Genomic DNA, 57671 nt, shown 5'->3' with positions numbered 1-57671 from the left:
AGTACGGAACCACGGATAGTTGTATCTGGTTTAAAAGGTGGGAAAAACTACGATTTTCAAGTGAGCAGTGGGAACAGCAGTGGTTACAGTCCACCAACGTCAGGTGAACTGCTGACACTTTCCCCCCAAGTACAGAATATCAAAGTTACGGAACTTGGGAATGGACAGATTTCGCTGACCTGGGATGTAATCAAGAGCGCTACCCAATATGCTGTAATCCGCAAAGATACAGGGGAAGTTTTTGACACTAGAAAAGCTCATATCATACTTTCAGATTTTCAGCCTGGTATAATTTACTCGTTTGGTATACAGGCCATGAATACTACGGGAGAAGGTGACATAGCTCCATTTACGTATCGTACATTGCCAGGTCAAATACCAAATCATAGGTTGGTTGTGAAAAGCGTAACGGATACCGATCTGCTTATTACGTGGCAAGAAGCCCCAGGTGCAGATGCTTATAATATCTACAAAGACGAGGTGCTTATCGGTCATACGACTACTCAAGAGTTTAAAGTAGACGGATTAGATAGTTCTACATTGTATCGTATTACTGTGAAGCCAGTGAACACAAGCGGTGAAGGTAAGCGGGCAGAAGGTGAGGTCGAGACGCTACCGTCTCCAGCGTTTGCGTTTTCGAAGACAGAAACAACGAATAATGAATTTATCGTCCATTGGGAGTCAGAACATAAAAATGATATTTTTGTTCTTACTAGTGAAAATGGAACTGAATTATATCGTGGTAAGGATCGAGCTTTTAGCTGGAGACAGTTGAGAGAGAAGCAATTGTATACCGTTCGACTTTGGGCTGAAAATAGCCAAAGAAAACGTACAGAGGCAAAAGCTGCGAGCGGTAAAACTACCGGGAATACTGTGGACATAAGTGGTGGAGCAGGAGGCGCGGGAAGTATAAAACCGATTCAGGCTGTTGTAGAGGAGCCGACAGAAACAGAAACAAAGTTCCTTCAAGAACCAACAAACGAGACAAAGCCAAATCATTTTAGTGACATCGAACGGGTATTTAATAGAGAGAAAATAAATGCGCTTGCCGACTTGGGCATAGTGAAGGGAACATCCAGCATGCTTTTTGAACCGAACAGGCCCGTAACACGTATGGAATTCACTTCGATGCTTGTTCGTTCTCTAAAATTACCGCTCGAAATAGATGTGATTCTAGGCTTCGAGGATATTGATCTATCAGCGTGGTACGTGGACCTCCTCAAAACAGCAATTAAGGATCAAGTTGCCCGAGGTTTTAGCAGCAAAGTGTTTAGTCCAGATCGGGTCATAAACCGGGAGCAGGCCGCTAAAATGGTGAATAACATTATCAAGGCTACACCACAGCAAGAAAGCAGTGTATACTCAGATTCCTCTCAAATTGTAGAGTGGGCCAGGAAGGATGTACTTGGCCTAACCGAGATTAATTTAGTACAAGGATATCCAGATGGCAGCTTCCGTGCCAAACAGCAAGTTACGCGTGCGGAAGCGGCTGAGATGATTTATAATATGCTTCAAATGAAATAACCAAAATTAGGGGGGCGTCATTCAGCCCCCTTTTTGTATTTTGTACTGGCTTATTCCGCAATAGCGGGATTTATATTGGATGCTCTGTAGGCAGGAACACCATTGATTAGCGCGGTTCTTAGTTGAATGTATCGGATACCATAATAGGTGGTTGTATTATTCAATCCAGAGGATAGTACAGCTATTTTATAATATGAAAAAGGAATTTCATTACTAAACTGATAGGTTATTTTTGCAGTGCTTGGCAAAGCCTCGACTTGTCCTAACCTATACCAGTTTTCTCCGTCATTCGAGCCATGAAATGAAAACGAAAGTATAAAAGCGCGAGAAGATGGCTGGGCTAAGAGGATATCATTGATCGTTTTTCCTGTATCTAATTTGAAGATGATTTCTCCACCTTTACCACTTAAGCTGCTCTCCCAATAGAGATTATTATCGATTAAAACATTTTTCGGAAAGGTATTTTTGGTATCTCCATTCGTTGAAACATTATCTTCAGGTATAACTACAGGTTCCATGGAAAACGAATAACTGTCTGGGTTTTGAATGTATTCCTTAATTAAAAAATCATATATGAGTGGCTAACCATTATAATAGCAACCGGTTATTTTATGAACTATACTAGCAATGGACGGAATAAGAACCTACTAATTAAAACTTTAAACGACATAGGAGGAAATAAGAAAAGGGTGCTATTTTCGGGTCTTTAACAAGCTCATTCCAAAGGCTAGGCTAATTTATATCGAAAAAGGTTGAGAGAAACAATATAAATAACTATTTTAGGTGCGAGAAGGAGAATGGATGGAATATGAAAATATACTCCTATTATTTAGCAGATGGCGTATTTCCTTTGGATTGGGAAGTTTGTTTTAATACTGTTGAGGAATACAAAACCAAATTATTTGAGAAGTATACCGCTTCCCAAGAATCCAATGATTTTGTAATAGGTGGATTTCATGTGCTTACTGATAAAATAGATGCAATTCTGAATTATGCTTTAGAGGATTTTCGAAAAGAATTTCCTTATAATTATGAGTTGCGTTGTCCCGCTATGATCTTCCCGTTGCCAAGAGGCGATGAGAGTAATGGTGCTGAGTTCGCTATTATTTTAAAACGAGATGAGGATGGAGATACGATAGTCTATTCCCCACTTCCATTGTCATATTTAGAAAAAAGTTAGTACTTATTTAAGAAAAAAGGAAAGCAAATTGAAATTCAAATCATGAAAAAAGGCCCTGTATAGGGCCTCCAAATAGTCTAGAGTTCTAGGTAGAGATCTGTTTATTCATTATCCCTTCTGCTTGTAAAATTCATGGTACAACTTCATCAATGCACGCTTTTCAATTCGTGACACATACGAGCGGGAAATTCCTAGTTCTCGTGCAATTTCCCGCTGTGTTCGTTCTTCTCCTCCTGCTTCCAAGCCGAATCGGCCAATCACGACTTCTTTTTCACGCTCGTCTAAAATATCCAGATTGCGATAGATTTTACTCTTCTCGATTTTGAGCTGTACCTTGTCTACAATATCGTCCGCCTCGGAGCCGAGGATATCAATTAAAGTAATCTCGTTGCCTTCCTTGTCAGTCCCTATAGGATCGTGGAGAGACACGTCTTTACGTGTTTTTTTCAGGGACCTTAAATGCATCAGGATCTCGTTTTCTATACAACGGGCTGCAAATGTTGCCAGTTTTGTTCCTTTTCCGGTCTGAAAGCTTTCGATAGCCTTGATCAATCCAATGGTGCCGATGGATATAAGATCCTCCAAATCTTCGCCGGTGTTATCGAATTTTTTTACAATATGGGCCACCAGCCTTAGGTTATGTTCAATAAGTGTGTTACGGGAATGTGCGTTGCCTTCGGCAAACAGCTTTAGGTGTCGAGCTTCCTCTTTCTCAGTCAATGGCTGCGGAAAGGCGTTGTTTTTCACGTAGGAAACGAGTAGCGTCAATTCCTTGATGAACAGAGCGATAGCACTAAATAGTCCGGGCACGGATGACACCTCCTGAGGTAGTTGCAAACTTACGACCTTTGTTACTTATCGGGCTTGCGGTCTGTTTATTGTATGTAGGCAGGTGCCCATCCGTGCCTGTACTCCAAAAACAGCTTTGTAACAAATTGCGGGATATCTTTCTTGAGCTGCCTCCAATCCATAAAAAATTCAAAATGTCAGAAGCCATTTCGTATGATGACGCTATGATAAAACTCGTTTATACTTTAATTTACTTAATAGTGATGGATATGAGGTGGAACTAATGATTCTGGTAAGTTCATGTTTGGCAGGCATGAAGGTTCGATACAACGGGACGGATAGCTTGGATGTACATATTCAGAAGTTGGTAGAGGAAAAGAAGGCAATGACGATCTGTCCTGAGCTGCTGGGGGGGTTTATGACGCCGAGAGAGCCTGCGGAGATCGTTGGAGGGACTGGAGAAGACGTGCTGAGGGGCACAGCCAAGGTGATCGAGTTTTCAGGCAAGGATGTCAGTGATATGTACATTAGAGGTGCGCATGAAGCTTTGCATATAGCCAGAGAGGTTAACGCGTCACTTATTGTTTTAAAAGAAAACAGTCCGTCCTGCGGGTCAGCAGCGATCTATAATGGGGCATTCGAAAACCGAAAAATCGCAGGCAACGGGGTAACCTCTGCCTTGTTAAAAAGGGAAGGCTTTAAGGTTATATCGGAAGAACAAGTATCAGAGATTTTCTAGCTGGAGAATATGTAATGGTAAATCAAGCGTCTTGATCGCTTACTAGCTTATAGCTGTGAGCGCAAGACGCTTGTTTGTGTGGTATCCATTTTACACCAGTGTATCACATTATTTCAGCTTTAATGCCAAAATTCCTAAATACTCCTTGAGGGCTGTCCCGGTGGTAGATATGGCCCCAGCCGAAGGAGAGAGCTTGGCGGCATATAGTGACAGCTTTTCACTTGCCAGATAGTCGGTTGGATAAGCTGTCGCTTGCATACCTGCACGCTGAAATTCCAGGGCAGCACGTGGCATATGGAATGCGGAGGTCACCAGGATAGGTTTTGTGAACTGGTGCTGTTTTAAAATTTGCGAGGTATATACGGCATTTTGCTGTGTATTCAAGGAACGGTTTTCAATGAAGATGTCCTTTGCTGGAATACCAAGTCCTAACAGCTGCCTTTGCGCAATATTGGCTTCATTACCACTGTCTCCAAACACTTGTCCACCGGAAAAAAGGATAGGTAGACCTGTTGCTTGATGCAGTCTGGCTGCAGTGAGCAGTCGGTTGGCCGCGGACCCCAGCAGATTACCTTGTCCATTGATGTCGGGAGTTCCCTCTGTAGCTCCGCCCCCCAGTACGACAATAACATCACCTTGAACGGTACGGGGCTGTGGATACTGCTTTTCCAGACTACGGATTAACAAATCTCCAGCCAAATTGGTTGATGATACATACAGCAGCAATGTAACAAGGAGCAGTACGACAGCAGGTTTACGTGCCCGTTTCCATAGCCAGATTACAAGCCCTGCCATCACGAGGATAAACAAACCGGGAGGAAGCACGAAGCTGTATAGAAATTTGATGAAATAAATCAAGTACAGAACCTCCTATCCTTATAGCTTTATCTATTGGATACATTGTAACATAGGCAAATGTTTGGATTCCTCTGTTGATAAAGTTACCCTGTAGGCGTAATATATTAAGTCTAGTGATTTTTTTCATAGAGGAGCGAGAGTATCATGGGAGAGTTAACGACAGCCAAGCGAATAATGATGATCGCGCTACTGGTTGTATTGTGGGGCATTTCTTGGCCCATCTATAAAGTTGCACTGGAATACACGCCGCCCCTTTTGTTTGCAGGGCTACGCACACTGTTGGGTGGTCTGCTATTGGGAGCGATTTTAGCACCGAGATGGAGTCGCATTCGCTGGAAAGAAAATTGGCGAGTGTATGCTATTTCAGGTATTTTTAACGTAGTCCTGTTTTATGGTTTGCAAACCGTGGGGCTGATGTATGTTCCATCTGGCTTGTTCTCTGTGCTGGTATACCTTCAGCCGGTGCTGGTCGGCATTTTTGCATGGATGTGGCTGGGGGAAGCCATGTCCAAACTCAAAGTGATTGGATTGATCATTGGATTTCTGGGCGTTGCAGCTGTCAGTGTCGGAGGGTTTTCAGGACATGTGGCTATTGCAGGTGTAATCATCGCTATTATTACAGCAGTGAGCTGGGCGTTGGGAACCGTATATGTGAAAAAGGTTAACCAGCGCGTGGATTCGTTGTGGCTGGTCGCATTTCAATGTACACTTGGAGGCATTGTGTTAACGGGAGCTGGTTCAGTAACGGAAAGCTGGTCAGACATCGTGTGGAATGTTCCATATATGTCAGGGCTGGTATTCGGGACTGTACTGGGAATTTCACTATCCTGGCTGCTGTATTTCACACTCGTCAATTCGGGAGATGCAAGCAAGGTCGCTTCCTATACGTTTTTGGTACCGGTAATTTCGGTATTTGTCAGTTCTATGCTGCTTCACGAATCGATTACGGCTTTTCTGCTGGTCGGTCTGATATTAATCGGCTTTAGCATTTATCTGGTTAATCGCAGAGTGAGGGTAGTACAGCAAGCTTAAACATAGTAATAAGAGAAGCAGGACCCTGCACAGGCGGCAGGGTCCCTTTTTTATGCTGGTAGAAGGTGTGCGGCTGACTTGTGAATTCAAGGTTCGCAAATTCCAATAAAACGATTTGACCGTGAGCCTCGTCTTATTCGTAACTAAAGAACAAATCCTGGGGTGACGGGACGGGTTCAAGGTTTAACATGCAGTACATTGGAAATGGGGGCAGTACAGCAGTGGAGGAAGAGTTGTTTTTTCAGAAAATATCAGCGCAAAAAAGAAGGCTGTTTGGTATCGCATATAGTTACTTGCGAAATCAGGCAGATGCAGTTGAAGCGGTACAGGAGACGACCTGCAGGGCGTGGGTGAAGCGCAAGCATGTAAAGGATGCAAAAAGTTTCGATTTCTGGGTGACCCGTATCCTCATTAATGTCTGTATAGATGAACAGAGGCGGCGGAAAAGGCTCGTTTTGACGGACGGTTACATAGATATCAAAACGAATGAAATGGTGAGCGACAGCATGCTTGATGTGCAAAATGCGCTCGCCAAACTGAAGCCCAAACATAGGCATGTTCTGATTCTGAAATATATGCACGATATGACGGTACCCGACATTGCACTTATTCTCGGAAAGCCGGAGGGAACGATAAAAAGTTGGGTGTACCAGGGATTAAAGCAGTTGAGACGCAAAATGGGGATTGAAGAGGGAGGACTTAACCATGCGTGAAGAAGAAAGTTTATTAATGACGACCAGTCATGAAATGAAAATTGCGGAAAAAAGAATAGACGACTGCGTCCTGGACTTTGCAATTTCACGAGGGATTGCTGAAGGACAGCGAAAAGAGAAGGGACGAAACAAAAAAGGATGGTGGCTGGGAACAGCCGCGTTGGGAGCGGCAGTCGTGACCGGAGCCATATTTGTCTTTCATCATGGAGCCTGGGCGCCTTCAGGTCCGTCGAACGCTCATTTTGATGCCCAAGTGGTTTCATTGGATTCTAAGGAATTCAGCGGTTTCCGCATGCTGACGGACAAGGAGCCCGGTGTACGTAGCGCTTTTGAGCTCAATGCAGTCCAGCCGCTACAGATTGCTCAGGAACAGGGGAACTGCAAACTCACTATCAACGGTTTTTATGCCGGAAGTGATCGAATAGCCTTGCTTTTCAGCTTTGAAAATAAAGGCACCAAACCCGTCGATTTGAACGATTTTGCCTTAGTGGACCGTTCAAAGCCAGCCTCCGCCAGTTTTACTAGGATCAACGTATCTTCCATTCATGGAACACGCACGGGAAAGATGTCGGGAGCACTTCACCAGTTTGAACCCGGCACTAGTTATGGGATCATGGAGTTTTATGTGGCAAAGAAAGCGGATTGGCTGAAATTGCAATTGAATGCGACCTTGACTCCTACACGAAACAGGAATTTGCAGACGGATATCAAGCTCCCTAAAAATCCCGTTAGTTTTGCGTTTAAGGACCCGACTGTTCTTTATGGTAAAATCCCAAATAGCAGCCGTTTTAGCCTCAACTTTGAGCTTGCCTCTCAATCGCTGGTATCTAACGATCGCGTATTCAGCATCCATAAAACGATGGACATTGCTGGTCAGAAGGTTGATGTGGAAAAGGCAGTGGTGTCCCCGGCCGGGATTAGTCTCGTTTATCGTTATGATGAGCGGAATACATTTGATATTCATGGGCTGGTGGAACCAAGCCTGGTGATTACATCGAAATCCGGGAAGGAATACTTTTTTTCCTCACTCCTGATGCCGACGTTTAACAGTTCTGATGGCCGGATTACGGCACTATTCAAAGATTATGAAGGTGCGGAGGATCTGCAGATACAATCGATCCGCTTCAAGACTTCAGGAATCCGCGGGATAGAAAAAGCCAAGTCGACCCTAGTTGTTGATATGAATAAAAAGCAAATTATTTCAAGTCCGGATGATACTGTCTCTATTGTAAAAACAGGGATTGCTGCGGGAGGCCAAGCTCAGGTGCTTGGACTAAAGCTTTCCCATAACGGGCAAAAACACCGAACGCTTTCTCTTGATCCCATTTTTATCGACGGCAATTATGACGAACACGAGCTCAAAGAAGGATATGATTGGTCAAACGAAGTACATGTGTATAAATCACAGGAAAAAAACGATACCAGCTTCTTCTACTATACTTTGGATAAGCAATATCCTCAGCCGCTTACCTTCCGTATTCGTGATTATGACCGTAAAATTTCTGATCCGCAGGAGCAGGAACTCATAGCTCCGGTTGAGTAATCAAGTCAGATCGTTAAAAGCTTAACAAGGCAGCCAGCGGTCTTGTTAAAGAGGTTTCCCTCCTTTGGAGTTGGTTAAAAATAGGAATGACACTATGAAACCCAATAAAGTAAGGAGAAACGGATAATGAGACGCAAAATATTGATTACAGGAGCGGCGGGTACCATTGGGAAAGTACTCTATGAAGGGCTAAAAGCGGAAGAAAAATATGAAATCATCGCGGCTGATGTGAGGAAGGATGAAGAAGCGGGAATTGTGGAACTGGATATACAAGATGCTGTACGACTGGCTGAGCTTACACGTGGAGTGGATACAGTATTGCATTTTGCATGGATTAAGGATGAAGGGGATTTCCTTGGCAAAGTGCTGTCTGGCAATGTAAGCGGAGCGTATAAGCTGTATGAAGCTGCGGTCCAAAATGGGGTGAAACGCATTATTTTTGCCAGTTCCAATCATGCCACAGGGTTTTATAAAGTAGGCGAAGCCATCGATGTAGAAGATCCTTACCGACCAGACAGTTTTTATGGACTGAGTAAGTGCTACATCGAGCTGCTAGGCCGGCTGTATGCCGATCAGGGCAAAATATCTTCAATAAATATCCGCATCGGTAATTTTCCTGGGGATGATCGGCCGCATTCGGAGCGTGCTGCCCATATTTGGATCTCTGAGCGCGATATGCTCCATCTGACCGTCTGTTGTATCGAAGCGCGTTCGGAGATGAGTTATCTTAATTTATACGGTACGTCAGCCAATACGGATAATTATTATGACATTGGCTACTTGGAAGAACGAATCGGATATAAGCCGCAGGATAATGCCGCCGAGCTGCTTGAGCAGGCCAAGAAAACTGGAGTTCGGGTGAAACAGGATGAAACCACTTTTCAGGGTGGGCAAAAGGAGTAGGGCAGATTAGATTGCCCCAATATGCTTATGAATGGGCTTAAGGCGTCGAACAGACGCCTCATATCACACAAAACTTCACAAATATCCGAATTGTTCACTCCTCTGGACACTCCTTTGTTCATGAAGCACGAGAGGCTTCACTTTTCATTTTGAATGCGCTTACATAATATATAGTCATACGGCGGCGGTGCTACAAACCTAGCGGTCGGTAATGTATATAGAGGGGGAGTGACTCACATTGAATCAGCCTATGCCCAAAAATTCTGCAATGCTTGCGACGGATTCCGGCTTGAACGGTAGGCTGGGAACAGGCAGGAAACACGGTTTTTTCTATGAACTGATCCGCAATCGAGTATTATTTCTGATGTTGTTGCCCACTTTAATTTTCTTCTTCATAAATTCGTACATTCCTATGGTCGGCATTTATTATGCATTTACCCAGTTCGACTTTAATACCAGCCTTTTTGAAGCCCAGTTCGTCGGACTCCAAAATTTTCGCTTTTTATGGCAATCCGGCACGTTGACAAAATTGACATTAAACACGGTTGGATATAACGCGGCGTTTATCTTACTCGGCAACGTGTTAGCGATTGTCCTCGCTATTTTGCTGAATGAATTGCGGGGCCGCTACTTTAAAAAGATCACTCAATCTGTGATGTTCCTGCCATATTTTGTTTCTTTCGTTATTCTAAGTGTGATCGTGTATAACATATTTAATTATGATAATGGTTTTCTGAACACGATGCTCGTGCAATTTGGTGGTGAACGTGTGGATGTGTATAACAAACCATGGGTATGGATTTTCCTGATTATCCTGTTCTATTTGTGGAAAAATCTCGGTTACAGTATGGTAATCTACCTGGCAGCGATCACAGGGATCAGTGACGAATATTATGAGGCAGCTAAAATAGACGGAGCTAACATTTTTCAACGAATCTGGTACATTACCGTTCCTATGCTCAAGTCCACCTTCGTTGTACTGTTGCTATTTGCACTGGGTAGTATTATGAAAGGACAATTTGATCTGTTCTATCAATTGATCGGTAACAATGGTGTGCTGTACAATACGACAGATATTTTGGACACTTATGTGTATCGTTCCTTGAAAGTAACTTTTGATGTGGGTATGGCTTCGGCCGCAGGCGTGTATCAATCCTTGTTCGGATTTGTACTGATCATGACCGTGAACTATATCATTCGCAAGCTGAACGACGAATATGCCTTATTCTAGAAAGGAGGACCCAACGGATGGCGATCAAAGAGGATGTATACACTCGACTTTTTAAAATCATTTCCTATGTGATTATCATCGTGGCATCCATTGCTTGTTTACTCCCGTTCCTACTTATTATTTCGGCTTCACTAACCAGTAATGAATCGATTATCAGGGACGGCTATCACTTTATTCCACAGCAATTCTCGCTGGAAGGATACCGGACGGTGTTCACCTTTCCTGAAGAGGTGTTAAGGGCGTACGGGGTGACGATTTTTACCACAGTTGTAGGGACGACGCTGGGCCTGTTCCTGATGACGATGGCCGGATATGTGCTGGCGCGTAAAGATTTTAAATATCGCAATGCATTCTCATTTTATATTTACTTTACAACGTTGTTCGGAGGCGGATTGGTACCTTGGTACATTATGCTGACGAAGTATTTAGGGTTGTTAGATACGTATACGGTGTTGATTTTCCCAGGATTAATGACTCCGTTTTTGATCATTTTGATGAAAAACTTCATTCGTTCCTCTATGCCGGAAGAGCTGTTCGAGTCCGCTAAAATAGACGGTGCGGGTGATTTTAAAATTTACTATCGAATTGTACTGCCTTTATCTACCCCGGGTATTGCTACTGTCGGACTGTTTCTGGCCTTGGCCTACTGGAATGACTGGTTTTCATCCTCACTCTTTATTAATGACCCGCATAAATACCAGTTACAATACTATCTGTATAATGTAATTAACTCTATGCAATTTATTGCTCAGATGGGTGCAGGCACCGGTGTGTCCCTGTCCAACGATATGCCGACAGAGTCGACTAAAATGGCAATGGCGATCGTGGTTACGGGTCCCATTTTACTACTGTATCCGTTCATTCAGCGTTACTTTGTCAAGGGGCTGACGATTGGTGCGGTAAAAGGATAATCGGCACTTAAAAGCTAAGATGGCATGATGTGCTGACATTGTGCCATCCAAGCATCACTTTTTGTAAGCGTTTTATTTGAGACAGACTACCATTTCAAAGGGAGGATTCACATGACATTTACAAAGAAAAGAAAACAACGCATGTCCATCCTGATTGCAGTCATGGTTATCATGGCACTCTTAGCCGGATGTGGAGGAGGTAGCGGAAACAGCGCACAAAAAGCAAATGGAGAGGATGATAAATCCCAGAAAGTTCAGCTGCAATTTTATATGCTGGGTGATGCGCCTAAGGACCTGCCTACCATTGAGGCAGAGATCAATAAGTTGGCGGAAAAAGATTTGAATGCCACCGTCAAATTTAACTATACGACGTGGACAGACTGGGATCAAAAATATAAGCTGTTATTGTCTTCGGGCCAGCCTATTGACCTGATCTTCACTGCGGATTGGACGCAGTATCAGGCCTATGCCAAGAAGGGCGCATTCCTGCCGCTAGACGATCTGCTGCCTAAGGCTGCACCTGCCTTGCAAAAATTTGTACCACAGGATATGTGGGATGGGGTTAAAATTGGAGGCAAAATTTATACCGTGCCTGGCACGTACAAAGAATATGTCACAAACGGTTTTGTATGGCGTGAAGATTTACGTGAAAAGTACAATTTGCCTAAACCGACCGATATCAAAAGTTACGAGGCTTATATGGATGGGATACGCCAGCATGAGCCGGGTATGAAAACCGTATCTTTGAACAGTGATATCAAGGGAAATCTGCATGATCGATATACCGAACTAGTAACGAAGAGTATCGGTGCTTTGCCTTATGGCATTGGCATCAAATATGAAAAACCAACAGAGGTGTATAAATATTGGGGCTCAGATGAACAAAAAGAAGAGCTGAATACTTACAAACGTTGGGCTGATAAGGGATTTATTCCTAAAAACGTGTTAAACGTAAAAGATACGCTTCAGGATCAAGTCACTTCTGGGAAAGCAGCGAGTATTTTCGGCGACAATCCAACCCGCTTTAATGATATGGTCATTAAGCTCAAAGCATCCCACCCGGACTGGAAGCTCGAGTACTATCCATTCCCGCTGACAACGGGCTATGCAACTCCGGTGCATCCGATTCATAACGGCTTTGCAATTCCAAAAAGCAGTCCGAACCCAGCCCGCGCATTGGCCTTTTATGAAAAGCTGGTGACAGACAAACGCTATAACCTGCTTACGCAATATGGTATTGAAGGTAAAAACTATGAAGTCAAAGATGGTTACTATCATATGATAGGTAGCGGTAGCACGAATGGATTTTCACGGGAAGGCATGAACAGCTGGGCTTGGCGTAATCCGGAATACATGCTGTTTGATTCAGGTTTTGACCGTGTAAAGAAGATATTTGCTGAGCTGGATAAAATTCAGAAGCCTGATCTGTTTACCGGCTTTGCAGAGGACTATACGACCTACCAAGCAGAAAAAGCAGCATTGGAACAGGTGGAGAAGCAGTATCTGTATCCACTTCAAGCTGGACTGATCGACAACGTTGATCAAGGCCTTGAGACCTTTTTGCAAAAAGCGAACCAAGCTGGCTTAGAGAAAATTCAAACCGAATATACAAAACAGTGGGAAGCTTACGTGAAGGAAAAGGGGATCAAATAAAACGTAGAGAGCTGTGATCTAAAGCAGAAAAGCAAGTCTCCAGAAAGGTGGAGGCTTGCTTGCTTTTTTGATGCCGCTTATTGCGCATTCGCTTTGGAGCGTCGAAAATCTGTGGGTGTCACGCCCAGGCTGCGTTTGAACATACGGTGGAAATAAGAGCTGCTTGCAAATCCGGTTTGTTCTGCCACTTCTGCCACCGACCAGTCGGTCTGTTCCAGCAGTTCACAGGCCTTGCGAATACGGAGCTGCTGGATGACGTCCACGATGGTGGACATGGTTTGTTGCTTATAAAGCCTACTGACATAGATTGGCGACATATCCAGCTCTTCCGCAATCTGATTGAGACAGAAATTAGGGTCCGTATAAGCTTGCTCTATACGTTCATTGATTTGCCGTACCAACCGTTCTTGTTTCGTATTTCGTTTTTCCGCTAGACTGGAGCGAATCTGATCAAAGACCAATTGGTAATGATCGATAAGATCCTCGGCGGTCTCTAATCGATCTGGAGACGGTAATTCTGGTATAGACTCGATAGCTAATCCATTGAGCTCACTGATATGCCGAACAGCATTGTTCACACTCATGATGAGCCGAGAGATTGCCACCCGAACAGAGGAAAACGGATATTGCTCCATATGCATTAACAAGTCTTGAAACAGTCGGTGTGCATCCTCCGTATGACCCGATAGCAGCGTATCCAGCAATTTTTTTTCTTTATCCGATGGAAATACATAAGTAGGTTGGACATCTTCATTTGTAGCGTTTCGCGCATTAATAATACAGCCATGTCCCTGAAAAAAACGGTGCATAGATGCGTTCTCTACCTGGCGGTACAGCAAATGCAGCTGTTCTGGTTGGCTCGTAATCGCGCTATAGGTTAGGGATACACTCAGCTTCAAATATTCGAAACAAGCTTCGCGTATTTGGCGTAATAGGGTCTCCAGTAGTACTGTGTCTGTATGTTCCGCAGGGTCTAAAATGTTGAGCATTAACAGGACGCTATCCTCATCCATATCAACGGTCTCCACCCGATACGTCTGCCCGCATATTTCGGATGCGATATTCATAATCGCAAACTTGTAGGGTAGCAGATCAGGTCCACGCTCGCTTTGCCACCGCGCATATTCATCTATGCGCAGGAGTACAAGCCGATAGTTTTTGTCGAACTGGAATGTAATCCCAAGCTCGCGGAGGCGTTCCGGTTCTTCACCAGCAGGAAGATTTCGGGTTCCGCGAATCACATTCCGTAAAATGTTTTGCCGGATCGTGTACATACTGTTGCGTTTCTCCGATTCCAGTGAATTCATTTGCATAACAATTTGGCCAATAGGCGTATATAACATTTTGGACAGCAGCCAGGAAGCCACGAATCCTGCCATTCCGATGATGGCTGCGATCAATAGCATTGCATTACGAATAACACTCGCCATTTTGATAACGCTTTCATATGGTGTGACACTTATATACTGCCAACCTAGTCCATCCGGGGAAGTATAGGAAATCAACGATCTTTTACCATGAAAGTCTTCTACAAAATAGCCTGTTTCCTGTTTTTTGACTCTAGTGTGCAGCCATAGCTGTTCTTTCTCGTTCAAAGCTTCGTCTGTCAACGTTGTCCCAGACAACAGTCTGCCTTGATCGTCTAAAATATAAGCGGTTCCGCCTGAGATGGGGTTCGCCGCCATTTCCTTGTTCATCCAGGCCGCTGACACATTCACAATTACAGCTGAATTTATCACTTCGTTCGAGTTAATGGCGTCATAACATAAATACGTATAGGCTGCGATATTTGGGCTTGATTGCTCTGAGCCAGCTCCGGAGTCTGAGGCAGACAACAACGGATACGTGCGTGGAATAGGCGTAAAGGGTTTGTAGTCCTGATAATGATCCAGCACGCGAATGATGTCAGTATCAGCCAGTTCATGCTTGCTGAATAACCCATTTTGACCTTGTGAGGACGCAATGTAGAAGGTGTCACTTTTAGGGTTATACACGTAGATGGATTCAATATACGGCATGGAGTTAAGATAATTGTTTAATTCGGTCATGGCAGCGGTTACATCATATACATTGGGTTTAGGATAATACAACAGTTTGGATAGGGTACTGCTGCGGTACATTTGGAATGCCAACGATTGAGCAATAGATGTCATGTTGATGACCTCTTTGCTTCTCAACGCTAAGCTATTGTGATTGGCTTCGAACGCCTGCTCCTTTTCCACGCGAATGTAGTAGAAATAATATACAGTGGTGGATACCAGCAACGTTAATGTTATACATAACGTAATGCTGACCAGCAATTTGCTGTGAAGCTTGTGATGCTTTTTGAAATTGCTCATATGAACAGGCCTCCTGTCTGTGTGCACATAGCTGTAAAGTACACCCTATTTATGTATTCATTATACGTATGATCTTATGAACAGGACAGTGAACAAACCAATCCTTTGTGAAAAATAATGACTTTTACGTAAAAAGACCGGGAACACGCCACGCAAACTAGATTGCGTCGGTTCCCGGCCGGGTTTATATATTCAAATGTAAAGAAGCAAACATGAGGCGTACTTCCATCAGTCAGGAAATTGAACGTTACCTTTAACGATATAAGCTTGGCCTGTGCCATTTTCGGCTAGAGCTGGGATGGTATCATTGAGCACGACACCGCGAATGTCCGTCATCCGTATTTTCAGAGGCTGTTTTCCTAAGTTAGTACCCAAAAAGTGGTTGTAATCCTGTTTTTCAAGATTGAGCCATTGCCCGTTTTGTTGGACTTCCATTTTAAGGACCGGATATTTATGATTGCGTACTTGAATAGCTGCCCACCATTGGCTGCTGCCTTCTTTAATGCGATAGGAGACATTGCCGCTAACCGGAGCTTTGACAACTTTCCATGAAATATTGATTTTTCCATCCTTCTGATCACCAATCAGATTGAAGGCATTCGGAGACAGGTCGAGCGCACCACTTGGACCCTCAGGGTATAAATCGGTTACATATACAGTTGTTTTTCCTTTGGGACCTTGAACTTCCAAATAGGCTCCGGCCAATGCGGCTTTGATTCCGTTATAATTCAGTTGTGTGGGGTTAAGCGCTGTGATTTTGGCATCAGAAGGGATGGGATCAAGTAGTAATGCTCCTCCAGAGTAACCTGATCCTGTATATGTGGCGTACCCCGTGTATGTATCATTCCAAGCAGCTGAGGCAGGCAGGGCGAACAATACGACACTTAGCAACGATGTTAGACCGATCGTTTTGAACTTTCGGAACAGAGATTTTTCTCGCAAAATGATTTCCTCCTTGTTCATGTAATAGATTTATATAGCAAATATAAACACTATATTACCTAATATTCCAAATTGTACAATAGGACTTTGAGGCAAAAAGAAATAGTTGGAAGTATTTGTCGATCTACTCATAGGACATATGGCGTGTTTTAAAAAATGACTGTGTAGATAAAGAACCGGGGAGGATGAAGTGAAAGGGACAAAACTAGGACTTTTGGATGAAGTCTTTTAAATAGAATAAGCGAACTATTGTTCTCTTTTTGATTGTCGTATACAATCGAATCATGCTGATTTTAATAGAGTAGTGTCGATTCTGTGTATGCTGCAACGAAAGGATGTTATGCATCATGATGGGAAGAGCCCATTTAATTATTGGAACCGGGGTCTCCCTGTCGGTATTAGCCTTAAGCGGGTACGAAGTGACTCCGGCTGCCGTGGCCGTTGCTGTGGTCGGTTCATTGTTGCCGGATATTGACGAGCCTAATTCCATGCTTGTGAGCCGGGCGTTACCGAACAAGATGCTTAGACTCGTACAGCTTCTAATGATTGTGGCTGCGGGTTGGGTGTTCTTTACCCGTTTGGCTCCGCCGCCCTGGAATCTTGTTTTGGCTTTGCTGATGATCAGCGCTTCTTTTATGCCTTCACGGTCCATGCGTAAAGTTATTATTTTTCTAATTGGAATCGGCCTAGCTTGGTATGGAGGATCGTATGCGCCCTGGAATTATATCGCAGGGTGTCTGCTGATCATATGTACGCTTGTTCCACACCGAGGATTGACGCATACGGTGTATGGGACAGCAGCATGGACTGCACTGCTTTATGGTACGACACGTTTGCATGGCGACAGCATATGGCTGGCTGGAGGGATGGCATACTTGCTGCATTTATTGGCAGATTCCTTAACGAATAACGGAATTAAGCCTTTGCCACCCTTTAAATGGAAGCTTCGATTTAAATTGATGAGCACCGGAACCCGGAAGGGAACAAGGGTAGAAAATGTATGTATCACCTTAACAGCTGTGCTTGTAGTGATTGCGCTGCTTCGGTACAAGCATTTAATCTGAGTTCCTATATTTTTTGCTTCTATTAATCTAAAAAAAACAGTCAAGTGCACGTTGTATGTGTCTTGACTGTTTTTTATAGCTTCCTATTCTTTGTTACTTTTTAAGCTCGCTCAACAATGGTATTCAGCGTTGTGCGATCCAGATTTTGAACCAGCTTAATGATCAGCTCCTTGGCTGCATCATAATCATCCGTGTGAATAATGGAAGAGGATGTATGGATGTATCGTCCACATATGCCGATGACGGTGGATGGCACACCAATTCCGCTCAAGTGCACTTGACCAGCATCCGTTCCTCCTGTGGAGATAAAATATTGGTACTTGATTTTGTGAGTTTCCGCCATATCTTGCACGTATTCCACAATCCCGCGGTGTGTAATCATACCAGGATCAAATACCCGCAACAATGCGCCTTTGCCAAGCTGCCCGTATGCATTCGGATCTCCACCCATATCGTTGGCAGCACTGCAATCCAGTGCAAAGAAAATATCCGGCTGAATCAGATTGGCAGCTGTGCGTGCACCGCGCAGTCCCACTTCCTCTTGAACTGTAGCTCCTGCATACAATGTATTTGGAAGCTGATCCTTTTCCTTATGTAATGCTTCCAGAAGCTCAATGGCCAGGCCTACACCATATCGATTGTCCCATGCTTTAGCCATGATTTTTTTGGGATTCGCAAGTGGAGTGAAGTCACAGATCGGGGCGATAGCTGTTCCGGGTACGATCCCCAGATCCTGGGCTTCCTGTCTGCTGTCTACGCCAATATCCAGGTACATATGCTTAATGTCCATCGGCTTACTGCGTTGTGCTTCATCAAGCAAGTGTGGTGAGACAGAGCCAACTACACCGATCATTGGACCATTTGGAGTCAACACTTGAAGGCGTTGTGACATGATGGCTTGGCTCCACCAGCCTCCAACCGGCTGAAAGCGAATCATTCCATTTTCCGTGATGCCATTCACAATAAAACCCACTTCATCCAGATGCCCAGCTACCATTACACGGGGGCCACTTTCTTGCCCGCGTAGCACGCCAAAAAGACTGCCCAAACGGTCCTGCACGATTTCATCCGTATAACCGGATATTCGTTCTTTAACCCATGCCCGCAGCTCCCGCTCATGTCCAGAGATGGAAGGAAACTCTGTTAAGGTTTTAAACAACTCCAATGTTTTTGCTTCCATGATGTATACCTCACTCCTTATTAATTAACCAGTGGTTGTCATCTATTCAGTATGAATGGATTTGTACGGAATGTCCACGATATCATTTTCCTGACATAACATTTCCCCAAAAAGCTCATAATGTTAAGGAGCCAAGCAATCTGAACCGCCAAAGCGCGGAACTTACGAATAAGGGGTGGTGAATGATGCCAGCTAAGTCGGGACAGCGCGGTTTTCGTACCAATTCGTCGCCGTTGTCCATAAATGAGAAAGACTATCAAAGTGTTTCCCAAAAGCATGAACCTTCCAGAAACGTATTTGCCAATTGTGTGCGTGCCTTTCTGGTCGGAGGCGTCATCTGTGTGATTGGGCAGGCGATCCAGGAAGCCTTTATGGCAGGGATGCATATTCCCGCCAAAGAAGCTGCGGCACCAACTGCATCCATGATGATTTTGTTGTCTGTTATATTAACCTGCATCGGGGTCTACGATAAGATTGCCCAATGGGCTGGAGCAGGAACCGCAGTACCTATTACAGGTTTTGCGAACTCGATGTGTTCATCTGCATTGGAGTATCGTTCCGAGGGATTGGTGCTCGGAGTGGGCGCCAATATGTTCAAGCTGGCAGGCTCAGTTGTCGTATTCGGTGTTGTGGCCGCATTTATCGTGGGCGTGATCTACGCGATCCTCGGTGTGGGGGGCAATCACTTATGAAAAGACAGGGAGGACAAACCTGGAAGTTTGAGTCGAGGCCGCGGATCATTGGTAGTGCAACTGTCGTAGGCCCAGATGAAGGGGAGGGGCCGTTGTCTACAGATTTCGATTATATTTATGACAATATCGAAATAAATGAGAAAACATGGGAAAAAGCGGAACGAAGATTAATTGAGCATTCTACAGAGCTTGCGCTGATCAATGCCAATTTAAACAAAGAGGAAGTACAATTTTTCATAAGTGGTGATCTGATGAATCAGATTATCAGCAGCTCATTTTCGGCTAGCAAGCTTTCTATTCCCTATCTAGGCGTATTTGGTGCCTGCTCAACGTCGATGGAAAGCTTGGCTTTAGCATCACTTATTGTGGATTCGGAGGCGGGTGACTACGTAATGGCGGGTACAACTAGCCATAACTGTACTGCAGAAAAGCAATTCCGCTATCCTAATGAATACGGAGCACAAAAGCCTCCTACGGCTCAGTATACGGTTACCGGTTCCGGGGCAGCCATTGTGGGTCATGCTAAGTCAGGCACGGTGGTGGATTGTGCTACCATCGGGCGTGTAATGGATATGGGCATCAAAGACCCCTTTAATATGGGCGGGGCCATGGCTCCAGCGGCGGCGGATACGCTTTTGTCTCATTTTCGGGATACTGGCAGGGACCCTGGTTATTATGATCTTATTGTAACAGGGGATTTAGCCTCTGTAGGGTTGCCGATTGCCAAGGAGCTGCTCAAAAAAGACGGATATGATATGAGCCAGACGGAATTTAATGATTGCGGTTTACTGATTTATGACATCAATAAGCAAAAGAAGGTTATTGCAGGGGGAAGTGGTTGTGGTTGCTCTGCTGTTGTAACTTATGGGCATCTGTTAAAGCGGCTCGAAAAGGGAGAATTACAAAAGGTGCTGGTCGTGGCAACCGGGGCGTTATTATCTCCTTTGACTATACAGCAGGGTGAAAGCATTCCTTGTATTGCACATGCTGTAGCTTTTGAAGCGGGAGGACAAGTATGATATATCTATGGGCTTTTTTAGTGGGCGGTGCTATTTGTGTCGTAGGTCAGCTGATGATGGATGTGATCAAAATGACTCCAGCACACACAATGAGTACGTTGGTGGTAGCAGGTGCAATTGCGGACGCTGTCGGAATATATGATCCGCTTATCAAATTTGCTGGAGCGGGTGCGACGATTCCAATTACCAGCTTTGGTAACTCACTCGTACATGGTGCATTAACTGAATTGGAAAAGGACGGATGGCTTGGTGTCATTACAGGGATCTTTAGTGTAACAAGTGCAGGGATCTCCTCGGCGATTATTTTCTCTTTTCTGGCATGCTTGTTTGTCCGTCCAAAAGGAAGTATATAGTAGCTATACTTTGAATATGACAAAGTAATAAAATTGTATACGTGAACCCTTCGGAGTTTGGAACCGAAGGGTTTTTTTGACTGTTCCAAACCTGTTACGTACGAGAGAAGATGGGGCTTGAATAATATGGGTAGGGAGTTAAGTGTACTCTATGTCCGCCTTCATGTACAATAATAGGAAACATGTTGCTATCTAGGAGGTTCACAGAGTTATGCCCGTGCGTCAAGAATCTGTGCAGATTGTATCTGCAATCCGTTCTAATTTGGAATCATGTATATTAGGTAAATCCTTTGAAATAAAATTACTGCTTACAGCTATGCTGGCGGGTGGACACATTCTGATCGAGGACGTTCCGGGTACGGGGAAAACGCAAATGATCAAGGCCCTCGCTAAATCCATGCGTGGTGATTATCGCCGTGTTCAATGTAATCCTGATATTCTACCGAGCGATATTACAGGCGTATCTATATTTCATCCACGGGACGAGCGTTTTTATTTCCGTCCGGGTCCTGTGATGACTAACATTTTGCTGGCAGACGAAATTAACCGCGCCACGACGAAAACCCAGTCGGCTTTGCTAGAGGTTATGGAGGAACGAAGTGTGACGGTGGATGGGGACACTCATATGTTGCCTCATCCATTTATGCTGTGTGCCACTCAAAATCCGATTGATTTTGAAGGCACTTATATGCTACCGGAAGCGCAATTAGATCGATTTATGCTCAAAATCAGCTTAGGCTATCCTGATTTGGAGACGGAGCGAAACATGTTACTTCATCATCAGGCGGGTCAGCCAGCAGACCGTCTGGAGGCTGTAGCGCATATGGAACAGATTGCTGACATCCAGCAGGAAATCAGAGATATCTATATGAATGAAGTGGTGACCTCCTATTTACTCGATATCGTACGAGCGACAAGAGAACACCCATCCGTGCTGCTGGGCGCTAGTCCACGGGCCGCACTTGCTTTTGTTATGGCTGCCAAGGCATACGCTTTTCAAGACAATCGCGACTATGTCCTGCCTGATGATGTGAAGGCGCTCGCTCCTTATGTGCTGACGCATCGTTTGCTGCTGCGCCCCGAAGCGCGCCTGGATAGTTCCAACGCCCAGTCCGTGCTGCAGTCCGTGCTCCGACAGGTTCATGTTCCCGTACGAATGGAGCGTTCTTAGGGAATGAGTATGGTCAAAAGGAAGCGCAGGCTTCCCCAGCTATCAAGTCGCATCTGGCTTATGCTATTTATATGGGTGGTGTGCCTGCTTTATTTGTTGTTCCAAGGCGGAAAGACATCGGTCATGCTGTTTTCTATGGTTACGTTGTTAATCGTTTATTTATGGATGGTGGGTCTGAGTGGAGTTCGTCGCGTTCAGGGCCACCGGCAGCTTTCGCAAGGCTCGGAGTTTGGGGAATTGCTGCATGCGGGAGATCAGGTGCATGTAAAGCTCAGTCTGAGCATTCCTGGCTTTCTTCCGTTACCCTATGTCATTGTTCGTGAGGTGCTTAAGCGACATACAGGGGAATCCTGGTCGTTTGAAGACAGTGTCATCCCCAGTATGAAAGGGGGCGGCCAGCTTACTTTTCAAACCCCTGCTTTAGAACGTGGAAGTTACTATTTTGAGGAAACCGAATGTGTGAGTGAGGATATCTTTGGCCTGTTGGAGCACAAGGGCAAATTGAATGCACGTGGTGAATTTCGGGTGCTCCCCCGAACGGTATTCATTCCATATTGGCAAATCAATGATCGCCGCTCAAGGATGTCGGGACCGCAGACCGTCCAAACTCGAACACGTCGTGAAACGACCCAAATCAACGGTGTGCGGGATTATGTATATGGAGATCGGTTTTCACGCATCCACTGGAATGCGACAGCTCGTACAGGCAGCTGGAAATCCAAGGAATTTGAACATGAAACGGTTCCCAAAACGATGCTTGTACTGGACGTACAAACAAAGCATTATGTAAACGCCGATCAGTTTGAGCTAGCTGTATCTTCTACCGCTTCATTGCTGGAATATGGTGGACGGGAGCGGATGGGGGTCGGACTGTGTACAGCTGGAGAGAAGGGGACCGTTTTTCAGCCAAGTGAGCAGGCGATGGAACGACAACGAATGATGCATCACTTGGTGGACATTCGCACCACTTTGCAAGGCAGCTTGATGACCGCTGTAGAGAGCTGTGTACGCCAGTTTCCGCAAGGCTGTTATTTTATACTGATTAGTCCGCTGAAGGATCAGCAGGCGCTGGAACTTCTTCGCTGGGCCGATACCCGGGGGATGACCCCGTGCCACGTCTATATTGGGGAAGGCTCTGCCGAGGGAGAAGCTGAAAAATGGATGAGTATGCTTCGCGCAAGGGGAATTAAGGGCTACGATGTTGAGAGCCTCGAAGAGCTTCCGGCTGTAATGGGGGGAGGGACACAATGAAAAGCTGGTTACAATCGTTAAAGAGCTCCTGGGCCCCCGCCTTTACTTTCTTGTGGATTACTATTATTGCTATGCAATGGGTGTCTTTTGCATCCGAATTATGGCTGGAAGAGACAAGGGCACTTGTACTGACGACCATTACCATGCTGGCGCTGGTGAAGATTTTACTACCATTCCGTCCATGGATAGAATTTGTCGTTAAGGCAGTAACCCTATTTTTTATTTTGTATCGGACATTAGTGTCTTACTCCATTATTATCCCTTTCGGTGGGGTGGCCAATCGTCTGGACCAATTTATATCTAACATGTCTCCTTATGTTTGGTTTTCCCTCATTGCTTGGCTAGTTATTGAGATGGTCCCGCTTATCGTTACCACGAAGCAGCGGATTCTAGTTTTTGTGGGCATCAATATTGCAGCTCTGGCGGTGCTTGATTCCTTCACACCAAATGTGCTGTGGGAGGAGGTTGCCTGGATTGTCTTTGCTGGTATGGGATGGCTAGTGACACAGCATATGCAGTATTTTCGTCAACATTATCCTCAAGGATGGAAGCAGATTCGGCGTTATCCGTATAAAATTGCGGCTAATATTGCTGTCATTTTTGCGCTCATTATTATGGCTGGTGTGAATATGCCCGAGGTGCAGCCCGCTTTGACGGACCCCTATACAGCGTGGACCCAGCGCACTAGCTCAACCACCGCAGGAACCACCAATGGATCTGGGGTACTGAATCAGCGGATGAACACCGCATCGGGTTATAGTCGCCAGGATAATCGATTGGGTGGAGGCTTTAATTTTGATTATTCACCTGTCATGACCATCACAACTAATCAGCGAAGCTATTGGCGAGGAGAAACGAAACGAACCTATTCCGGTACAGGCTGGAGTGACGTGGGCAACGATGATCCAGCACCAAATGAGGTGTCGATGACCGCAGAGCTTGAAAACGCACAAGAAACGAAGCATTCCACTGAGCAGGTCGTACAGACCGTTACAATGCAAAATGATCAGAGTTACCCTGTTTTGTTTGGCGCCTATTCGGTGCATCGTGTTCAATCGGTAGATAGAGATTCACGGGCCAACGGGTTGCATTGGAATCCGGAACAGGCGGAACTTCTATGGAATCCATCCTCTCGAAAAACTGCCTATCCTAAAACGTATACTTTGGTGTCGCATGTTCCTGTGATTCCTGAGAAAGAGCTGCGTAGAAAAAGTTTTAATGAGTTGTATGGAAAAAACAAACAGGAAGCCTACTTGCAAATTCCAAAGGAGTTGCCGCAGCGGGTTCGTGATTTGGCTCGCAATGTAACGGCAACGGCCAAAACGCCGTATGAAAAAGTCGGATTGCTACAGCAGTACCTACAGCAAAATTATGCATATACGAACAATCCGGACCTTTCACGGAAAAGAAGCAGGGATTTCGTGGATGCCTTTCTGTTTGAGATTCGGGAGGGCTATTGCGATTATTACTCCACTTCATTAGTCGTAATGGCTCGCTCTGTTGGGGTTCCAGCCCGTTGGGTCAAAGGGTATGCTCCTGGCCAGCAGACGTTTTCCGATGATGCAGCTGCGGGCGATGGTGACGAAAACATGTCATCTTACTCCGTTACAAATGCGGATGCTCATTCCTGGGCAGAGGTATATTTAGGCGAATATGGCTGGATTCCTGTAGAAGCTACGCCTGGCTTTGACATGCCACTGCTTACGGAACAGGAGGATTCAAAGACTCCAGAAGCCCCAGAGGTCAAAGATCAGCCAGAACCAGAGCAGCCTGAACAAACCCCGCAGATGAACTCAGGGGAAAGCTTAGAGATTCATCCTGTAATCATAGGCTCTGCTGTTGCCATTCTTCTATTATGGGCTGCTTATATCATTTGGCGTAACCGGGCAGACATTCACTTTTATCTACTGCGTTTACGTACAGGTAAGCCGCTGACTCCGGATGAAAAGGTGGTCGTCGAAACGGAACACTGGTTACGGTATATGCGAAAGAAAGGCTTTGTCCGTGCCAGCCATGAGACGCTGAGGGAATCAGTCGACAGATGGTCACAAGAAACACCGGAACGCGCTGCGATTTTACATCGATTGCTCGGATATTTTGAACAGGCGCGTTATAGTCCTTCGTCGGTAACCGCGGAGGATTGGCGGACTGTTCGTCTGCAAGCATTCCTGTTGCAGAAGGAATCATGGATAAAACGATGGACTGGACGTAAAGCAAAGTCTGATCAGAAGGATGAAGGCTAGTCTATTTTTATTAAGTATGAGCAGTGTAATTTTTCATCTTAATCTATAAGTTTAGTAAAAAGCTGTCCGTTTGTTGCGGATAGCTTTTTACTAAGCCATAGTAATATGGTATAGTTTGTCGTATGAAACTGAGGTGACCGACGTTGTTTGAAATGCTGATGCCCAAATTACGGGTGAATACTGTCTTTGATATTGATCTTGAAGGCTTGTATGCTCAAGGATATCGCGGCATTATTACGGATCTGGATAACACGCTGGTCGGTGCAAAAGCGCCGAACGCAACTCCCGAGCTGGTGGCCTGGTTTGAAAAGGTCAAACAGGCGGGTTTTAAGCTTGTCATCGTGTCTAACAACAATATGGACCGTGTATCCGTGTTTGCTACGCCTTTGGACATTGAATTTATACATGCCGCCCGGAAACCATCCAACTCGTCCTTTCGCAGAGCTATACGTATGATGGGACTTACTCCGGAAGAGACTATTATGGTCGGGGATCAAATGTTGACGGACGTATTGGGAGGCAACCGAATGGGTTTGCATACCGTTTTGGTGCTGCCGATCTCCATTCATGATGAAGGAGTCATGACCCGATTTAATCGACGGTTGGAGCGAATCGCGCTTACAAGGTTGCGTAAGAAAGGCTTATGGCTTGAGGAGGAAAAGAAGAATGACTGAAAGACCTGACGGCGGAACTGCCGTCAAATGTAGTGGCTGCGGTATCACCATGCAGACCACTAGTCCGGAGCTTCCGGGATATATTCCTGAGAAATTATTAACTCGCGAACCGGTTATTTGCCAGCGTTGCTTCCGGATCAAAAACTATAATGAAACCTCCTCGGTGACGGTAGATCAAGATGAGTTCTTGAAGCTGCTTAGTCAGATTGGGGACAAGGATGCGCTTGTTATCCACATTGTAGATATTTTTGACTTTGAAGGCAGCTTGATTTCCGGCTTACAGCGTTTTGTAGGTTCCAATCCGGTTGTACTGGCAGTCAATAAGACCGATTTGTTGCCTAAGGTGACAAATTGGAACAAGGTACGTAACTGGGTACAAAAGCAGGCAAAGGAGCAAGGGCTACGCACGGAAGAAATCGTATTGTGCTCAGCTAAAAAAAATCAGGGCTTTGACCGTCTGCTGGATGTGGTATCCGAACTGCGTGGTAACCGCGATGTATATGTGGTCGGTGCCACAAATGTAGGCAAATCCACGCTGATTAACCGCCTGATTCGCGATTACAGCGATATGGATCAGGAACTCACCACGTCTCGTTACCCTGGAACTACACTCGATATGGTGAATATCCCGCTCGACGACGGCAAGCACATTATTGATACTCCGGGTATTGTATACCCTTGGCGATTTAGTGAAATTGTCTCCCGTCAGGATTTGAGCGCCATTATGCCTGACAAACCATTGAAGCCTGCAGCATATCAGTTGGATTCCGGGCAAACATTGTTTTTCGGAGGAATGGCCCGATTCGATTTTGTAGATGGTCAGCACCAATCTTTTACCTGCTACATTAACAGTGGTCTTAAAATACATCGCACCAAGCTGGAACGGGCTGATCAGTTGTTCGCTGATCATGCCGGGGAGTTGTTATCTCCGCCAACACGCGATCAATTGGCAGAGATGCCAGAGTGGACAAGACATGAGTTCCGTGTTCCACGCAAGTCTCCATCGGACATCTATATATCCGGTTTGGGATGGATTAGAGTGAATAGCGAGAACGGAGCTCTGGTAGCGGTTCATGCTCCTCGAGGAGTCCGTGTGCTTTTGCGGCCTGCGTTGATTTAACAATGCTGTAACCAAGTTATAGGGCGGCAAGGAACACATACGGGTTCCTGCCGCCATTCATGTATTTGAGCGGCCTAATATTTTGCAATATGGGGGAGAGCAACGATGAACAGCGGGGAGTCTGGAGCAACCGAACGAGATCTTGTACTATTGGGCGTATTGGGTGATCCGATCAAGCACTCCAAATCGCCTCTTATGCATAAAGTAGCCTTACAGGCAGCGGGGATTGAAGGGGACTTTGTACCTCTTCATGTCACACCGGACCAACTGGAAGATGCCGTGAAGGGGATTCGTGCGTTGCGTTTCCGTGGAGTCAATGTGACGATTCCCCATAAAGTTGAGATTATGAAATATCTGGATGAGATTGATGAAGGGGCTCGGCTTATCGGTGCTGTTAATACGATAGTGAATGACAATGGACGGCTCAAGGGCTATAACACGGACGGAATTGGCTATGTGCGTTCCCTTAAGGAAGAGACTTCTGTCGAGTTAAAAGGCGCGAAAATTGCCGTTCTCGGAGCCGGTGGGGCTGCCCGTGGCGTAATTCATGCCCTATTGGAGGAACAGCCTGAATCGGTTATCATTCTGAACCGAACACGTGACAAAGCTGAACAGCTGGCGCTGGAGTGGACGACAGAGGCAATTCCAGTCACGGGCTATTCCAACGAGGATGCCAAGAGTGTGCTCACTGCGGTAGATGTGTTGATTAATACGACCTCGGTCGGAATGTCTCCTTTATCGGATGAGCTTCCAGTGGAAACGGATCTGATTCCAGAGGGAATTATTGTAAGTGATTTAATCTACAACCCACCGGAAACGAGACTTTTACGCGAAAGCCGTGAACAGCGCGGCTGTACTGTACATGGTGGCTTGGGCATGTTTGTGTACCAGGGAGCAGTGGCTTTTGAGTATTTTACGGGCGTAGCCCCTGCAGTAGACCAAATGAGAGCGGCGGTGCTGAGCAGCCTGTCGTAAGTGGATTATATTTTAAAATTATGGAAATGCCGCATTGTATATGTGGCGACGAAGGGGTTAAATATACATGTTAACAGGTAAACAAAAAAGATATCTGCGCTCGATGGCGCATCATTTGGACCCGGTTTTTCAAGTAGGTAAAAATGGTACCAATGAGCACCTTATGCGTCACATCAACGATGCGATTGAAAAGCGTGAGCTGATGAAAGTACAAATTTTGAACAACTGTTTGGACGACAAGCATGAAATTGCGGAAGAACTGGCAGCAGAAACGGGTTCAGAGCTTGTGCAGTTGATTGGAAGCACCATTATTTTGTACAAGGAATCTCGTGATCATAAGCAAATCGAATTGCCTAGAGGATAATACGCGGGGAGAAAATTATGAAAATCGGTATTATGGGTGGTACATTTGATCCGATTCATATCGGACATCTGCTGGCTGGGGAAGCGGCAAGAGATGCCTATGGGCTGGATCAGGTATGGTTTATGCCTTCTCATATTCCTCCGCACAAGCATCAAGCGGGGGCAAGCGGCAAGGAGCGTTTGGAGATGACGAGTGAAGCGGTAGCGGGTCATCCTGCTTTTGAAGTGCTGGATATTGAGGTGCTTCGCGGGGGGGTATCCTATACCATTGACACGATCAAGAAGCTCCAGGAGCTGCATCCTGCTGTAGATTTTTATTTTATCATTGGTGCGGATATGGTGAACTACTTGCCTCATTGGCAGGGAATTGAGGAATTGGCGCAGCGGATTCGTTTTATTGGAGTTCGGCGACCGGGGTTCCAGCTTGCGCTGGATGAGTTGCCACCTTATTTGCAGGACAAGGTTCTACTGGCGGATATGCCAGTGGTGGACATTTCTTCGACGGATATCCGGGAACGTGCCGCAGAAGGGCGTACCATTCGTTATCTTGTGCCTGATCGTGTACATGACTATATTACAAGGGGCGGTTTGTATGAAGTACAGCCGTGAGCAGCTAATGGAAGCCGTTTCTGGTCAGATGCCTGAAAAACGCTGGAAACATACACTGGGTGTGATGCATACCTCTGTGGAGCTTGCGAAGCGCTATGGGGCAGATCCGGATAAGGCAGAACTGGCGGCTATTTTGCATGATGTAGCGAAATATTGGCCTGTTCAACAGATGGAGGAAGTGATTCGTAACTATCCTGAATGTGATCAGGAGCTATTGAAGCATGACAAGCAGCTCTGGCATTCGGAGGTAGGGTACTGTGTTGCAGCAAGAGATTACGGAGTAGATGACCCGGAAATAAGGAATGCGATCCGCTGGCATACATCAGGGCGCGTTGGTATGAGCCTGCTGGACAAAGTCGTGTGTCTGGCTGATTACATCGAACCGGGGCGGGATTTCCCCGGGGTTGAGCATATCCGTAAACAGGCAAAGAAAAGTTTAGAGCACGGCCTTATTGCTGGATTTGATTCTACCATTTCATTGTTGCTGGAGAAGCAAAAGGTTATTTTTCCGCTGACGGTCTTGTCGCGTAATGACTTGATTCGACAGCTAAAACAGAAAAAAACGGAGGTTCATGAATGACCCTAACGAATGAGAAATTAATGCAAACGGTGGTTGAGGCCGCTAATGATAAAAAGGCAATGAATGTTGTCGCACTGGATTTGCGCGGAGTATCGCTGGTAGCGGATTATTTTGTAATTTGCCACGGTAATTCGGACACACAAGTACAGGCAATTGTAACTGAAATTCGCAAACGCGCTCATGACGAAGGTGTAACCGTCAAAGGAATTGAAGGGATGGATTCCGCTCGTTGGGTTCTAATGGATCTGGGGGACGTCGTAGTGCATGTCTTCCATCGTGACGAACGCGAATATTATAACATTGAACGACTCTGGTCGGATGCTAAGGTTGTGGAGAAAGTATGAGTTTGATCGCTGGTACTTATGTCACCATTATGGTGGATCGTGAGGTATCTCCTTTCGGCTACTTTCTTACCGTCGGTGAGCAGGATGTGCTGCTGCACTATACGGAGCTGACTCGTGAAATCGAGGTGGGCGAACGGTTAGAGGTATTTATCTTCCACGATACAGAGGACCGTTTGGCTGCAACTATGAAAAAACCGTTCTTGTCTCTGGGTGAAATGGCCAAGCTTGAGGTGGCTGACGTGCATCCGCGTTTGGGCTGTTTCCTGGAGATGGGATTGGGTCGTCAACTTTTGTTGCCGATTCGTGAGTTGCCTGAAAACCGGGATCTGCATCCTCGTGTGGGTGACTATGTGTACGCTATAATGGAGCATGACAAACAAGGCAGATTGCGAGCCAAGCTGGCAGGGGAGCAGGAACTGGCTCCATTGTGCTTCCATGCTCCTAGTTCATGGCTCAATACGTGGGTGCAGGCGACGGTATACAAGCCGCTTCAGATGGGCACATTCGTCCTGGTGGACGGTGGTGTGCTTGGTTTTGGTGCAATAGGGATGATTCATTCCTCGGAACGTAACCGTATGCTTCGCTTGGGCGAGGAGGTTAAGGTCCGGGTCACGCTTGTTCGCGAAGATGGCCGGGTCAATCTGGCAATGTCGCCACGCAAGGAAGTAGGCCGTAATGAGGATGCGGATCGGTTGATTGCCTTTTTGAAGGAACGTCCAGGTGGGGGCATGCCATATTCTGATGCAACGCCGCCGGATATTATCAAGCAACGGTTTGGTATCAGTAAATCCGCCTTCAAGCGTGCGATGGGCAAGTTGATGAAGGATGGACTGGTTACACAGAAGGAAAACTGGACTTATCTCGTGGAGAAAATGCCTAAACCGAAGGACGGGAATGGGGAATAGAAGATGGCGTCTTACCGTAAGTTTGCTTATGTGTACGATGAGCTCATGCAGGACATGCCGTATCCCGACTGGTTGCGCTTTGCACGGCAGGCTTGGGACCAATACGGTATGCCACATACAATCGCCGAGCTGGGCTGCGGAACGGGCTCAATTACGATTCCATTGGTTAACTCAGGCTTCGAGGTAGCTGGCATCGATTTATCCTCTGACATGCTGGCAGTAGCCCGTCGCAAAATGGAAAACTCTCCTCAGGGACAGCGCTTGTTTCGTGAGGGAAGCGTTCGCTGGATACAACAGGATATGCGGGAGTGGATTTTACCGGAGCCCGTGGATTCTGTCATTTCTTTTTGCGATTGCCTGAATTATTTACTTGAGGAAGAAGATATCATTTCTACTTTTCGCAGAACGTATGCTGGTCTGAAGCCAGGTGGAACCTTTCTGTTTGATGTGCACCATCCCCAGACATTTTTGCGTTATGATGAAGAACAACCATTCGTATTGGATGAACGCTCCATCTCGTATATTTGGACATGTGCGTTGGACACTCCCCGTTGTGAAATTGAACATCATCTCAGTATTTTTGCGAAAGCAGAACAAGAAGGTCGCGATCTGTATCAGCGTTTTGAGGAAATTCATGTACAGCGGGCTTACGATCCAGACTGGATGAAGGAAGAATTGTCCAAAGCGGGTTTTCGCGATGTAAAGGTATATGCGGATTTTGAATGGGTAGAAGCAGAAGATGACGCGGCGAGACTGTTTTATGTCGCTGTAAAATAGCTAGGATTCAATGAGTCTAATATAAAAAGAAAGACGCTTTTTCATGATGAATATGAAGGGCGTCTTTTTGCATTTATATATTCACTTTACAGTGCCTTATTTGACTTTTTTCGTGGTTTTCAATATAATAGTGCCATTATTAACGGTTAAACAATCGCTGATGAGGAATAGTAGTTTTGTCTGGACATGTAGAGAGCCGGCGGGTGGTGCAAGCCGGTTGACAGTGCAAAGCGAACTCGCCTCGGAGATATGCGCCCAACGCAGGAAAGCACTATATAGGTGTCGGCATCCTGTTATTAACACGCATCGGATCACCTCCGTTATCAGGTGCAAAGGGAGTAGAACGCGAAGAACGCTTTCTGCTAACTAGGGTGGTACCACGGGAATATAACCTCTCGTCCCTAGCGCTGACACGCTACGGGATGCAGAGGTTTTTTTGTTGCATACCGTTTGAGGAGGAAAAAGACAATGACAGACACACAGCCGAAGCACGGCTATCAACCGCAAAGTATTGAACCAAAATGGCAGAAATATTGGGATGAGAACAAGACGTTCCGCACTGGGGAAGAGCCGGGCAAACCGAAGTTTTATGCTTTGGATATGTTTCCGTACCCGTCTGGAGCTGGTCTGCATGTAGGCCACCCGGAGGGATACACAGCTACAGATATTGTTTCACGTTATAAAAGAATGCGCGGCTACAACGTGCTGCATCCGATGGGTTGGGACGCCTTCGGTCTGCCTGCCGAGCAGCATGCGCTGGATACAGGTGAGCACCCGCGCGAAATTACGGTGAAGAACGTAAACAACTTCCGGCGTCAAATCAAATCACTCGGCTTTTCATATGACTGGGACCGTGAAATTAGCACCACTGATCCTGATTATTACAAGTGGACACAGTGGATTTTCATCCAGCTGTACAAGCGCGGTCTCGCTTATGTAGCTGAAGTGCCTGTAAACTGGTGTCCAGCACTGGGAACAGTACTGGCGAATGAAGAAGTAATTGACGGTAAGAGTGAGCGTGGCGGTCATCCGGTTATCCGCAAACCAATGCGTCAATGGATGCTGAAAATTACGGAATACGCGGATCGTCTGCTTGACGATCTGGAGGAACTGGACTGGTCCGAGAGTATTAAAGATATGCAGCGGAACTGGATTGGTAAGTCTACCGGGGCAGAGGTTCATTTCCCAATTGAAGGCTATGACGAGCAACTCACTGTATTTACAACTCGTCCAGATACATTGTTCGGCGCAAGCTACTGTGTGCTGGCTCCAGAGCAGGAATTGGTCGATATGATTACTACACCTGAGCAAAAGGACGCTGTGCAACAGTATCGTGAACAAGCTGCTCGTAAAAGCGATCTGGAGCGTACGGATCTGGCCAAAGATAAAACAGGCGTATTTACAGGAGCTTACGCAGTGAATCCGGTGAATGGTGAAAAGCTGCCAATCTGGATTGCGGACTATGTACTGGCAGGCTACGGAACAGGTGCAATCATGGCTGTACCGGGGCATGATACACGTGACTGGGAATTTGCCAAAAAGTTCGGATTGAAAATCACTGAGGTCGTTCAAGGTGGAGATGTGGACAAAGAGCCATACACTGAGGATGGCCCGCATGTCAATTCAGGTCTGCTGAATGGGCTTACTAATGAGGAAGCTATTCCGAAAATGATCGAATGGCTCGAAGCTGAGGGTAAGGGACAAGGAAAAGTAACCTACCGTCTGCGTGACTGGCTGTTCAGCCGCCAACGCTATTGGGGCGAGCCGATTCCAGTAATTCATCTGGAAGATGGAACGATCAAAACAGTGCCTGAGGATCAACTGCCGCTTGTACTGCCAGAGATGGAGAATATCAAGCCTTCTGGTACGGGTGAATCCCCGCTGGCGAATGCGACAGATTGGGTAGAAACCGTTGATCCTGAGACAGGTATGAAAGCACGTCGCGAGACAAATACGATGCCGCAATGGGCAGGAAGCTGCTGGTACTACCTGCGCTTTATTGATCCGAAAAATGATAAAGAGCTTGTATCCAAAGAGAAACAGCGCGAATGGATGCCTGTTGATTTGTATATTGGCGGAGCAGAACATGCGGTTCTTCACTTGCTGTATGCCCGTTTCTGGCACAAGGTGCTGTATGATATCGGCGTAGTGGAAACGAAAGAGCCTTTTTATAAGCTAGTCAACCAGGGAATGATCTTGGGCAACAACAATGAAAAAATGAGTAAATCACGCGGTAATGTCATCAATCCTGACGATATTGTAAATACGTTTGGCGCCGATACGCTGCGTATTTATGAGATGTTTATGGGACCGCTGGAAGCAACCAAGCCATGGAATGAAAATGGGGTTGAGGGAGCGCATCGTTTTCTGTCCCGTGTATGGCGCCTGTTTGTTTCCGAGGATGGTAGCCTGAACGAAAAAATTAAAAATGACGGCGGTAGTGACGAGTTCAAACGGACTTGGCATAAAACGCTGAAAAAGGTAACCGAGGACCTGGATGCATTGCGTTTCAATACAGCGATCAGCCAGCTGATGATCTTTACCAATGACGCATACAAAGCAGACCTTCTGCCGCGTGCAGCGATGGAAAACTTCGTGCAAATGCTGTCGCCGCTTGCACCGCATCTGGCCGAGGAACTGTGGCAGCTGCTGGGACACAACGAAAGCATTACCTACGCGGCTTGGCCTGCTTATGATGAAGCATGGACGGTGGACACTGAAGTGGAAATTGTCATTCAGATGAATGGTAAAATTGTACAGCGTGCAACGATTGCCAAAGATCTTGATGCCAAAGCGATGGAAGCATTTGCATTGTCGCTGGACAGCATTCAGGAGGCGCTGGCTGGTAAAACAGTTCGCAAGGTAATTGCTGTTCCAGGTAAGCTGGTTAATATTGTTGCCGGTTAATTGGCTTTAAACCGAAGGAGACATCTATCTTTTGCATGTCCTCTTCATATTTGTTGTGCGTGGCTCGTATTAGCTCAGGGAAGACACTATGCAGGCTGATGTCCAACAATGCGAGAGCTTCGGCGGTTATACCTCCGGGAACCGCTACTCTTGCTTGTAACTCGGTTGGTGTCATCCCGCCTTCAGTGAGCAGCTTTCCAGTGCCGATAATCATCTCACCAGCCAAAGCGCATAGTTCTGTACGGTCTATACCCGTAGCTTGAACTGCGGCTTGAATCCACTGGTCCATAAAAAAGGCCAAGAAAGCAGGACCGCAGCTCGAAAAATCCGATGTGATCCGTGTATGAGACTCTTTAACCTGAATCGGCCTGCTGATGTGGGACATAAGCTCTTCCAGAAGGGAGCGATCCTCCTCTGTAATCCGGCTTCCATGGATGCATAGTGAGGCTCCGCTTCCGACCTGGTGAGTGATACTCGGAATAATTTTGGACACTTTGGCCTTCAGTGCATGCTCCAAAATACGGATCTGCACTGGACTTGTGATAGACACGACAATGTGCTCTTCTGTAATGACGTTGCGTATTTCATCCGTTACGGTTTTTGATTCCAGCGGCTTCACGCAGATAAACAGGATATCGCTTTCCGCTGCCGTCTCACGGTTGCTTTGGGCTGCATGCAAACCTGGATAACGAAGGGCTAGCTCGGCTACCTTGGAATACGTTCGGTTGCTTGCTAATATTTGCTGTGGTTTGAGTGCATTCGAATGAATAAAAGATTCAATTAGCAGACTTCCCATGCTGCCAGTCCCGATAAATCCCACTTTCATTGTTCAACGTCCTCCTTTCATACTTTGCGGTATAGACGCTGTGCTGTCATTCTTCTTAGTGTATGCACTTGGTCTTGGCCAACATGACCCATTTTATGTGTGAGCATGGTAGACCGTGCCCGGGACCATACCATTCTTTGTATAAATACTCACAGCGATACCGTATGGAGGTGCTTGCAACCTCCGGTTTGACGGGAATTGGGCAGATTTCCTCTGTTTGATTGGGGCGGTACTTTCAGTCGGCTCAAATTCCCAAAATCCATGTGGAGTAGGGGAAGATACGAAAAATGAAACGCGTATGGACAGGAACAGCAATAACGCTTGCTGTAATCGGAAGTGGACTTATTTTGTTTGTCGGAGGGCAGCGCACTGAGCCCCAAGAAGAGTGGAGCTTGCTTAACCATAAGGTGGAGCAGACATTGGTGATGGAGTCGGAGCCAATGGAATCGCAGCGCAGCAAAGATTATGCCCAAGGAAGGCATGTTGTAAAAGAGTCTTCTGACCAAGCTGAGCGCAGTGGGGATGTCGAAGCTGATGACAATGTGAAGCGCGATACTAAGCAGCGTTCTACTGGTGTATCTGCTACTGTTAGAAGTGAAAACTCTACGGCGGGAAATTCAAGTGCTGTAGAGCAGTCGGATATTGCTGATTCAAGATCAGACACAGCTGTTGCCAGTTCAAATGCTGCAACGACGAGTAGGACAAGTATGGTGAATGATTCGGTTATTCCATCCGTTTCCGGTGAAAAAAAGGTAAACATTAACACGGCGACTGCTGCCGAGTTAATGGAGCTACCGGGGGTTGGGGCTAAAAAGGCCGAGGCTATTTTGAACTATCGTAATCAGCATGGCCTGTTTAAACGTGTGAACGATTTGGATCATGTAAAAGGAATCGGAGCTAAGATGTTAGCGAAAATGAAGCCGTATGTCAGCTTGTAACTTATAAGTTTATGGTAGGCTTTGAGAGTGGCTATAACGGATATGTTTTACGTTTAACTTGTTTATTCGGGAGAGATGGTAATGAGTGCAGATGTACGTAAGGACTGGGACACCTATTTCATGGATATTGCCTATATGGTATCTACCCGTTCACGCTGCGCGCGGCGTCATGTTGGGGCCGTGCTTGTACAAGGTAAAAAGCTGTTAGGGACGGCCTATAATGGCGCTCCATCCGGGGTGCCTGACTGTTCTGAGGCAGGCTGTATGATCTCGGAGGAATATGAGGTCGTTCATCGTGACGGACGGGAAGAGATGGTTAAAAAGCAGCGTTGTATTCGCACTATTCATGCGGAGCAGAACCTATTGCTGTTTACTGACCGGATCGACCGTGAAGGCTCCTCAGTATATGTCACTGACCAGCCTTGCTGGACGTGTGCCAATATGTTGGCGAACAGTGGCATTGTGGAGATTGTATATCACCGACCTTATCTAAAAGATGCCGATAAGGTTCGTGCTATGATGGAGGAAAAGGGAATCGCCTTTCGCATGCTGAAGACTTATCATCCACCACAGGAAACGCTAATGGATGTGAAGGATTAAATAATAAACGAGGAAGAACCTCTGACAATGCTGTTGTCAGGGGTTCTTTTTTTGTTTTGTGTTCTGGACAGAAAGCAATGTTTTTACTAATGGAAGGTGATTGTATTCAAGCCCAACGTGTATTTACTAGGCCTATATTAAGCCTCACTGTTTGTTGGATTATAGGAAGTGCGGGAGCCTGTCTGTATTCAGGACGTATGCTTTTGTTGCTGTGGACGGGGGTTAGCCTGGTTTTTCCACTTATAGCTCTATTAATGAAAATTCCCATTCGACAAATGGTATTGTTATGGATTGCTTTAAGCGGTGGTGGATTTTATTGGTTTTGGCATGATACGCATAATGTAAGCAGTATTCCTGATGCTCTTCATGTATCATCTTCTGTCATAGAGGACATGCCTTTACAAGCAGCAGGGTTTATTGCTTCAGAAGTTGAGATTGATGGGGATCGTGCACAGTTTGTGATGAGAGTTACTTCAATCCATCACGTTGGAAGTCATTCGAATAAGGTTGAAAACCATATTTCTGAACAAGTCATTGTTCATATCAAATTGGCCGCGAAGCAGGAACAGCAACTTGCGGCGGCATGGCAGCGTGGGGATGCAATCCTGCTGCACGGCAGCTTAAAGGCACCAGCGAAAGCGGGGAACTTTGGTAGCTTTGATTACAGTGAATATCTGCACACGCAGGAAATTCACTGGCTTTTCAAGGGGGCTGGAGCCACCTCATTACAGAGGCAGGAGGCTCCACTGTGGAACCGCTACACATTATTCAGATGGAATGATCAGCTTAGAGAACAGCTGGGTCAAAAAATGGAGGATGCTTTTACATCATTTCATCATGCAGGATATATGAAAGGTCTGGTACTTGGGGTTACAGATGAACTGGACCCAGCAACGTATAACGAATTTACGCAGCTTGGTTTAACGCATATATTGGCGATATCAGGTATGCATGTAGCGGTATATGCGGCCACGTTATTATATTTACTCAAGTTGTTACGAGTTAGCCGCGAGACCTCCCTTACGATTGTAATGGTACTCATTCCAGCTTATGTTCTGCTGACAGGTGCTTCTCCCTCAGTTGTACGAGCAGGCATTATGGCGATGATCGGCTTGTTTGCAGCCCGACGAGGGTTGCTTAAAGATGGACTTAATATTTTAAGTATATCTGCGTTGCTTATGCTGCTATGGAATCCATACTACATGCTTAGCGTCAGCTTTCAACTTTCCTTTCTGGTGACAGGTGGGTTGCTCATTTATATGCCGCTTATGAAGCCGTTTTTTACCAAATGGCCCCTTCTGATCGGTGGTGAAGTTGCGATTACCATCACGGCACAGCTCGTTTCGTTTCCAATGACGGTATTCTACTTTAATCAATTTTCGCTATTATCATTTGCGGCAAATTTTGTACTTGTCCCCCTCATTACATATATCGTGCTTCCACTGGGTACGGTGGCAATGGGAATGGCCTTTTTGTGGGGGGCTGGAGGTCGTATCCTTGCGTGGCCGGCAGAGAAATTGAACGATCTAACGTTTTCGCTTGTGAAATGGCTGAATGCGGATGATGCTTATGTGAGCATTTGGCCGTCTTCTTCTATTCTGTGGGTCATGGCGTATTACGCAGTTCTGTACAGTGTTCTATACTGGCTCAAAACGTGGTTGACATCCCGAAGACAAACGGACGACATTTCCCTCGTAAGCTCTAACCCTACAACATCACTCGTGCATACAGGACTAGCGGCTTCCGCCGAGTGGGCTGCGGTTTTGCAGACAGCTCATGAACCTGAGGGCGCAGGGAAATTTGCGCATCAACAGTGGAATGGATATCGTTATATGACACTGGCTTTAAGTGGTATTGTTTGGTTAGGAATACTATGTATAGGATACCAATCTCCGGGTGAAAGAGACACAGGAGTTGTTCAATATCTGGATGTGGGCCAAGGTGATAGCATTTTAATTACAACTCCGGGCGGGAAGCATATTTTGGTGGATGGCGGGGGGACAATGGACTTTGCAACAGGGAAAAACGCTTGGCGTAAGCGCACAGATCCCTACGAGGTAGGTGCGGATACAATTGTCCCTTTGCTAAAGCAACGCGGGGTTCATCGGCTGGACGCCGTCATTTTGACGCATGGAGATCATGATCATGCTGGAGGACTACAAGCTGTACTTGACCAAATTCCCGTATCCACTTTGTTTTTTAACGGTACTCTAACAGACAAAGCCCCATTCCGGAAGTTGTTGAACACAGCTTTGGACAAGCGAATCAAGCTGTATGGTGCACATCATAGCATGGAGTGGGAACCAGATCCGGAAACAAAAATTCGCTTTCTCTATCCAATTAAGTTGGAAGAGAACGAATCTGCACAGTTGCCTGTTATAAAAGAACAAAATCATTATTCCGTTGCCATGATTTTAGAGATGGAGGGGGCTTCATTTTTGTTCACAGGAGATATGGATGACGCTGCAGAGTCGCTATTGCTTTCTGAATTAACCCATTCCTCATCCGGGGTGAAAGCTCAGGAAACAACAGGAGCTGCAAGGAAAACTATAGATGTTATGAAAGTAGCACATCACGGCAGCAAGTATTCCACCTCGGAAGAGTGGTTGTCCTACTGGCAGCCGAAAGTAGCCGTCATTTCAGTTGGTGCAGGCAATACTTATGGACATCCGAATAAAGCGGTATTGGAACGTTTGGCGGAAGTTGAGTCTGCCATATATCGAACAGACGCCATGGGGGAGGTACAAATTCGTGCGCAGCAAGGAAAGTTGAGTGTGCGGTATCAACGCAAACGTGAACAAAGAGATACAAAATAATTTTTGTATTATTTTTTGCCTTGGGTGTCAAGTCACTTGGAATTTCAAATCTAGGTTTCATAGGCTTTATTTTGAAAACTGGCTACCTGCTGCTAGATATCAGAAGATACGGGACTGAGGGAAGGTGACTACCTTCCCTTTTTCTGTTATTCTAAGGGAGGATACAATGGGGATTCTGGGCATTTTGTTATAATTTTTTTGTTGAAAAAAATAAAATTAGCGTCAGACGTATATTCTGCAACAATTTGTAAACAGGATACGTCTGTAATATTGCAGGGAGAGGGGGATCCTTTGTGGTAGAGCAGGGACTCATTCGAGCCGCTCAATCGGGCGATCGCGACGCTCTCATTACCCTATTAAGAGAGATAGAACAACATGTGTACCGTACGGCATATTACATTCTAAATAATGAGCAGGACGCCATGGATGCTTCACAAGAAGCCCTCATACGGATATATTCCAAAATTAATTCTTATGAGGAAAAAGCGCAGTTTAAAACCTGGGTCCAACGCATTGTAACGAACATATGCATCGACAAATTCAGAAGAACAAAGCCATCGGTTTCCATTGACGAGCATGACATGGTATTTAACGACCCCCAAAATGTGGAGGTTGAGGTGTTAACCTCTTACATGGCACAGGATGTTCGCGAGGCTATACAACGGCTTCCGGAACACCACCGGACGGTAATTGTCCTGAGATATTTGCAGGATTTCTCTTACAACGAGATTGCCGATTCTCTGGATTTGCCGCTAAATACGGTCAAGTCATACTTGTATCGTGCAAGACAGCAATTGCAAGGGCTACTTCAGGAATATCAGAAAGGTGGTGTATCAGGATGAAGTGTGGAGAAGAGGTGATGGATTGGATGCAGCGTTATGTGGATCATGAACTGGGCGATGAAGAGACATCCCAATTAATGAACCATATTGCGACTTGCCCGGACTGTGCGGAAAAATTTCATATTCTTCAGACACTCTCTCGCGAGCTGGAGGAATTGCCTGCGGTTTCCCCAGCGTTCAGCCTGGTGGATTCCATCATGCCTCAGCTTGATGCCATTGACCGCGCACGTGAAGAGCAGGGAAGCGCGCTTCAGGAAATGCAGCCTGTGGCTGTTGATCCTGCGCTTGGAACGGAGCCTAGACAACGTACTCGGCCTGTGCCTTGGTGGAACCGGGTGGGAGGCCGTGCGGCCATGGGCGTGGCTGCCGCTGCCGTTGTACTGGGGATTGTAGTATTCAACTTCGAGCCTAAAACAGTACAGGATGCGGAAGGCATACTTACATCCCAATCACCCGAGGTAACGAGCCAACAGAACCAGACGGAAATTCCAGGAACAACCAATGGGAGTGGAGGGCCTGATGCAGCTATTGGATCGGATTCGACCAATCAACCGTCTGAACAGGGACAAGGAACGGACCCGTCTCAGACACCTGCGGACAAAGAACCTGACTTGGGCAAACAGGGAGCAAACAGTGCAGACGAAAACAATCCTTCCAAACAGGATGCTGGGAAGTCTGATGATCAGCAAGCTGGCGAGGAACCTTCAACAAAGTCTGCACCAACTAGACATCCTTCCCGTCAGGATGTGAAACAGGGACAACCAAATGCCGATCGTCAGGTGGCAAAGGAAAAATCGCCTGCAGATGCTCCTAAATCTGATGATCAACAGTTGAATCAGAAGAAATCTGATCAAGCCACGATTGCTCCTGATGAACAGTTGGAACCAAAAATGGAAAAGGCGCCTCTAGCGGGTACAGATACCGCTCAGGACGATAATAGCGATAATACAAGTACAAATGACACATCTTCGTCGCTTAGTCAGGAATTGAAGGTACAGAGTCGAATTGCTTCAAATGAAACATCGAAAGACACGACATCCAAAAGTGCTACCAAGGATGCAGGGAACTCCTTAGGAGCGGATAGCAGCAATACAGCTTCTAACGATCAGCAATCATCCGTGTCACAAGACTCGGTTCGCAGAGAAGGCCTTGTATCCAATTCGCTGGTCTCTCCAGACAGCAATAATGCTTCCACCTATGGTGCTCAGTCCACATCTACAGATCAGCTCAACTCGCCAGATGGTAGCTATGCGGTGGCTATTGAGGGTAAAAAGCTGAAAGTATATAAGCTCTCCGATAACGGTGTAGACCGAACAACGCTGGAAGTCCGAACTCTGAAGGGTGCCTGGGTCAAAGGGAGCTGGTCAGATGACAGCCAGACCTTTATGTATGAAACAGAGCAGGATGGGACTGCTAGTAAATATACGTACACCGTCCCGCGCAGCACTGGAAAATAGTTTCCGTAAGTTGGCACACTTTTAGAAACAGAGAATAAACTATATGAACCGACGTCGTATCCCGACGGCCGAAAGTTTCTAGAGCTTTCTGCTGCCGTGTTGATATAGATGGTGGTGAAGGGATTCTGCCTAAGGGCGGGGTCCCTTTGTTTGTGCCTTGACTTGCCTTCTGGTCGGATGTCAGGTACGATCAGTGGGTGGGGGGAACGGAAAATGGATGTAAAAACGGCCTCTAAGGCTATTCGCAAAGGCGATATCTCGCCAGTGTATCTGCTATACGGTAATGAAAAATATCAAATGAAGCAGTTTGTTGAGATGTTAAAAGAGAAGGTGGTGGAGGAGGAACATCGTGACTTCGCCATTATTTCTTATGATTTAACCGAGACGCCAATTGAGGTGGTTGTGGAGGACGCGGAAACAGCGCCTTTTCTGGTGCCGAAGAAGCTGATTATTGTACGGGATACCAGTGTATTTGCAGCAGGCAAAGATAACAACAAAATAGAGCACCGTCTTGAGACGCTGTTGACTTATATGGATAACCCGACTGACTATAGTGTCATCGTTTTTACGGTTCAGGCTGAAAAGTTGGACGAACGGAAAAAGATTGTCAAGAAACTGAAAAGTGATGCTTCCGTTATTGCTTTTGCCCCTATGGGTGGAGATGATCTTGTGGCTTGGGTCCATAAGCGTGCAGCAGAGAGAGAAGTGCAATTGGCAGCAGGGGCGGCTGAGAGACTCATACAATTCACGGGTACTGGGCTTCAATCCTTGGCTGCCGAGATCGATAAGCTTTGCTTGTACGCAGGAGCACAGGGAACGATCTCGTCCGCTGACATTGAGTCCCTTGTGCCTCGTAATACAGAGCAGAACGTATTTGCGATGGTTGAGGATCTGGCTAATTTGCGGTTGGATAAGGCGCTTAGTATTTTTTATGAGTTACTTAAGCAAAAAGAGGAACCAATCAAGATCGCAGCTTTGATCACCCGACAGTTTCGCATTATGTTGCAGGTCAAAGAGCTGGCAGGTCAAAGCTATTCACAGCAACAAATTGCGAGTCAGCTCAGCTTGCATCCTTATGGGGTGAAAGTAGCAGGGGAGCAAGCACAACGTTTCCGTCCTGAGCAACTGCGCCAGCTTCTCTATGAGCTGGGCGAGCTAGACTATCATATGAAGACAGGTGTCGTTGACAAGGTATTGGGGCTGGAACTGTTTTTGATGAAAATGGGAGCGGGTGCTTCAATCTAATCCCATAAAGTTATAAACTAAAAAATCCTGATCAGCCAAGGCTGGTCAGGATTTTTTCATTAACGTATAAAAGTAGCTCTTGCTTACGCTTGAGCTGTAAGAGCGTTAAGTTTTTTCGCCAAGCGGGATTTCTTGCGAGCAGCTGCATTTTTGTGGATCAAACCTTTAGTTACAGCTTTGTCCAGCTTTTGGGAAGCCACTTTGAAAGCAGCAGCAGCAGTTTCAGCTTCGTTATTTACCAACGCTGTATCGGCAGCTTTTACTGCTGTACGAAGCGCAGATTTTTGGGAAGCGTTCAACGCACGGCGTTTGTCGCTAGTTTTAACGCGTTTGATAGCGGATTTGATGTTTGGCATTACATTCACCTCCTGTAAAGGCATTACTTATGAACACAAACGTTTCACAACTTAAAATATTTTAGCATGCCGTACCTCAAATTGCAATAAGAAAACATTCTGAGACGATGCAAATTACAGGATGAAAATGGATGTGCATAAACCTGTTGGGTGGCTCGCACACTATAGCCAGTGATGGTATATAAGGAGGGGTAAGAGATGGATCTGGATTTGCAGAAGTATGCAGTACGCACGGATTTGGCATTAGAGGCAAGAGAACTGGCAGAACGAAATCAGTCTGTACCGCTCGCGGGTATAAATGAGAACGTGGAGGAAGATAACGGTATTAAAATTACACGGTTGGATGTATTAAATGAAGAAGGAGCCAACCGGATCGGACGGGTACAAGGGCATTACGTTACGCTCGAAGTACCTGGCTTACGTGAAGGCGACACTGGGCTCCAGCAGCGGGTAGCTATTACCTTTGCAAAAGAAATGGAGCATTTTATACAAAAAATAGGGATTTCTAAGACGGCAAAAGTGCTGGTGGTAGGTTTGGGAAATTGGAACGTTACTCCTGATTCGCTGGGTCCGCTTGTCGTTGAAAATTTAATGGTGACCCGTCAATATTTTGAACTGACACCTGATCAGATCAACCCGGGATATCGGGATGTAAGTGCGATTGCACCGGGTGTTCTGGGTATTACGGGAATCGAATCCAGTGAGATTGTTCAAGGTATTGTGGATCGCACAAAGCCAGAACTGATTATTGCTATTGACGCTCTGGCATCACGTTCACTGGAGCGTGTCAATACGACCATTCAGGTGGCGGACATCGGAATACACCCAGGTTCAGGTATCGGCAACAAGCGGCGCGGCATCACCAAGGATATTATGGGGGTTCCGTGTATCGCGATCGGTGTTCCCACCGTATGCTACGCTTCAACGATCGTCAATAATGTAATCGAATTGATGAAAACGCATTTTACCAAGGAAAAGGCTTCTACCAAAGTAATTCTGGGGATGTTGGATGATATTTCAGAACCTGAGAGACTTGGGCTGGTGAGAGAGGTACTTCAACCATTAGGGCATGATTTGATTGTAACTCCAAAAGAGATTGATGAATTTATTGAAGATATCGCGAATATCATTGCGACCGGATTGAACGCTGCTCTGCATGAGGCGGTTGATCCCGACAATGTCGCCGCTTATACGCATTAATGAAAGGCTAGCAAAACCATCTTTCTAGACACAGACACAAAGATCTCTATTTAACAGGCAGCCTATCTCTCTCTCAAAAAGGGATGGGATTAACCTGTAGATAGAGATTTTTGTGTTCTAGTAATTGTTCTCCGTTCATAGAGTTGAAATATAAGAGATTTCCGCAACTGATAGGAACCCTGTGTTCTAAATGTAAAAAGCGGGTTTCGACGGGACGAAGGAGGACAAGCTCACATGAAAAAAATTCAGACCTGGAACGTCGGAAGATGGAGAAGAAAAGGTATCGAAATTTTGGCGATGGGACATACGCTTGTGCTGCTTATCATGGGCTCGGCGCTTTTATTTGTCGTTTTGGGATTAGGAGGATTGGCAGAAAATCGTTTGCAAACCTCTCCTGTTTCTTCGATGAAAGGATTGGCGGGCTCGGTTTCCAGCAGTTTTTTTGCGGATATGCTAGGTATGGAGGTACCCCATTTGGCACAAAAGAAGCAGCATTCTTCGTTGTCGGGGGAACAATGGTCGCCATTCGTTTTTCAGATTCTTACAGGTATTAATCCGCAGGATCCCAAAAGCCTCATTGCTCGTGAAATTCCTGGCATGTCTGCGGGAGCGCCTGTCTTGCTGCGCAAGGGTTCGGGGAACATCAAGGTGGAGGGTCCTACGGACTATCAGCCCGATCAGGGAACGACGGATACCCCTGGAGGATCAGACACAGCTGAGAACCCGCCATCTACTACACCGGATATTCCGACAACACCGGAAACAGACCCTGCTCATAAGGATGATCCAGTTGATGCGGCTAAAGGGGAGAAGCGTATATTAATCTACCACTCTCATCCGAGAGAAGCATATAACCCATTATTAAGCAAAGCCAGCTCTAACCCCAATTCAGGTTCCAAATCAGCCAATGTATCAAGGGTGGGGGACTTTGTAAAGAAGAGACTGGAAAAGAAAGGGATATCCACACTGCATGTAAACAAGGATTATGCGGCCACCGTTCAAAATTACAATTGGAACTACTCTTATAAATATTCGCGCGAAACCGTCAAGGAAGCTTTGGCTCAAAATAAAGGTTTAACTTATCTGCTTGATATTCATCGTGACTCTCAACGTCATGGAAAAACAACAGCCACTATTAATGGACTCTCTTATGCCAAAGTGTATTTTATCATTGGACATGACAACAAAAATTGGCGTAAAAATGAAGCTTTTGCCGCTCGTATTCATGAAAAGCTGGAAAAATCATATCACGGCGTATCGCGCGGTGTATGGGGGAAAGATGGCGGCAAAGGAAACAACGGGGAATACAATCAAAGCTTGTCTTCCCATAGCATTTTGATCGAAATCGGGGGGATTGATAACACCGAGGAGGAGTTAAAACGAACCTCTGACGTTTTGGCGGACATGATCAGTGAAGTGTATTGGGAAGATCAGAAAGCGCAAAAGGCGGGTACCCATGTATCTGACAACCAAAAAAGCGGCAATTAAATAAGGTAGCAGGAAGGGGGATATAAATGTCTGGACATTTTCGTAAAAAAGCGTTCGGATTTGTGCTTCTGGTCGGGGCAGGCGTGCTACTTGGCATGCAGCTGGCAGGCTCTGGCCTGCGCTCAGTCTATGGCCCGGAATGGGCAGAGAATCCCGTTTCATCGAACAATCAGCAGAAAGTTGAATACGAACAGACGGTGATTGAGGATACCCCGGCAGCTAATGCCCGAGCGTATAACCGTACGTATAATACAGGTGGTAAGGTCGAGTTTGAGCCGCAAACGGACATGAATGCAGAGAATACAAACGAACGAAGCGAGGAGCAGAGTGCACGCTGGACACATGAATGGGATACGAAAACTGCACAAGATGACAATATCCGGCAAGGTCTGGAGACACCTCGTAAACTGCTAGCCGTCAAGGCGCAGGAGGCATCAGTGGATACCATGGCCGACAAGACGGCTGGACTGCTTCAAAACCTGTCAAGAAAGAGCATTCGCTGGGTTGTATCTGTATTTGACGGGGTAACAGAATAGAAATATTGCTGACCCCCCTTACAACTGCTATAATAAGCTGATTGATACTAGGCATTGTGTGGGGGTAAGGCATGACTGATATTTTGGCAAGACAACGTAAAATTCGGAACTTTAGTATCATTGCACATATAGACCATGGTAAATCCACGCTGGCTGACCGGATCTTAGAGTACACCGGTGCACTCACTTCCCGTGAAATGCAGGAGCAAGTGCTTGACCAGATGGAACTGGAGCGGGAGCGCGGGATTACGATTAAGCTCCAGGCAGTGCGACTCACCTATAAGGCCGATGACGGCGAAGAGTACATTTTGAATTTGATTGATACCCCGGGACACGTCGATTTTACCTATGAGGTATCCCGTAGTTTGGCAGCCTGCGAAGGTGCTTTGCTGGTAGTAGACGCAGCGCAGGGGATTGAAGCTCAGACACTGGCTAACGTTTATTTGGCGCTCGATAACAATCTGGAGATTTTGCCGGTGCTTAACAAAATTGATTTGCCGAGTGCTGATCCTGAACGGGTTAAGCAGGAAATCGAGGATGTTATCGGCTTGGACACAAGCGAGACTGTACATGCTTCAGCCAAAGCTGGAATCGGTATCAAGGAAATTCTGGAACAGGTGGTCAGAAGTGTGCCTGCTCCGCAAGGAAATCCAGATAATCCGCTCAAGGCGCTTATATTCGATTCGCATTATGATCCTTATAAGGGCGTTATCGTATATGTACGTGTTGTGGATGGCAGTATCCGCGCAGGTTCGAAAATTAAAATGATGGCGACTGACAAAACGTTTGAGGTCATTGAGGTTGGCGCTTTCATGCCACGTATGACAATCGTGGACGAGCTGAATGTCGGTGATGTTGGTTTTATTGTTGCCGGAATCAAGCATGTGGGCGACACACGTGTCGGGGATACGGTGACGGATGCCAAAAATCCAACACCAGAGCCGATGCCAGGCTATCGGAAAATTAATCCGATGGTGTATTGCGGTCTGTATCCGATTGAAACATCGGAGTACAACGACCTGCGTGAGGCGCTTGAAAAGCTGCAGCTGAACGATGCTTCGCTCAGCTTTGAACCGGAAACATCCAGTGCGCTGGGCTTCGGTTTCCGTTGCGGTTTCCTTGGACTGCTCCATATGGACGTCATTCAGGAACGTATTGAACGTGAGTTCAATATTCCACTGATTACAACGGCACCGAGCGTAATTTACCGTGTACAATTGACTAACGGGGAAACGATCGAAATCGATAACCCTTCTAACTACCCGGAAGTAGGACGTATTGAACATGTGCAAGAACCATATGTTAAGGCAGGCATCATCGTGCCAAATGATTACGTAGGTACGGTTATGGAGCTTTGCCAGACCAAGCGTGGTGAGTACGTGAACATGGAGTACCTGGATACAACACGGGTAACGATTACGTACCAGATTCCTTTGTCTGAAATCGTATATGATTTCTTTGATCAGCTTAAATCCAGCACCAAAGGATATGCTTCCTTTGACTATGAGATTTCAGGCTATCGCCAGTCTAATCTGGTGAAGATGGATATTCTGTTGAATGGCGAGCAGGTCGATGCCCTGTCGTTCATCGTGCATAGAGATCGGGCTTACCACCGCGGACGTATCATTTGTGAGAAGCTGCGTGAGCTGATCCCGCGTCAAATGTTCGAGGTGCCAATCCAGGCATCTGTAGGAACAAAGGTGGTTGCGCGTGAAACCGTCAAGGCTATGCGTAAAAACGTCTTGGCCAAATGTTATGGCGGCGATATTTCCCGTAAACGGAAGCTGCTTGAGAAGCAAAAAGAGGGCAAGAAACGTATGAAGCAGGTCGGTAACGTAGAAGTACCACAGGAAGCATTTATGGCGGTACTGAAGATAGATGAGTAAAGCAGTTTGAAGTATTCGTCCATTCTTTCATGGGGCATTGGTCCAGCATGAAGAATGGACGTTCTTTATTTGAGCAAGCTATTCAGGACAGAAATCTCGTTCAAAACTGATTTAGAGTAATATGGCGACTATATCTTTAAATCTTTAGAGTATGTCTAAAGATGTTTCTTTTTACTGCAACACCTACACCACAAAAATGGCTGATTCGTGGTGGGCAGCAGCGGAGTGGATGGAATCGTTCTGAAGAAGCGTTAGCAAGAATGATCCATTCACGAAGCGTTCTCCCCCTCATCAGCCCATTTTTTATCACCACACCCTGAATCGATAAGGAGGATCGGTATGACCGCATCCATACAAAAACATGAATATTCATCCGCACCTCAAGCGGTTTATCTGCATATACCTTTCTGTACGAATAAATGCTTTTACTGTGATTTCAACTCTTATGTGCTCAAGGATCAGCCTGTTATGGAATACTTGTATGCCTTAGAGCGAGAGATGGAACATACAGTCAAACTTCACCCACCTGGGGAGATAAAGACTATTTTTGTCGGGGGCGGAACACCAACAACCCTCACTCCGAAGGAAATGGAATATTTCCTGAAGAGCGTTCGTACCTATTTTCCAAACTGGGCCGAAGATATTGAGTTTTCCATGGAAGCCAATCCGGGTACAACTGATTTTGAAAAACTTTCTGTGATGAAAGAAGGCGGCGTCAATCGACTCAGCTTTGGTGTGCAGGCTTTCCAGAATGAGCTGCTTACAGGCATAGGACGTATTCATAGTACAGATGATGTCTATCGTAGTTTGGAAAACGCACGTAAGGCTGGCTTGGACAATCTGTCGATTGACCTGATGTTCGGTTTGCCGAACCAAACGGTTGATATGCTGGATGAAAGCGTTAGTAGAGCGCTGGAGCTGGAGCTTCCTCATTACTCTATCTATAGTTTGAAGGTTGAAGAGAACACGCTCTTCCACACGCTGTATCAGAAAAATCAGCTGCCGCTTCCACATGAAGATGACGAATTGGAAATGTATTTACTCCTTATGCGTCGCATGAAAGAAGCGGGTTATGAACAGTATGAAATTAGTAATTTCGCAAAACCAGGTTTGGGAAGTAAGCACAATATGACTTATTGGCGTAATGAGGATTATTACGGTCTCGGCGCTGGGGCACATGGTTATGTCGGCAGAGAGCGTCACATGAACATTAAGGGCATTAACCCTTATGTGGAGGCTACTCGGAATGGTCTGCCACGTCTGGATAGCTTTGAGGTGCCGACGGCGGAAGCCATGGAGGATTTCCTCATGGTCGGTTTGAGAATGCTGGAGGGGGTGTCCAAATCCCGCTTTAAAGCTCAATTCGGTCAGGCGTTGGAGGACATATTTACAGTTCCTCTTGGAAAAATGCTGAATGCGGGATTAATCGAATCGATCGAGGATGGGTATCGTTTGAGCGAACGCGGTATTTTATTCGGAAATGATGTATTTGCAGAGTTTATCGGGTCGATCACAGCAAATGCATAAGTTACAGGCTTCGATACAGTACGTTTTCACCGCATAAGCTGTACTATCATTGTATTACACCATTCTGCCACAGCAGGGTAAATGGAGTATTGCGATTCTATGCGTAATGTTGTATATTTATTCATTATATGCGGCAAGCGGCAGGAGGAGAGCAAGATGGCTTCAGTGTGTAAAGATGTATTGTGCAGAAGTGCGGTTCCTGAGGATGTGGAGCCTTTATATCAAATGATTAGCGGCTATGCAGAGCGGGGGATTATGCTGCCACGTTCAAGGGAAGTGCTTATGCGCCAACTGGAGCTGTTTATTGTTGCAGAGGTGGATGGTCAAGTTGTTGGTTGTGGTTCTTTATGCAAATTGGGCGCTGATTTAGTGGAGATTCGCTCCCTTGGCATCTCTGAGGGGCATAAAGGAATGGGAATTGGCTCCAAGCTTGTGGAGGGCCTTATTATAGAAGCGCAGCGGCAACGTATTCCTAAAATTATGGCATTGACCTACGAGGTATCCTTTTTTATAAAAAACGGTTTTGATGTAGTTAGCAAAGAGATTTTCCCTGAAAAGGTATGGACCGACTGCATTCACTGCAGCAAGCAAAACAATTGTGATGAAATCGCAGTATTGAAAGTACTGAACTGACCTGGTAATAATGAGGTCAGTTCAGTTTTTTTATCAGGACATAGTTGTGCGTATGTATTGCAGCTTGTAATGTTTGCCCTTGTTCATTTCTCGAAGGTTTGGAGCAGCCACCAAATGAATTGATGATGAGGCTTCAGTTCCGAGGGTATTTCACTCAGGCTGCTTATGGGATGTTCCCCGTAATAATCCGTATCATTATAAAAGTATGTAGTGCCATCTAACGGCACTTGATGTTTGTATTTATACAAGGCGACAACGTATTTTTCAGACTCTCCGGTTTGGCTTGGACGATATGTGTACTCTTCCCAATCGGCTGGTGTTAAATCATCATAATGTGATATAGCTGTAACACTATATTTTATTTGCTTGGGAATACTTGGACTAAATTCTTGTGGGTAAAATAAAATGGTATTCCACATGCTTAACAGAATGGTAGGGACCAGGATAAAGACACACCACAGAGTTCTTAATTTACGAATTAGATGGATTACGGAAATCATAAGAGCAGCGTTCAGAATAAAAGTTAGTGGCAAAGCAACTATTCTGCCAAGTCCTGTGTACGGAAACAATTCAATCAAAATGTAAAACATACAAATGGTGGGTAAGAGTGCGATTAGGGCGTATAAAAGGTTACGGGGCTGGCTTCTCAGATCTCATTCCTCCTTTAGGGCAATGAAGTTAAAACAGCTTGGGGACACCATCTCAAATTTTTCTGTTTTCTGTCCTATAGATAAATACGGTTTGGATATGATGAATAATGAGGTTTTACGTGAAAAATTGCAAACGCTCTGTTTTGCCATAGTAATCAAAAATGGATGTAATAAATATCGTTTATTGAAAATACTGATCTGACTTGACAATGATCAGGTCGGTTTGGTATTTTTGTATTATCAGTTAGCACTCATCGCGAACGAGTGCTAATGATTCCATTTAACAATCATGCTATTATGGATAAACGATAAGGGGGGATTCGCTTGTTAACCGAACGTCAGAGACTCATTTTGAATGCGATTATTGATGACTACATCCGTTCGGCTGAGCCAGTGGGTTCCCGCAGCATATCCAAAAGGCAGGATGTCGGATTCAGCCCAGCTACGATCCGTAATGAAATGTCGGATTTGGAGGAACAGGGCTATCTGGAGCAACCCCATACTTCTGCGGGACGCATCCCGTCTCATAAAGGCTATCGTTATTATGTGGACCATTTGGTGCCGCTAAATACACTTAAGCCTGTGGAAATGCGGGAACTAAAAGCCTTTTACGCCGAAAAGCTGAATGTAATGGAACAAGTGATCCAGCATGCATCAGGCATTTTGTCCCATATGACCAATTATACTTCCATCCTGCTTGGGCCGGAGGTTTTTCATACTTCGTTGCGTCATTTTCAGCTGTTGCCGCTCAACGAAACGACGGCAGTGGCGATTATCGTGACCAATACAGGTCAGGTGGAGAATAAAACGGTGGATATTCCACCAGGAATCTCAATCTCCGAGATGGAGAAGGTTGTGAATTTGTTGAACAGCAAGCTGGTCGGCGTGCCGATTTATCAGCTTAAATCACGCCTTTACACCGCGCTTGGTCAGGAAATGGAGAAGCATGTATCTCATTTTGAGGACGCTATGAAGGTGCTGGATAAAGCACTCGATAATGAATCAGATCAGCGCTTGTATTTAAGCGGTGCGACGAACATGCTGAATCAGCCTGAATTTAAAGATGTTGAGAAGGTTAAACATATTCTTGATCTGCTGGAGGAAACACCAACGCTGCTTAAACTGATGACCCCTGTAGCCGGAGCACCTGAAATTCAAGTCCGCATCGGTACGGAAAATAATCATGAGGCGTTTGCTAACTGCAGCCTGATTACTGCTACATATGCAGTAGACGGAGAAGCGTTGGGCACGATAGGTATATTGGGGCCGACGCGGATGGAATATGCGAGAGTTATTAATATTTTGGGTATCCTGTCTAAGGATTTGACCGCAATGCTAACGCAACGGTTTAAATAAAACAAGATCGCATCGCACAGATTGCGGTCCTACATGTTCCGCGCTGGGATACGGTTTGTATCCTGCGCGGGTGCATTGTTGCGTGCTTTTGTAAGGGGAGTTACAACTTGAAGGAGGTGAAACATTTTGAAGGAAGAACAAGCGTTCCAAGATGAAAAACAACAAAATGTAAGCACAGAGGAAGCCGCCGAAACGAGCCAGCAGGAAGAGCCGGTGAATGAAGCGGCAGCACTGGAAGCCGAGGTAGAAGACACAGAGGTGGCCAAACTTCGTGCAGAGGCTGAGGAGCATCAGCAGCGGTTACTGCGTGCACAGGCGGATTTTGACAATTTTCGCCGTCGTACGCTGAAAGAAAAGGAAGAGCTTGCCAAATATGCGTCTATGAAGCTGGTTACCGAGTTAGTACCTGTTTTGGATAACTTCGAGCGTGCACTGGCAACAGCATCGCAAGGAGCAGAGTCTGAGTCATTCACGAAAGGGGTGGAAATGATTTTCCGCCAGTTTGAGAGTGTGCTTCAGGCAGAGGGAGTAACGGCCATGAATGCGGTTGGACAACCGTTTAACCCTGATTTCCATCAGGCTATCATGCAGGTAGAGAGCGAAGAGCATGATGAAGGCATTGTTGTTGAAGAGGTACAAAAGGGATACATGCTGAAGGACAAGGTGCTTCGTCCAGCAATGGTAAAAGTTAGCATGTAACTTTTTCTATATACATTAGACTTACATCATTCTGATCAACTATTCTGGCCTGAGGGCCTCGTATATACAGAAGGAGGAATTGTCCGATGAGCAAAGTAATCGGTATTGACTTAGGTACAACCAACTCTTGTGTGGCTGTTATGGAGGGCGGCGAAGCCGTCGTTATTCCAAATCCGGAAGGCGCACGCACAACCCCTTCCGTGGTCGGTTTCAAAAAAGATGGGGAGCGTATTGTAGGGGAAACGGCAAAACGCCAAGCCATTACAAACCCGGATCGTACAATTATGTCCATCAAGCGTCACATGGGTACAAGTCACAAAGAAAACATTGATGGTAAGGAATATTCTGCACCGGAAATTTCCGCTATGATTTTGCAAAAGCTGAAAGCCGATGCTGAGGCATACCTAGGCCAAACGGTTTCTCAAGCAGTTATCACTGTTCCTGCTTATTTCAATGACGGTCAACGTCAAGCAACTAAGGACGCAGGTAAAATTGCCGGTCTGGAAGTTTTGCGGATTGTCAATGAGCCAACAGCAGCTGCATTGGCATATGGTATGGAAAAATCCGAAGACCAAACAATCCTTGTATATGACTTGGGCGGCGGTACATTCGACGTATCCATTCTGGAACTTGGCGATGGTTTCTTCGAAGTTAAAGCTACAAGCGGCGACAACAAGCTGGGTGGCGATGACTTTGACCAAGTGATTATTGATTACCTTGTAAATGAGTTCAAGAAAGATCAAGGTATTGATCTGAGCAAAGATAAAGCAGCTGTACAACGTCTGAAAGACGCAGCAGAAAAAGCGAAAAAGGAACTGTCCGGCGTATTGACAACAACTGTTTCCTTGCCGTTTATCACCGTAGCTGACGGCGTTCCACAGCACTTGGAGTTGAACCTGACTCGTGCGAAGTTTGAAGAATTGTCCGCAGATCTGGTAGAACGTACTTTGGGACCTACTCGTCAAGCGATGAAAGATGCAGGCATGAGTGCTAGCGACATCGATAAAATCGTTCTGGTCGGCGGCTCCACACGTATTCCAGCTGTACAAGAAGCAATCAAAAAGCTGACAGGTAAAGAGCCTCACAAAGGCGTAAACCCTGATGAAGTGGTAGCTTTGGGTGCGGCCGTTCAAGCAGGTGTATTGACAGGTGATGTGAAAGACGTCGTTCTTCTTGACGTAACTCCACTGTCCCTCGGTATCGAAACCGCAGGTGGCGTATTCACTAAAATGATTGAACGCAACACGACAATCCCTACGAGCAAATCGCAGGTATTCTCGACATATGCCGACAATCAGCCTAGCGTAGAAATTCACGTACTGCAAGGTGAACGCGAAATGGCAGCAGGCAACAAAACACTGGGCCGTTTCCAATTGGGAGATATCCCTCCAGCACCACGTGGTGTACCGCAAATCGAAGTTACCTTCGATCTAGATGCGAACGGTATCGTGAACGTTTCTGCTACAGATAAAGGCACAGGCAAAAGCCAAAAAATTACGATCACTTCTTCCAGCGGCTTGAGCGACGAGGAAGTAGAACGTATGATGAAGGATGCCGAGTTGCATGCGGAAGAAGATAAGAAACGCAAAGATCTGGTAGAAGCGAAAAACGCTGCAGACCAACTGATCTACTCCGTAGACAAAACGATTAAAGATCTGGGCGAAAAAGCGGATGCAGGTGAAGTCGAAAAAGCCAATGCAGCTAAAGAAAATCTGCAAAAAACGCTGGAATCCGACAACCTGGAAGACATCAAAAAAGCTACTGAAGAACTGACTGAAATCGTTCAGCAATTGTCTGTGAAATTGTATGAGCAAGCCGCTCAAGCAGCACAAGCTCAAGAAGGAGCAGCAGACAGCAAAGGCCGTGACAATGTAGTTGATGCGGACTATGAAGTTGTTGACGAAGATCAGAAGAAAGATTAAGCAACGGATCGGGTAGTGGCAACTTTACGGTATACCGGTGCGTTATGATATACTGAACAGTAATTAGCAGCGTAGCTGCCTTGATAAATAACAATTAGCCTAAGGGTAACCGTTATTTCCAAGATAAATAAGCATATTACGGGTTGTACTGCCTTGAAATGATGGGAAGGTCAAAGCCGGGTCATCCCGCGCCTTTGGCTTTCCTTTTATATGTAGTGCAGACACGTTGTAGGCATGGGGGTGGAACATTGGCTGATAAGCGTGATTATTATGAGGTGCTAGGTGTCGCAAAAGGTGCTTCGGATGAGGAAGTCAAAAAGGCTTACCGTAAGCTTGCGCGTCAGTATCATCCGGACGTGAACAAGGCTGCGGACGCTGAAGCAAAATTTAAAGAAGTAAAAGAAGCTTACGATGTCCTCAGTGACGGCCAGAAGCGGGCAAGATATGACCAATACGGTCATGTAGACCCGAATCAGGGCATGGGAGGCGGCTTCGGCGGTGCCGACTTCGGTGGCGGATTTGGTGATATTTTTGATATGTTCTTTGGTGGCGGCAACGGTCGACGTGATCCGAATGCACCGCAACGAGGGAACGATCTTCAATATACGATGACGATTGAATTCAAAGAAGCGGTATTTGGTAAAGAAACCGACATTCAAATTGAACGTACGGAAACATGCGATACGTGTCATGGTACAGGAGCCAAAGCGGGTACTAAACCACAGACCTGTTCCGTCTGCCACGGCAGTGGACAGGAAGAAGTGGTGCAGAATACACCGTTTGGTCGCATGGTTAATCGACGCGCCTGCTCCAATTGCGGCGGTTCTGGTAAAATCATCAAAGAGAAATGTACGACTTGTAGTGGATCAGGTCGTGTCCGCAAAAAACGTAAAATTCATATCCGCATTCCAGCGGGTGTGGATGATGGCGCACAAATGCGTATCAACGGTGAAGGCGAAGGCGGGGTCAACGGAGGACCGGCAGGCGACTTGTACGTCGTATTCCGTGTGAAGTCGCACGACTTCTTTGAGCGTGAGGGAGACGACATCTACTGTGAAATTCCGCTGACGTTCTCGCAGGCAGCGTTGGGAGATGAGGTTGAAATTCCGACGTTGACTGAGAAAGTGAAGCTGAAAGTTCCGGCAGGCACGCAAACAGGCACTTATTTCCGTCTTAAAGGAAAGGGTGTACCAAAACTGCGCGGCGTAGGTCAAGGTGACCAGCATATTAAGGTAGTTGTGGTAACGCCTAGCAATCTGAGTGAGGAACAGAAGGAATTGCTGCGTCAGTTCTCTTCGCTTAGTGGAGAGCAGACACATGAGAATGAGCAGTCCTTTTTTGACCGTGTGAAGCGCGCCTTCCGAGGCGACTAAGCCAAAGCCGAAATCGCGGAGCTTCAACCATGAATTCGAGGGGACTATTCCGCAGTGCGGGATAGCTCCCCTTTTTTATGTTTACGTAAACACATACATAACCATTTTTGTATAAGCAGTTGAACTATGAGTTTCTCGCAAGTAGAAAAGGGGTGAGTTCCATCAAAAAAATACGGCCAAGGCTGCGTCGTGGCAAGCCGCTGTTAAAGCTTAGAGGTCTAATAACGCTGCTAGTTTGCTTGGTTATGGCACTTGTGCTTCTGCCCGTAACCCTGTTATTTGCGGAGAGAGTTGAGTATGAAACGGAGAAGGGGCTCGAAGACAAGGCCATGTCCATAGCGCGTACACTCGCTCATACACCGCTTATTATTGAGCAATTGCAACAGACCCATTATTCTCCTGCCATGCAGGAATATGTGAAGAAGGTTTCATCGGCGAATCATGTCCAATTTGTCGTGGTCATGGATATGAAGGGAATTCGTAGAACACACCCGGATGCTAGGAAGATCGGCAAAGCCTTTGTTGGAGGAGATGAGTATACTGCCCTTCATGGTCAGGAGAGCGTGTCCGTTGCAAAGGGGACACTGGGCATGTCCATGCGGGCTTTTTCCCCCATATTTAGTATAACGGGAAAGCAGGTAGGGGCGATTGTAGTCGGTATATCCATGCAAGATGTACAGAGAGCCCAGGAAGGTAACACCCGTCTTATTGCTATCGTCATTGGTATCGGGATGTTG

The 57671-nt window shown here is 46.0% G+C and carries 53 protein-coding genes and 1 other annotated feature (2 of these 54 running past the window's edge); of the genes, 44 read left to right on the top strand and 9 right to left on the bottom strand.

Translation table 11 applies throughout. The annotated features are described in order from the left end of the window. Positions 1–1524, top strand: the 3' portion of a protein-coding gene (locus tag ACQQ6X_RS07070; protein WP_305164735.1) for a fibronectin type III domain-containing protein. Its footprint begins 3069 nt before the window's first position; 1524 of the gene's 4593 nt are visible here — the last part of the coding sequence; the start codon falls outside the window, past its left edge; it ends in the stop codon at positions 1522–1524. Positions 1525–1574: 50 nt separating this feature from the next. On the opposite strand, the gene ACQQ6X_RS07065 is transcribed toward ACQQ6X_RS07070, so the two are convergent. After that, complete coding sequence (locus ACQQ6X_RS07065) at positions 1575–2042, bottom strand: discoidin domain-containing protein (protein ID WP_305164734.1); 468 nt, start codon at positions 2040–2042, stop codon at positions 1575–1577. Between the two features lie 290 nt (positions 2043–2332). Here ACQQ6X_RS07065 and ACQQ6X_RS07060 point away from each other — a divergent pair, with 290 nt between their 5' ends. Further along, positions 2333–2704 (top strand): hypothetical protein, encoded by a 372-nt coding sequence (locus tag ACQQ6X_RS07060; RefSeq protein WP_264215992.1) that lies wholly within the window; start codon positions 2333–2335, stop codon positions 2702–2704. A gap of 108 nt (positions 2705–2812) precedes the next feature. Here ACQQ6X_RS07060 and sigK read toward each other — a convergent pair whose 3' ends face one another. After that, positions 2813–3514, bottom strand: a complete 702-nt coding sequence (gene sigK / locus ACQQ6X_RS07055; RefSeq protein WP_013372224.1) for an RNA polymerase sporulation sigma factor SigK — start codon at positions 3512–3514, stop codon at positions 2813–2815. Positions 3515–3776: 262 nt separating this feature from the next. On the opposite strand from sigK, the gene ACQQ6X_RS07050 reads away from it, so the two are divergent. Further along, positions 3777–4232: a DUF523 domain-containing protein gene (locus ACQQ6X_RS07050; protein WP_305164733.1), complete on the top strand. Its 456-nt coding sequence runs from the start codon at positions 3777–3779 to the stop codon at positions 4230–4232. Positions 4233–4340: 108 nt separating this feature from the next. On the opposite strand, the gene ACQQ6X_RS07045 is transcribed toward ACQQ6X_RS07050, so the two are convergent. Next, positions 4341–5090: a YdcF family protein gene (locus ACQQ6X_RS07045; RefSeq protein WP_305164732.1), complete on the bottom strand. Its 750-nt coding sequence runs from the start codon at positions 5088–5090 to the stop codon at positions 4341–4343. 144 nt (positions 5091–5234) lie between these two features. Between ACQQ6X_RS07045 and ACQQ6X_RS07040 the strand changes: the two genes are divergently transcribed. From ACQQ6X_RS07040 to ACQQ6X_RS07010, 7 genes are all read left to right on the top strand, one after another. Continuing rightward, positions 5235–6122 carry a DMT family transporter gene (locus ACQQ6X_RS07040; RefSeq protein WP_305164731.1) on the top strand — a complete coding sequence of 296 codons (888 nt, stop codon included), beginning with the start codon at positions 5235–5237 and terminating at the stop codon, positions 6120–6122. Positions 6123–6310: 188 nt separating this feature from the next. Further along, positions 6311–6835, top strand: a complete 525-nt coding sequence (locus ACQQ6X_RS07035; RefSeq protein ID WP_305164730.1) for a sigma-70 family RNA polymerase sigma factor — start codon at positions 6311–6313, stop codon at positions 6833–6835. After that, positions 6828–8378 (top strand): hypothetical protein, encoded by a 1551-nt coding sequence (locus tag ACQQ6X_RS07030; RefSeq protein WP_305164729.1) that lies wholly within the window; start codon positions 6828–6830, stop codon positions 8376–8378. Before ACQQ6X_RS07035 ends, ACQQ6X_RS07030 begins: the two co-directional genes overlap by 8 nt. 126 nt (positions 8379–8504) lie before the next feature. Beyond that, the gene (locus tag ACQQ6X_RS07025) at positions 8505–9281 is read left to right on the top strand and encodes an NAD-dependent epimerase/dehydratase family protein (RefSeq protein WP_305164728.1); all 777 of its coding nucleotides are present in this window, start codon (positions 8505–8507) and stop codon (positions 9279–9281) included. A 238-nt stretch (positions 9282–9519) separates the two neighbouring features. Continuing rightward, positions 9520–10512: an ABC transporter permease gene (locus tag ACQQ6X_RS07020; protein ID WP_305164727.1), complete on the top strand. Its 993-nt coding sequence runs from the start codon at positions 9520–9522 to the stop codon at positions 10510–10512. Positions 10513–10529: 17 nt separating this feature from the next. Further along, entirely contained in the window at positions 10530–11423 is an 894-nt protein-coding gene (locus tag ACQQ6X_RS07015) for a carbohydrate ABC transporter permease (RefSeq protein ID WP_016821652.1), read from the top strand. Between the two features lie 111 nt (positions 11424–11534). Further along, on the top strand, positions 11535–13076 hold the full coding sequence (locus ACQQ6X_RS07010; protein ID WP_063210035.1) for an extracellular solute-binding protein: 1542 nt from the start codon (positions 11535–11537) through the stop codon (positions 13074–13076). Positions 13077–13153: 77 nt separating this feature from the next. Here ACQQ6X_RS07010 and ACQQ6X_RS07005 read toward each other — a convergent pair whose 3' ends face one another. Together ACQQ6X_RS07005 and ACQQ6X_RS07000 are read right to left on the bottom strand one after the other, a co-directional pair. Then, the gene (locus tag ACQQ6X_RS07005) at positions 13154–15415 is read right to left on the bottom strand and encodes an AraC family transcriptional regulator (protein WP_305164726.1); all 2262 of its coding nucleotides are present in this window, start codon (positions 15413–15415) and stop codon (positions 13154–13156) included. A gap of 228 nt (positions 15416–15643) precedes the next feature. After that, complete coding sequence (locus tag ACQQ6X_RS07000; RefSeq protein WP_142613807.1) at positions 15644–16357, bottom strand: expansin EXLX1 family cellulose-binding protein; 714 nt, start codon at positions 16355–16357, stop codon at positions 15644–15646. A gap of 347 nt (positions 16358–16704) precedes the next feature. Between ACQQ6X_RS07000 and ACQQ6X_RS06995 the strand changes: the two genes are divergently transcribed. Further along, the gene (locus ACQQ6X_RS06995; RefSeq protein ID WP_305164725.1) at positions 16705–17421 is read left to right on the top strand and encodes a metal-dependent hydrolase; all 717 of its coding nucleotides are present in this window, start codon (positions 16705–16707) and stop codon (positions 17419–17421) included. Between the two features lie 100 nt (positions 17422–17521). Here the strand turns inward: ACQQ6X_RS06995 and ACQQ6X_RS06990 are convergent, their stop codons facing one another. Next, positions 17522–18601 carry a M42 family metallopeptidase gene (locus ACQQ6X_RS06990; protein ID WP_305164724.1) on the bottom strand — a complete coding sequence of 360 codons (1080 nt, stop codon included), beginning with the start codon at positions 18599–18601 and terminating at the stop codon, positions 17522–17524. A 185-nt stretch (positions 18602–18786) separates the two neighbouring features. On the opposite strand from ACQQ6X_RS06990, the gene spoVAC reads away from it, so the two are divergent. The 16 genes from spoVAC to leuS all read left to right on the top strand — a co-directional run bounded on the left by spoVAC (position 18787) and on the right by leuS (position 34584). Beyond that, positions 18787–19293, top strand: a complete 507-nt coding sequence (gene spoVAC, locus ACQQ6X_RS06985) for a stage V sporulation protein AC (protein ID WP_305165064.1) — start codon at positions 18787–18789, stop codon at positions 19291–19293. Further along, a complete protein-coding gene (gene spoVAD / locus ACQQ6X_RS06980; protein ID WP_305164723.1) occupies positions 19290–20312 on the top strand; it encodes a stage V sporulation protein AD in 1023 nt (340 codons plus the stop codon). The genes spoVAC and spoVAD overlap by 4 nt, the downstream gene beginning before the upstream one ends. After that, entirely contained in the window at positions 20309–20665 is a 357-nt protein-coding gene (gene spoVAE / locus ACQQ6X_RS06975) for a stage V sporulation protein AE (protein WP_063210042.1), read from the top strand. The genes spoVAD and spoVAE overlap by 4 nt, the downstream gene beginning before the upstream one ends. A 211-nt stretch (positions 20666–20876) precedes the next feature. After that, on the top strand, positions 20877–21836 hold the full coding sequence (locus ACQQ6X_RS06970) for an AAA family ATPase (RefSeq protein WP_305164722.1): 960 nt from the start codon (positions 20877–20879) through the stop codon (positions 21834–21836). A 3-nt stretch (positions 21837–21839) separates the two neighbouring features. After that, complete coding sequence (locus ACQQ6X_RS06965) at positions 21840–23087, top strand: DUF58 domain-containing protein (RefSeq protein WP_305164721.1); 1248 nt, start codon at positions 21840–21842, stop codon at positions 23085–23087. Further along, positions 23084–25330 carry a transglutaminase TgpA family protein gene (locus tag ACQQ6X_RS06960; RefSeq protein WP_305164720.1) on the top strand — a complete coding sequence of 749 codons (2247 nt, stop codon included), beginning with the start codon at positions 23084–23086 and terminating at the stop codon, positions 25328–25330. The genes ACQQ6X_RS06965 and ACQQ6X_RS06960 overlap by 4 nt, the downstream gene beginning before the upstream one ends. A gap of 143 nt (positions 25331–25473) precedes the next feature. Then, complete coding sequence (locus tag ACQQ6X_RS06955) at positions 25474–26004, top strand: YqeG family HAD IIIA-type phosphatase (RefSeq protein ID WP_013372205.1); 531 nt, start codon at positions 25474–25476, stop codon at positions 26002–26004. Continuing rightward, on the top strand, positions 25997–27124 hold the full coding sequence (gene yqeH, locus ACQQ6X_RS06950) for a ribosome biogenesis GTPase YqeH (RefSeq protein ID WP_305164719.1): 1128 nt from the start codon (positions 25997–25999) through the stop codon (positions 27122–27124). The genes ACQQ6X_RS06955 and yqeH overlap by 8 nt, the downstream gene beginning before the upstream one ends. A 105-nt stretch (positions 27125–27229) precedes the next feature. After that, the gene (gene aroE / locus ACQQ6X_RS06945) at positions 27230–28099 is read left to right on the top strand and encodes a shikimate dehydrogenase (RefSeq protein ID WP_305164718.1); all 870 of its coding nucleotides are present in this window, start codon (positions 27230–27232) and stop codon (positions 28097–28099) included. 67 nt (positions 28100–28166) lie between these two features. Further along, positions 28167–28463 (top strand): ribosome assembly RNA-binding protein YhbY, encoded by a 297-nt coding sequence (yhbY, locus tag ACQQ6X_RS06940; protein WP_013372202.1) that lies wholly within the window; start codon positions 28167–28169, stop codon positions 28461–28463. Positions 28464–28480: 17 nt separating this feature from the next. After that, complete coding sequence (gene nadD / locus ACQQ6X_RS06935) at positions 28481–29071, top strand: nicotinate-nucleotide adenylyltransferase (protein ID WP_305164717.1); 591 nt, start codon at positions 28481–28483, stop codon at positions 29069–29071. Further along, positions 29055–29651, top strand: a complete 597-nt coding sequence (gene yqeK, locus ACQQ6X_RS06930) for a bis(5'-nucleosyl)-tetraphosphatase (symmetrical) YqeK (RefSeq protein WP_305164716.1) — start codon at positions 29055–29057, stop codon at positions 29649–29651. The genes nadD and yqeK overlap by 17 nt, the downstream gene beginning before the upstream one ends. Continuing rightward, a complete protein-coding gene (gene rsfS / locus ACQQ6X_RS06925; protein ID WP_149033735.1) occupies positions 29648–29995 on the top strand; it encodes a ribosome silencing factor in 348 nt (115 codons plus the stop codon). The genes yqeK and rsfS overlap by 4 nt, the downstream gene beginning before the upstream one ends. Beyond that, positions 29992–30900, top strand: coding sequence for a CvfB family protein (locus tag ACQQ6X_RS06920; protein WP_305164715.1), 909 nt, complete (start codon positions 29992–29994; stop codon positions 30898–30900). Before rsfS ends, ACQQ6X_RS06920 begins: the two co-directional genes overlap by 4 nt. Positions 30901–30903: 3 nt before the next feature. Next, on the top strand, positions 30904–31677 hold the full coding sequence (locus tag ACQQ6X_RS06915) for a class I SAM-dependent DNA methyltransferase (protein ID WP_305164714.1): 774 nt from the start codon (positions 30904–30906) through the stop codon (positions 31675–31677). Positions 31678–31825: 148 nt separating this feature from the next. Beyond that, positions 31826–32083: a binding site (T-box leader), on the top strand. Positions 32084–32145: 62 nt separating this feature from the next. After that, complete coding sequence (gene leuS / locus ACQQ6X_RS06910) at positions 32146–34584, top strand: leucine--tRNA ligase (RefSeq protein ID WP_305164713.1); 2439 nt, start codon at positions 32146–32148, stop codon at positions 34582–34584. Here leuS and comER read toward each other — a convergent pair. Beyond that, a complete protein-coding gene (comER, locus tag ACQQ6X_RS06905) occupies positions 34565–35410 on the bottom strand; it encodes a late competence protein ComER (protein ID WP_305164712.1) in 846 nt (281 codons plus the stop codon). The two genes, leuS and comER, sit on opposite strands and share 20 nt — an antisense overlap. 287 nt (positions 35411–35697) lie before the next feature. Between comER and ACQQ6X_RS06900 the strand changes: the two genes are divergently transcribed. From ACQQ6X_RS06900 to holA, 6 genes are all read left to right on the top strand, one after another. Beyond that, the gene (locus ACQQ6X_RS06900; RefSeq protein WP_305164711.1) at positions 35698–36348 is read left to right on the top strand and encodes a ComEA family DNA-binding protein; all 651 of its coding nucleotides are present in this window, start codon (positions 35698–35700) and stop codon (positions 36346–36348) included. A gap of 81 nt (positions 36349–36429) precedes the next feature. Continuing rightward, a complete protein-coding gene (locus tag ACQQ6X_RS06895) occupies positions 36430–36948 on the top strand; it encodes a deoxycytidylate deaminase (RefSeq protein ID WP_305164710.1) in 519 nt (172 codons plus the stop codon). A 203-nt stretch (positions 36949–37151) separates the two neighbouring features. Next, on the top strand, positions 37152–39764 hold the full coding sequence (locus tag ACQQ6X_RS06890) for a ComEC/Rec2 family competence protein (RefSeq protein WP_305164709.1): 2613 nt from the start codon (positions 37152–37154) through the stop codon (positions 39762–39764). A gap of 293 nt (positions 39765–40057) precedes the next feature. Next, positions 40058–40606: an RNA polymerase sigma factor gene (locus ACQQ6X_RS06885; RefSeq protein ID WP_063210057.1), complete on the top strand. Its 549-nt coding sequence runs from the start codon at positions 40058–40060 to the stop codon at positions 40604–40606. Beyond that, the gene (locus ACQQ6X_RS06880) at positions 40603–42063 is read left to right on the top strand and encodes a zf-HC2 domain-containing protein (protein ID WP_305164708.1); all 1461 of its coding nucleotides are present in this window, start codon (positions 40603–40605) and stop codon (positions 42061–42063) included. Before ACQQ6X_RS06885 ends, ACQQ6X_RS06880 begins: the two co-directional genes overlap by 4 nt. Positions 42064–42276: 213 nt before the next feature. Beyond that, complete coding sequence (holA, locus tag ACQQ6X_RS06875) at positions 42277–43308, top strand: DNA polymerase III subunit delta (protein WP_305164707.1); 1032 nt, start codon at positions 42277–42279, stop codon at positions 43306–43308. A gap of 83 nt (positions 43309–43391) precedes the next feature. On the opposite strand, the gene rpsT is transcribed toward holA, so the two are convergent. Continuing rightward, on the bottom strand, positions 43392–43664 hold the full coding sequence (gene rpsT / locus ACQQ6X_RS06870) for a 30S ribosomal protein S20 (protein ID WP_014282531.1): 273 nt from the start codon (positions 43662–43664) through the stop codon (positions 43392–43394). Positions 43665–43862: 198 nt separating this feature from the next. Between rpsT and gpr the strand changes: the two genes are divergently transcribed. The 6 genes from gpr (at position 43863) to ACQQ6X_RS06840 (ending at position 50934) form a co-directional block, all read left to right on the top strand. Next, positions 43863–44864: a GPR endopeptidase gene (gene gpr / locus ACQQ6X_RS06865; RefSeq protein ID WP_305164706.1), complete on the top strand. Its 1002-nt coding sequence runs from the start codon at positions 43863–43865 to the stop codon at positions 44862–44864. Between the two features lie 234 nt (positions 44865–45098). Next, a complete protein-coding gene (locus ACQQ6X_RS06860) occupies positions 45099–46352 on the top strand; it encodes a stage II sporulation protein P (protein WP_305164705.1) in 1254 nt (417 codons plus the stop codon). Between the two features lie 26 nt (positions 46353–46378). Continuing rightward, positions 46379–46888, top strand: coding sequence for a hypothetical protein (locus ACQQ6X_RS06855; protein WP_305164704.1), 510 nt, complete (start codon positions 46379–46381; stop codon positions 46886–46888). 71 nt (positions 46889–46959) lie between these two features. Then, on the top strand, positions 46960–48774 hold the full coding sequence (lepA, locus tag ACQQ6X_RS06850) for a translation elongation factor 4 (RefSeq protein ID WP_063210063.1): 1815 nt from the start codon (positions 46960–46962) through the stop codon (positions 48772–48774). A gap of 339 nt (positions 48775–49113) precedes the next feature. Beyond that, positions 49114–50301: a radical SAM family heme chaperone HemW gene (hemW, locus tag ACQQ6X_RS06845; RefSeq protein WP_142613789.1), complete on the top strand. Its 1188-nt coding sequence runs from the start codon at positions 49114–49116 to the stop codon at positions 50299–50301. A 156-nt stretch (positions 50302–50457) separates the two neighbouring features. Then, positions 50458–50934, top strand: coding sequence for an N-acetyltransferase (locus tag ACQQ6X_RS06840; RefSeq protein ID WP_305164703.1), 477 nt, complete (start codon positions 50458–50460; stop codon positions 50932–50934). A gap of 83 nt (positions 50935–51017) precedes the next feature. Here ACQQ6X_RS06840 and ACQQ6X_RS06835 read toward each other — a convergent pair whose 3' ends face one another. Beyond that, positions 51018–51353, bottom strand: a complete 336-nt coding sequence (locus ACQQ6X_RS06835; protein ID WP_430493538.1) for a hypothetical protein — start codon at positions 51351–51353, stop codon at positions 51018–51020. A gap of 555 nt (positions 51354–51908) precedes the next feature. Here ACQQ6X_RS06835 and hrcA point away from each other — a divergent pair. The 5 genes from hrcA to dcuS all read left to right on the top strand — a co-directional run. Beyond that, positions 51909–52940, top strand: coding sequence for a heat-inducible transcriptional repressor HrcA (gene hrcA / locus ACQQ6X_RS06830; protein WP_305164701.1), 1032 nt, complete (start codon positions 51909–51911; stop codon positions 52938–52940). A 126-nt stretch (positions 52941–53066) separates the two neighbouring features. Then, positions 53067–53639 (top strand): nucleotide exchange factor GrpE, encoded by a 573-nt coding sequence (grpE, locus tag ACQQ6X_RS06825; RefSeq protein ID WP_064796013.1) that lies wholly within the window; start codon positions 53067–53069, stop codon positions 53637–53639. 86 nt (positions 53640–53725) lie between these two features. Next, complete coding sequence (gene dnaK, locus ACQQ6X_RS06820) at positions 53726–55561, top strand: molecular chaperone DnaK (RefSeq protein WP_305164700.1); 1836 nt, start codon at positions 53726–53728, stop codon at positions 55559–55561. 248 nt (positions 55562–55809) lie between these two features. Further along, a complete protein-coding gene (gene dnaJ, locus ACQQ6X_RS06815) occupies positions 55810–56934 on the top strand; it encodes a molecular chaperone DnaJ (protein WP_149033721.1) in 1125 nt (374 codons plus the stop codon). A 152-nt stretch (positions 56935–57086) separates the two neighbouring features. Further along, positions 57087–57671, top strand: the start of a protein-coding gene (gene dcuS, locus ACQQ6X_RS06810; RefSeq protein WP_305164699.1) for a DcuS/MalK family sensor histidine kinase. The gene runs 1071 nt beyond the window's last position; the window shows 585 of its 1656 coding nt (coding positions 1–585); it begins with the start codon at positions 57087–57089; its stop codon lies off the right edge, out of view.

Source organism: Paenibacillus ottowii, from assembly GCF_050516475.1.
Taxonomy (GTDB): domain Bacteria; phylum Bacillota; class Bacilli; order Paenibacillales; family Paenibacillaceae; genus Paenibacillus; species Paenibacillus ottowii.
Note: the sequence above shows the minus strand (reverse complement) of the source record. Positions and strands in the feature narration are given on the sequence as shown.

What these genes read in the sequence shown, in the direction of transcription:
- yqeK (WP_305164716.1), top strand. Translation starts at nt 29,055, where the DNA reads ATGAAGTACAGCCGTGAGCAGCTAATGGAAGCCGTTTCTGGTCAGATG.
- ACQQ6X_RS06960 (WP_305164720.1), top strand. Translation starts at nt 23,084, where the DNA reads ATGAAAAGCTGGTTACAATCGTTAAAGAGCTCCTGGGCCCCCGCCTTT.
- spoVAD (WP_305164723.1), top strand. Translation starts at nt 19,290, where the DNA reads ATGAAAAGACAGGGAGGACAAACCTGGAAGTTTGAGTCGAGGCCGCGG.
- rsfS (WP_149033735.1), top strand. Translation starts at nt 29,648, where the DNA reads ATGACCCTAACGAATGAGAAATTAATGCAAACGGTGGTTGAGGCCGCT.
- ACQQ6X_RS06835 (WP_430493538.1), bottom strand. Translation starts at nt 51,353, where the DNA reads ATGTGGAATACCATTTTATTTTACCCACAAGAATTTAGTCCAAGTATT.
- ACQQ6X_RS06900 (WP_305164711.1), top strand. Translation starts at nt 35,698, where the DNA reads ATGAAACGCGTATGGACAGGAACAGCAATAACGCTTGCTGTAATCGGA.
- yhbY (WP_013372202.1), top strand. Translation starts at nt 28,167, where the DNA reads ATGTTAACAGGTAAACAAAAAAGATATCTGCGCTCGATGGCGCATCAT.
- gpr (WP_305164706.1), top strand. Translation starts at nt 43,863, where the DNA reads ATGGATCTGGATTTGCAGAAGTATGCAGTACGCACGGATTTGGCATTA.
- ACQQ6X_RS06965 (WP_305164721.1), top strand. Translation starts at nt 21,840, where the DNA reads ATGAGTATGGTCAAAAGGAAGCGCAGGCTTCCCCAGCTATCAAGTCGC.
- ACQQ6X_RS06995 (WP_305164725.1), top strand. Translation starts at nt 16,705, where the DNA reads ATGATGGGAAGAGCCCATTTAATTATTGGAACCGGGGTCTCCCTGTCG.
- ACQQ6X_RS06880 (WP_305164708.1), top strand. Translation starts at nt 40,603, where the DNA reads ATGAAGTGTGGAGAAGAGGTGATGGATTGGATGCAGCGTTATGTGGAT.
- ACQQ6X_RS07025 (WP_305164728.1), top strand. Translation starts at nt 8,505, where the DNA reads ATGAGACGCAAAATATTGATTACAGGAGCGGCGGGTACCATTGGGAAA.
- ACQQ6X_RS06970 (WP_305164722.1), top strand. Translation starts at nt 20,877, where the DNA reads ATGCCCGTGCGTCAAGAATCTGTGCAGATTGTATCTGCAATCCGTTCT.
- ACQQ6X_RS07060 (WP_264215992.1), top strand. Translation starts at nt 2,333, where the DNA reads ATGAAAATATACTCCTATTATTTAGCAGATGGCGTATTTCCTTTGGAT.
- ACQQ6X_RS06915 (WP_305164714.1), top strand. Translation starts at nt 30,904, where the DNA reads ATGGCGTCTTACCGTAAGTTTGCTTATGTGTACGATGAGCTCATGCAG.
- ACQQ6X_RS06840 (WP_305164703.1), top strand. Translation starts at nt 50,458, where the DNA reads ATGGCTTCAGTGTGTAAAGATGTATTGTGCAGAAGTGCGGTTCCTGAG.
- spoVAC (WP_305165064.1), top strand. Translation starts at nt 18,787, where the DNA reads ATGCCAGCTAAGTCGGGACAGCGCGGTTTTCGTACCAATTCGTCGCCG.
- ACQQ6X_RS07010 (WP_063210035.1), top strand. Translation starts at nt 11,535, where the DNA reads ATGACATTTACAAAGAAAAGAAAACAACGCATGTCCATCCTGATTGCA.
- yqeH (WP_305164719.1), top strand. Translation starts at nt 25,997, where the DNA reads ATGACTGAAAGACCTGACGGCGGAACTGCCGTCAAATGTAGTGGCTGC.
- dnaK (WP_305164700.1), top strand. Translation starts at nt 53,726, where the DNA reads ATGAGCAAAGTAATCGGTATTGACTTAGGTACAACCAACTCTTGTGTG.
- holA (WP_305164707.1), top strand. Translation starts at nt 42,277, where the DNA reads ATGGATGTAAAAACGGCCTCTAAGGCTATTCGCAAAGGCGATATCTCG.
- comER (WP_305164712.1), bottom strand. Translation starts at nt 35,410, where the DNA reads ATGAAAGTGGGATTTATCGGGACTGGCAGCATGGGAAGTCTGCTAATT.
- ACQQ6X_RS07035 (WP_305164730.1), top strand. Translation starts at nt 6,311, where the DNA reads ATGCAGTACATTGGAAATGGGGGCAGTACAGCAGTGGAGGAAGAGTTG.
- aroE (WP_305164718.1), top strand. Translation starts at nt 27,230, where the DNA reads ATGAACAGCGGGGAGTCTGGAGCAACCGAACGAGATCTTGTACTATTG.
- ACQQ6X_RS06860 (WP_305164705.1), top strand. Translation starts at nt 45,099, where the DNA reads ATGAAAAAAATTCAGACCTGGAACGTCGGAAGATGGAGAAGAAAAGGT.
- hemW (WP_142613789.1), top strand. Translation starts at nt 49,114, where the DNA reads ATGACCGCATCCATACAAAAACATGAATATTCATCCGCACCTCAAGCG.
- ACQQ6X_RS07050 (WP_305164733.1), top strand. Translation starts at nt 3,777, where the DNA reads ATGATTCTGGTAAGTTCATGTTTGGCAGGCATGAAGGTTCGATACAAC.
- rpsT (WP_014282531.1), bottom strand. Translation starts at nt 43,664, where the DNA reads ATGCCAAACATCAAATCCGCTATCAAACGCGTTAAAACTAGCGACAAA.
- spoVAE (WP_063210042.1), top strand. Translation starts at nt 20,309, where the DNA reads ATGATATATCTATGGGCTTTTTTAGTGGGCGGTGCTATTTGTGTCGTA.
- ACQQ6X_RS07005 (WP_305164726.1), bottom strand. Translation starts at nt 15,415, where the DNA reads ATGAGCAATTTCAAAAAGCATCACAAGCTTCACAGCAAATTGCTGGTC.
- lepA (WP_063210063.1), top strand. Translation starts at nt 46,960, where the DNA reads ATGACTGATATTTTGGCAAGACAACGTAAAATTCGGAACTTTAGTATC.
- ACQQ6X_RS06990 (WP_305164724.1), bottom strand. Translation starts at nt 18,601, where the DNA reads ATGGAAGCAAAAACATTGGAGTTGTTTAAAACCTTAACAGAGTTTCCT.
- ACQQ6X_RS07040 (WP_305164731.1), top strand. Translation starts at nt 5,235, where the DNA reads ATGGGAGAGTTAACGACAGCCAAGCGAATAATGATGATCGCGCTACTG.
- ACQQ6X_RS06895 (WP_305164710.1), top strand. Translation starts at nt 36,430, where the DNA reads ATGAGTGCAGATGTACGTAAGGACTGGGACACCTATTTCATGGATATT.
- ACQQ6X_RS07065 (WP_305164734.1), bottom strand. Translation starts at nt 2,042, where the DNA reads ATGGAACCTGTAGTTATACCTGAAGATAATGTTTCAACGAATGGAGAT.
- ACQQ6X_RS07015 (WP_016821652.1), top strand. Translation starts at nt 10,530, where the DNA reads ATGGCGATCAAAGAGGATGTATACACTCGACTTTTTAAAATCATTTCC.
- leuS (WP_305164713.1), top strand. Translation starts at nt 32,146, where the DNA reads ATGACAGACACACAGCCGAAGCACGGCTATCAACCGCAAAGTATTGAA.
- nadD (WP_305164717.1), top strand. Translation starts at nt 28,481, where the DNA reads ATGAAAATCGGTATTATGGGTGGTACATTTGATCCGATTCATATCGGA.
- ACQQ6X_RS07030 (WP_305164729.1), top strand. Translation starts at nt 6,828, where the DNA reads ATGCGTGAAGAAGAAAGTTTATTAATGACGACCAGTCATGAAATGAAA.
- ACQQ6X_RS06920 (WP_305164715.1), top strand. Translation starts at nt 29,992, where the DNA reads ATGAGTTTGATCGCTGGTACTTATGTCACCATTATGGTGGATCGTGAG.
- ACQQ6X_RS06855 (WP_305164704.1), top strand. Translation starts at nt 46,379, where the DNA reads ATGTCTGGACATTTTCGTAAAAAAGCGTTCGGATTTGTGCTTCTGGTC.